57 protein-coding genes (2 of these 57 cut by a window edge) are annotated in these 56,781 nt (G+C 58.3%); 27 read left to right on the top strand and 30 right to left on the bottom strand.

Annotated features, from left to right (window positions below; all coding sequences use genetic code 11):
* The 16 genes from nuoF to AN476_RS09975 all read left to right on the top strand — a co-directional run.
* Positions 1-1,133, top strand: partial view of an NADH-quinone oxidoreductase subunit NuoF gene (gene nuoF / locus AN476_RS10050; RefSeq protein WP_054461319.1) — the 3' portion only. 166 nt of this gene lie to the left of the window's left edge; only the last 1,133 of its 1,299 coding nucleotides appear in the window; its start codon lies off the left edge, out of view; its stop codon occupies positions 1,131-1,133.
* Positions 1,134-1,156: 23 nt separating this feature from the next.
* Positions 1,157-1,501 carry a hypothetical protein gene (locus AN476_RS10045; RefSeq protein ID WP_253279874.1) on the top strand — a complete coding sequence of 115 codons (345 nt, stop codon included), beginning with the start codon at positions 1,157-1,159 and terminating at the stop codon, positions 1,499-1,501.
* Positions 1,502-1,599: 98 nt separating this feature from the next.
* Positions 1,600-2,022, top strand: a complete 423-nt coding sequence (locus tag AN476_RS10040; protein WP_054461317.1) for a DUF5333 domain-containing protein — start codon at positions 1,600-1,602, stop codon at positions 2,020-2,022.
* A 3-nt stretch (positions 2,023-2,025) separates the two neighbouring features.
* Positions 2,026-4,041: an NADH-quinone oxidoreductase subunit NuoG gene (gene nuoG / locus AN476_RS10035; RefSeq protein WP_054461315.1), complete on the top strand. Its 2,016-nt coding sequence runs from the start codon at positions 2,026-2,028 to the stop codon at positions 4,039-4,041.
* Positions 4,038-4,424, top strand: coding sequence for a hypothetical protein (locus AN476_RS10030; protein WP_054461313.1), 387 nt, complete (start codon positions 4,038-4,040; stop codon positions 4,422-4,424). The genes nuoG and AN476_RS10030 overlap by 4 nt, the downstream gene beginning before the upstream one ends.
* 6 nt (positions 4,425-4,430) lie before the next feature.
* Entirely contained in the window at positions 4,431-5,468 is a 1,038-nt protein-coding gene (gene nuoH / locus AN476_RS10025) for an NADH-quinone oxidoreductase subunit NuoH (protein ID WP_054461311.1), read from the top strand.
* A gap of 2 nt (positions 5,469-5,470) precedes the next feature.
* Positions 5,471-5,968 carry an NADH-quinone oxidoreductase subunit NuoI gene (nuoI, locus tag AN476_RS10020; RefSeq protein WP_054461309.1) on the top strand — a complete coding sequence of 166 codons (498 nt, stop codon included), beginning with the start codon at positions 5,471-5,473 and terminating at the stop codon, positions 5,966-5,968.
* Positions 5,965-6,396 carry a carboxymuconolactone decarboxylase family protein gene (locus tag AN476_RS10015; RefSeq protein ID WP_054461307.1) on the top strand — a complete coding sequence of 144 codons (432 nt, stop codon included), beginning with the start codon at positions 5,965-5,967 and terminating at the stop codon, positions 6,394-6,396. Before nuoI ends, AN476_RS10015 begins: the two co-directional genes overlap by 4 nt.
* Positions 6,393-6,995: an NADH-quinone oxidoreductase subunit J gene (locus AN476_RS10010; RefSeq protein ID WP_009808918.1), complete on the top strand. Its 603-nt coding sequence runs from the start codon at positions 6,393-6,395 to the stop codon at positions 6,993-6,995. Before AN476_RS10015 ends, AN476_RS10010 begins: the two co-directional genes overlap by 4 nt.
* A 3-nt stretch (positions 6,996-6,998) precedes the next feature.
* Positions 6,999-7,304 (top strand): NADH-quinone oxidoreductase subunit NuoK, encoded by a 306-nt coding sequence (gene nuoK, locus AN476_RS10005; RefSeq protein ID WP_009808916.1) that lies wholly within the window; start codon positions 6,999-7,001, stop codon positions 7,302-7,304.
* 6 nt (positions 7,305-7,310) lie between these two features.
* Positions 7,311-9,407, top strand: coding sequence for an NADH-quinone oxidoreductase subunit L (gene nuoL / locus AN476_RS10000; RefSeq protein WP_054461304.1), 2,097 nt, complete (start codon positions 7,311-7,313; stop codon positions 9,405-9,407).
* Positions 9,407-10,954 (top strand): NADH-quinone oxidoreductase subunit M, encoded by a 1,548-nt coding sequence (locus AN476_RS09995; RefSeq protein ID WP_054461302.1) that lies wholly within the window; start codon positions 9,407-9,409, stop codon positions 10,952-10,954. The genes nuoL and AN476_RS09995 overlap by 1 nt, the downstream gene beginning before the upstream one ends.
* Positions 10,955-10,968: 14 nt before the next feature.
* Positions 10,969-12,408 (top strand): NADH-quinone oxidoreductase subunit NuoN, encoded by a 1,440-nt coding sequence (nuoN, locus tag AN476_RS09990; protein WP_054461300.1) that lies wholly within the window; start codon positions 10,969-10,971, stop codon positions 12,406-12,408.
* A 70-nt stretch (positions 12,409-12,478) separates the two neighbouring features.
* Entirely contained in the window at positions 12,479-13,228 is a 750-nt protein-coding gene (locus AN476_RS09985; RefSeq protein WP_054461299.1) for a biotin--[acetyl-CoA-carboxylase] ligase, read from the top strand.
* A 15-nt stretch (positions 13,229-13,243) separates the two neighbouring features.
* Entirely contained in the window at positions 13,244-14,026 is a 783-nt protein-coding gene (locus AN476_RS09980; RefSeq protein ID WP_054461297.1) for a type III pantothenate kinase, read from the top strand.
* Positions 14,023-15,693, top strand: a complete 1,671-nt coding sequence (locus tag AN476_RS09975) for a ribonuclease J (protein WP_054461295.1) — start codon at positions 14,023-14,025, stop codon at positions 15,691-15,693. Before AN476_RS09980 ends, AN476_RS09975 begins: the two co-directional genes overlap by 4 nt.
* Before the next feature lie 109 nt (positions 15,694-15,802).
* On the opposite strand, the gene AN476_RS23555 is transcribed toward AN476_RS09975, so the two are convergent.
* From AN476_RS23555 to AN476_RS09945, 6 genes are all read right to left on the bottom strand, one after another.
* Positions 15,803-15,976 (bottom strand): RSP_7527 family protein, encoded by a 174-nt coding sequence (locus AN476_RS23555; RefSeq protein ID WP_371257345.1) that lies wholly within the window; start codon positions 15,974-15,976, stop codon positions 15,803-15,805.
* A 174-nt stretch (positions 15,977-16,150) separates the two neighbouring features.
* A complete protein-coding gene (locus tag AN476_RS09965; RefSeq protein WP_054461291.1) occupies positions 16,151-17,737 on the bottom strand; it encodes a DEAD/DEAH box helicase in 1,587 nt (528 codons plus the stop codon).
* Positions 17,738-17,984: 247 nt separating this feature from the next.
* Complete coding sequence (locus AN476_RS09960) at positions 17,985-18,983, bottom strand: glycosyltransferase family 2 protein (RefSeq protein WP_054461289.1); 999 nt, start codon at positions 18,981-18,983, stop codon at positions 17,985-17,987.
* 155 nt (positions 18,984-19,138) lie between these two features.
* On the bottom strand, positions 19,139-20,746 hold the full coding sequence (locus tag AN476_RS09955) for a peptide chain release factor 3 (protein WP_054461286.1): 1,608 nt from the start codon (positions 20,744-20,746) through the stop codon (positions 19,139-19,141).
* A 142-nt stretch (positions 20,747-20,888) separates the two neighbouring features.
* Positions 20,889-22,478: a bifunctional diguanylate cyclase/phosphodiesterase gene (locus AN476_RS09950; RefSeq protein WP_054461285.1), complete on the bottom strand. Its 1,590-nt coding sequence runs from the start codon at positions 22,476-22,478 to the stop codon at positions 20,889-20,891.
* Between the two features lie 218 nt (positions 22,479-22,696).
* Positions 22,697-23,701: a Hint domain-containing protein gene (locus tag AN476_RS09945; protein WP_054461283.1), complete on the bottom strand. Its 1,005-nt coding sequence runs from the start codon at positions 23,699-23,701 to the stop codon at positions 22,697-22,699.
* A 301-nt stretch (positions 23,702-24,002) separates the two neighbouring features.
* Here AN476_RS09945 and AN476_RS09940 point away from each other — a divergent pair, with 301 nt between their 5' ends.
* The 4 genes from AN476_RS09940 (at position 24,003) to AN476_RS09925 (ending at position 28,302) form a co-directional block, all read left to right on the top strand.
* Positions 24,003-24,782, top strand: a complete 780-nt coding sequence (locus tag AN476_RS09940; RefSeq protein ID WP_054461281.1) for an SDR family oxidoreductase — start codon at positions 24,003-24,005, stop codon at positions 24,780-24,782.
* A gap of 33 nt (positions 24,783-24,815) precedes the next feature.
* The gene (locus AN476_RS09935; protein WP_054461279.1) at positions 24,816-25,934 is read left to right on the top strand and encodes a hypothetical protein; all 1,119 of its coding nucleotides are present in this window, start codon (positions 24,816-24,818) and stop codon (positions 25,932-25,934) included.
* A gap of 141 nt (positions 25,935-26,075) precedes the next feature.
* The gene (locus AN476_RS09930; RefSeq protein ID WP_054461276.1) at positions 26,076-27,125 is read left to right on the top strand and encodes a methyltransferase domain-containing protein; all 1,050 of its coding nucleotides are present in this window, start codon (positions 26,076-26,078) and stop codon (positions 27,123-27,125) included.
* A gap of 76 nt (positions 27,126-27,201) precedes the next feature.
* Entirely contained in the window at positions 27,202-28,302 is a 1,101-nt protein-coding gene (locus AN476_RS09925) for an ABC transporter ATP-binding protein (protein WP_054461273.1), read from the top strand.
* A gap of 22 nt (positions 28,303-28,324) precedes the next feature.
* Here AN476_RS09925 and AN476_RS09920 read toward each other — a convergent pair whose 3' ends face one another.
* Together AN476_RS09920 and AN476_RS09915 are read right to left on the bottom strand one after the other, a co-directional pair.
* Complete coding sequence (locus tag AN476_RS09920) at positions 28,325-29,011, bottom strand: YafY family protein (protein ID WP_054461272.1); 687 nt, start codon at positions 29,009-29,011, stop codon at positions 28,325-28,327.
* Between the two features lie 72 nt (positions 29,012-29,083).
* Entirely contained in the window at positions 29,084-29,395 is a 312-nt protein-coding gene (locus tag AN476_RS09915; RefSeq protein ID WP_054461270.1) for a hypothetical protein, read from the bottom strand.
* 221 nt (positions 29,396-29,616) lie between these two features.
* Here AN476_RS09915 and AN476_RS09910 point away from each other — a divergent pair, with 221 nt between their 5' ends.
* From AN476_RS09910 to AN476_RS09895, 4 genes are all read left to right on the top strand, one after another.
* A complete protein-coding gene (locus AN476_RS09910; RefSeq protein ID WP_054461267.1) occupies positions 29,617-29,832 on the top strand; it encodes a twin-arginine translocase TatA/TatE family subunit in 216 nt (71 codons plus the stop codon).
* 6 nt (positions 29,833-29,838) lie between these two features.
* A complete protein-coding gene (gene tatB, locus AN476_RS09905) occupies positions 29,839-30,369 on the top strand; it encodes a Sec-independent protein translocase protein TatB (RefSeq protein WP_054461265.1) in 531 nt (176 codons plus the stop codon).
* A complete protein-coding gene (locus AN476_RS09900; RefSeq protein WP_054461262.1) occupies positions 30,366-31,337 on the top strand; it encodes a twin-arginine translocase subunit TatC in 972 nt (323 codons plus the stop codon). The genes tatB and AN476_RS09900 overlap by 4 nt, the downstream gene beginning before the upstream one ends.
* Positions 31,338-31,583: 246 nt before the next feature.
* On the top strand, positions 31,584-32,429 hold the full coding sequence (locus tag AN476_RS09895) for an ATP-binding protein (RefSeq protein WP_054461259.1): 846 nt from the start codon (positions 31,584-31,586) through the stop codon (positions 32,427-32,429).
* Between the two features lie 106 nt (positions 32,430-32,535).
* Here AN476_RS09895 and AN476_RS09890 read toward each other — a convergent pair whose 3' ends face one another.
* The 16 genes from AN476_RS09890 to AN476_RS09815 form a co-directional block, all read right to left on the bottom strand.
* Positions 32,536-33,762, bottom strand: coding sequence for a peptidoglycan DD-metalloendopeptidase family protein (locus AN476_RS09890; protein ID WP_054461256.1), 1,227 nt, complete (start codon positions 33,760-33,762; stop codon positions 32,536-32,538).
* A gap of 135 nt (positions 33,763-33,897) precedes the next feature.
* A complete protein-coding gene (locus AN476_RS09885; protein WP_054461254.1) occupies positions 33,898-34,545 on the bottom strand; it encodes a protein-L-isoaspartate(D-aspartate) O-methyltransferase in 648 nt (215 codons plus the stop codon).
* Positions 34,542-35,324, bottom strand: coding sequence for a 5'/3'-nucleotidase SurE (surE, locus tag AN476_RS09880; protein ID WP_054461252.1), 783 nt, complete (start codon positions 35,322-35,324; stop codon positions 34,542-34,544). Before surE ends, AN476_RS09885 begins: the two co-directional genes overlap by 4 nt.
* A gap of 259 nt (positions 35,325-35,583) precedes the next feature.
* Positions 35,584-36,228: an SDR family oxidoreductase gene (locus AN476_RS09875; RefSeq protein WP_054461458.1), complete on the bottom strand. Its 645-nt coding sequence runs from the start codon at positions 36,226-36,228 to the stop codon at positions 35,584-35,586.
* Between the two features lie 157 nt (positions 36,229-36,385).
* The gene (locus AN476_RS09870) at positions 36,386-36,652 is read right to left on the bottom strand and encodes a hypothetical protein (protein WP_054461250.1); all 267 of its coding nucleotides are present in this window, start codon (positions 36,650-36,652) and stop codon (positions 36,386-36,388) included.
* A gap of 361 nt (positions 36,653-37,013) precedes the next feature.
* On the bottom strand, positions 37,014-37,556 hold the full coding sequence (locus tag AN476_RS09865) for a DUF2199 domain-containing protein (RefSeq protein WP_054461248.1): 543 nt from the start codon (positions 37,554-37,556) through the stop codon (positions 37,014-37,016).
* A gap of 218 nt (positions 37,557-37,774) precedes the next feature.
* Positions 37,775-39,295, bottom strand: a complete 1,521-nt coding sequence (gene purF, locus AN476_RS09860; protein ID WP_054461246.1) for an amidophosphoribosyltransferase — start codon at positions 39,293-39,295, stop codon at positions 37,775-37,777.
* 344 nt (positions 39,296-39,639) lie between these two features.
* Complete coding sequence (locus AN476_RS09855) at positions 39,640-40,329, bottom strand: Hint domain-containing protein (protein WP_054461244.1); 690 nt, start codon at positions 40,327-40,329, stop codon at positions 39,640-39,642.
* 393 nt (positions 40,330-40,722) lie between these two features.
* A complete protein-coding gene (locus AN476_RS09850; protein ID WP_054461242.1) occupies positions 40,723-41,277 on the bottom strand; it encodes a CvpA family protein in 555 nt (184 codons plus the stop codon).
* Positions 41,278-41,316: 39 nt separating this feature from the next.
* Positions 41,317-42,684 (bottom strand): DNA repair protein RadA, encoded by a 1,368-nt coding sequence (gene radA, locus AN476_RS09845; RefSeq protein WP_054461240.1) that lies wholly within the window; start codon positions 42,682-42,684, stop codon positions 41,317-41,319.
* A gap of 157 nt (positions 42,685-42,841) precedes the next feature.
* Positions 42,842-43,282 carry a paraquat-inducible protein A gene (locus AN476_RS09840; RefSeq protein WP_054461237.1) on the bottom strand — a complete coding sequence of 147 codons (441 nt, stop codon included), beginning with the start codon at positions 43,280-43,282 and terminating at the stop codon, positions 42,842-42,844.
* Positions 43,279-43,665, bottom strand: coding sequence for a hypothetical protein (locus AN476_RS09835; protein WP_054461234.1), 387 nt, complete (start codon positions 43,663-43,665; stop codon positions 43,279-43,281). Before AN476_RS09835 ends, AN476_RS09840 begins: the two co-directional genes overlap by 4 nt.
* Entirely contained in the window at positions 43,666-44,412 is a 747-nt protein-coding gene (locus AN476_RS09830; RefSeq protein WP_054461455.1) for an ABC transporter ATP-binding protein, read from the bottom strand.
* Positions 44,413-44,435: 23 nt separating this feature from the next.
* Complete coding sequence (locus AN476_RS09825; RefSeq protein WP_054461232.1) at positions 44,436-45,218, bottom strand: ABC transporter permease; 783 nt, start codon at positions 45,216-45,218, stop codon at positions 44,436-44,438.
* The gene (gene alr, locus AN476_RS09820) at positions 45,215-46,252 is read right to left on the bottom strand and encodes an alanine racemase (RefSeq protein ID WP_054461230.1); all 1,038 of its coding nucleotides are present in this window, start codon (positions 46,250-46,252) and stop codon (positions 45,215-45,217) included. Before alr ends, AN476_RS09825 begins: the two co-directional genes overlap by 4 nt.
* Positions 46,253-46,566: 314 nt before the next feature.
* A complete protein-coding gene (locus AN476_RS09815; protein ID WP_054461228.1) occupies positions 46,567-47,013 on the bottom strand; it encodes a MarR family winged helix-turn-helix transcriptional regulator in 447 nt (148 codons plus the stop codon).
* 86 nt (positions 47,014-47,099) lie between these two features.
* Between AN476_RS09815 and AN476_RS09810 the strand changes: the two genes are divergently transcribed.
* From AN476_RS09810 to AN476_RS23375, 3 genes are all read left to right on the top strand, one after another.
* Positions 47,100-47,525, top strand: a complete 426-nt coding sequence (locus AN476_RS09810) for an ABA4-like family protein (RefSeq protein ID WP_054461226.1) — start codon at positions 47,100-47,102, stop codon at positions 47,523-47,525.
* A 466-nt stretch (positions 47,526-47,991) separates the two neighbouring features.
* Positions 47,992-48,219, top strand: coding sequence for a transposase (locus AN476_RS23380; protein WP_054461224.1), 228 nt, complete (start codon positions 47,992-47,994; stop codon positions 48,217-48,219).
* 180 nt (positions 48,220-48,399) lie between these two features.
* Positions 48,400-49,074 carry an IS3 family transposase gene (locus tag AN476_RS23375; RefSeq protein WP_371257344.1) on the top strand — a complete coding sequence of 225 codons (675 nt, stop codon included), beginning with the start codon at positions 48,400-48,402 and terminating at the stop codon, positions 49,072-49,074.
* Between the two features lie 211 nt (positions 49,075-49,285).
* Here the strand turns inward: AN476_RS23375 and hisD are convergent, their stop codons facing one another.
* The 6 genes in view from hisD to AN476_RS09770 are tightly spaced (at most 13 nt apart) and all read right to left on the bottom strand, a layout consistent with a single transcriptional unit that may run on beyond the window.
* Positions 49,286-50,554: a histidinol dehydrogenase gene (gene hisD / locus AN476_RS09790; RefSeq protein ID WP_054461222.1), complete on the bottom strand. Its 1,269-nt coding sequence runs from the start codon at positions 50,552-50,554 to the stop codon at positions 49,286-49,288.
* Positions 50,551-51,270 (bottom strand): aspartate/glutamate racemase family protein, encoded by a 720-nt coding sequence (locus AN476_RS09785; protein WP_054461220.1) that lies wholly within the window; start codon positions 51,268-51,270, stop codon positions 50,551-50,553. Before AN476_RS09785 ends, hisD begins: the two co-directional genes overlap by 4 nt.
* Positions 51,267-52,460 (bottom strand): DegT/DnrJ/EryC1/StrS aminotransferase family protein, encoded by a 1,194-nt coding sequence (locus tag AN476_RS09780; protein WP_172684815.1) that lies wholly within the window; start codon positions 52,458-52,460, stop codon positions 51,267-51,269. Before AN476_RS09780 ends, AN476_RS09785 begins: the two co-directional genes overlap by 4 nt.
* Before the next feature lie 13 nt (positions 52,461-52,473).
* Positions 52,474-53,487: a D-cysteine desulfhydrase gene (locus AN476_RS09775; RefSeq protein ID WP_054461219.1), complete on the bottom strand. Its 1,014-nt coding sequence runs from the start codon at positions 53,485-53,487 to the stop codon at positions 52,474-52,476.
* The gene (locus AN476_RS22415; RefSeq protein ID WP_083464309.1) at positions 53,396-54,484 is read right to left on the bottom strand and encodes a GlxA family transcriptional regulator; all 1,089 of its coding nucleotides are present in this window, start codon (positions 54,482-54,484) and stop codon (positions 53,396-53,398) included. Before AN476_RS22415 ends, AN476_RS09775 begins: the two co-directional genes overlap by 92 nt.
* Before the next feature lie 3 nt (positions 54,485-54,487).
* Positions 54,488-56,781: the 3' portion of an FAD-dependent oxidoreductase gene (locus AN476_RS09770; protein WP_054461218.1), read on the bottom strand. It continues 145 nt past the right edge of the window; the window shows 2,294 of its 2,439 coding nt (coding positions 146-2,439); its start codon lies beyond the right edge, outside the window; the stop codon is at positions 54,488-54,490.

Below are 56,781 nucleotides of genomic sequence, written 5' to 3'. Positions count from 1 at the left end.
GTGGTGCGGGTTTCCCCACCGGTTTGAAATGGTCCTTTATGCCCAAGGAAAGCGATGGTCGCCCTTCGTATTTGGTGATCAATGCCGATGAATCCGAGCCCGGCACCTGCAAAGACCGCGAAATCATGCGCCATGATCCGCATACGCTGATCGAGGGCGCGCTGATTGCCAGCTTCGCGATGAATGCCAATACCTGCTACATCTACCTGCGCGGCGAATACATCCGCGAGCGCGAAGCGCTGCAGGCCGCCATTGATGAATGCTACGACAAGGGTCTTTTGGGGCGCAATGCCGCTGGCTCGGGTTGGGATTTCGACGTCTTCCTCCACCACGGTGCTGGCGCCTATATCTGCGGTGAAGAAACTGCTCTGATCGAAAGCCTCGAAGGCAAAAAGGGCATGCCCCGGATGAAACCGCCCTTCCCGGCGGGTGCGGGCCTGTATGGCTGCCCCACCACGGTGAACAACGTCGAATCCATCGCCGTTGTGCCCACCATCCTGCGCCGTGGCGCGGATTGGTTTGCCGGTTTTGGGCGTCCCAACAATGCAGGCACCAAGCTCTTTGCGATCTCGGGTCACGTCAACAACCCCTGCGTCGTCGAAGAGGCGATGTCGATCTCCTTTGAGGAGCTGATCGAAAAGCATTGCGGCGGTATTCGCGGTGGCTGGGACAATCTTCTGGCGGTGATCCCCGGTGGCTCGTCAGTGCCCTGTGTGCGTGGCGAGAACATGCGCGATGCGGTCATGGATTTTGACTATCTGCGCGGCGAGCTAGGCTCTGGCCTGGGCACGGCAGCGGTTATCGTGATGGACAAGCAGACCGACATCATCAAGGCGATCTGGCGTCTGGCCAAGTTCTACAAACACGAAAGCTGTGGTCAGTGCACCCCGTGCCGCGAAGGCACTGGCTGGATGATGCGCGTCATGGACCGTTTGGTCAAAGGCGAGGCCGACCTGGAAGAGATCGATATGCTCTGGGATGTGACCAAACAGGTTGAGGGTCACACCATCTGTGCACTTGGCGACGCGGCGGCCTGGCCCATCCAGGGTCTGATCCGCAACTTCCGCGAGGAAATCGAGGACCGTATCAAGGCTCAGAAAACGGGCCGAAACAGCGCTATTGCGGCTGAATAAGAAGACGAAGTAAGGGACGGAAGATGATAGGAAATGCCAAATTTCTGACGGCTGCGCTGCTCTCGGCCACTGTGCTGGCGGGCTGCACTGACAAAGACTCCCGTCCTGTCTTTGACGGCGTTGCGTTCCGCACTAAGGCTTCTGTCGTGGACAAAAAAGTATCGCGGGCCGTGTTTGACGCAGTGGTTTTTGATGTGGCGGCCTCTCCCTTGGGCGCTCGCGAGGCCCTGCGCTACGCTGGTACGACCTATTGTATCGAGCAATATGGAACCTCCAAAATCGACTGGCAGGTTGATCTGGAAGATCCCGAAGCGCCCCTGCCTCGCGATGGGGACAATGCTGTGCTGCGGGGGACTTGCAACCCGTGAGCGGATTTTGGGCATATCCTGGCGAAATGGCGGCTGCGTTATTGAATAGCGCTGCCGGTTTTGCGCCTGATGGCCTCTCCATTTCCAAGGAGAGAGCAATGAGACTTGCCCAAGTGCCATCTGCTGTATTTGCTGCGCTGACTGTCACAGTTCTGGCCGTGCCCACCGGGCTGGCTGCCAAGCCATCCCTGCGGGACATTCCCGAAATCGAAGAACCGCTGTTTGCCGTGGCGATGGCCAAAGAGGTTGCAGATCACTGCGACAGTCTTGGCGCGCGTCTGTTCAAAGGGATTGGTGAGCTGCGCCGGTTGCGCTCTCATGCCAATTCGCTGGGCTACGCCGATAGCGAAATCCGGGCCTATATCGAGTCCGATACAGAAAAGGCCCGGATGCGGGCAAGGGGCGAAAAACTGCTCGCCAAGAGCGGCGTCTCTTATGAAAATCCAGAAACATTCTGCACGTTTGGTCGTGCGGAAATACAGAAAAACAGCGCGATCGGCGCGTTACTGAGGGCGAAATAGACCATGTCTGACCTCCGCAAGATCAATATCGACGGAACCGAGGTAGAGGTGGATGGGGCAATGACCCTGATCCAGGCCTGCGAAGAGGCGGGCGTCGAGATCCCGCGTTTTTGTTACCACGAGCGCCTGTCGATTGCCGGCAATTGCCGCATGTGCCTGGTCGAGGTCGTGGGTGGCCCGCCCAAGCCCGCAGCCTCCTGTGCGATGCAGGTGCGCGATCTGCGCCCCGGCCCCGAAGGCCAGGCGCCGCAGGTTAAGACCAATTCGCCCATGGTCAAAAAGGCCCGTGAAGGCGTGATGGAATTCATGTTGATCAACCACCCGCTGGATTGCCCGATCTGCGATCAGGGCGGCGAATGTGATCTGCAGGATCAGGCCATGGCCTATGGCGTTGATTTCTCCCGCTTCCGCGAACCCAAACGCGCAGTGGACGATCTGAACCTCGGCCCGCTTGTGTCGACGGCGATGACCCGTTGCATTAGCTGCACCCGCTGTGTGCGCTTCACCTCCGAGGTGGCTGGCATCACCCAGATGGGCCAAACCGGTCGTGGTGAGGATGCTGAAATCACCAGCTATCTGAACGAGACTTTGGACAGCAACCTGCAGGGCAATATCATTGATCTCTGCCCCGTTGGTGCGCTGACGTCAAAACCCTATGCCTTTAGCGCCCGCCCCTGGGAGCTGACCAAGACCGAAACCATCGACGTGATGGACGCGCTTGGCTCCAACATCCGGGTCGATACCAAGGGCCGCGAAGTGATGCGGATCCTGCCGCGCAACAATGATGGCGTGAACGAGGAATGGATTTCCGACAAAACCCGCTTCGTCTGGGACGGGTTGCGGCGCCAGCGTTTGGACCGCCCCTATGTGCGTGTTGACGGCAAACTCAAACCCGCGAGCTGGCCAGAAGCGCTGAGTGCCGCTGCGACTGCCGTCAAAAACGCCAAAAAGCTTGGTGCTTTGGTGGGGGATCTGGCTTCGACCGAAGCTGTTTTTGCGCTCAAGCAACTGATTGAAAGCCAGGATGGCATTGTTGAATGCCGCACCGATGGCGCGCGTCTGCCCGCTGGTAATCGGTCTGCCTATGTGGGCACCGCGGCGATTGAAGACATTGATACGGCGGGCTCGATCCTGCTGATCGGCAGTGACCCGCGCACCGAGGCGCCGGTTCTGAACGCCCGTATCCGCCAGGCCTGGATCAATGGCGCGCAGGTGTCCTTGATTGGTGAGAACGTAGACCTGACCTATGATGTGAACCACATCGGCACGGATCGTGCGGCTTTGGAACAGGCGCTTTCGACCTCTGACCATGTCAAGGACAAGAACCCGATTGTCATCCTGGGGCAGGGCGCCTTGCAAGAGGCCGACGGTGCTGCGGTTCTGGCTATGGTTCAAAAGATCTGTGAGGCTGGCAATGCCAAGCTTTTGGTGCTGCACACCGCCGCCGCCCGCGTTGGGGCGATGGATCTGGGCGCCGTGACCGAAGGCGGCCGCAATGCGGTGTCTGACTGTGATGTGATTTACAGCCTTGGCGCCGATGAAGTCGAAATCGGTGAAGGGGCCTTTGTGATCTACCAAGGTAGCCAAGGGGATCGCGGCGCGCATCGTGCCGATGTCATCCTGCCGGGTGCCGCCTATACCGAAGAAAACGGTCTGTTTGTGAATACCGAAGGCCGTCCGCAATTGGCCATGCGCGCAGGCTTTGCGCCGGGTGAAGCCAAGGAAAACTGGGCGATCTTGCGGGCGTTGAGCGCCGAAATCGGTGCGCAACTGCCCTATGACTCGCTGGCGCAGCTGCGTCAGGCTCTGGTCAAAGAGGTGCCGCATCTTGCGATGGTTGACCAGGTGCCGGAAAACACCTGGCAGCTCGAAGAGGAAGGCCCACTTGGCAAGGCGGACTTCCGCAATGCTCTGGGAGATTTCTACCTGACCAACCCGATTGCCCGTGCATCGCAGGTGATGGCCGAGCTATCGGCGAATGCCAAGGCCCGCCGGGCCGAGAAGATTGCGGCCGAGTGATCCGCGCTGCACTCATATCCTCTGTGATGCTGGCGGGCTGTGCCCCGATTCCCGGCGGATCAGCTGACGCGTTTAACCCGGATTATCACGGGGTTCAGACGAGTCTGTTGGAGGGGGATCTGGTGCAATTTCACGTGACCATGTCCGGGGCCCGTGCGGCGTCGGATGTGGATGACTATGCCGAATGTGCGGCAGCACAATATGCGTTGATCCGGGGTTACGGGTTTGCGCGTCACGTTCGCACAAAAATGAAACATGAGGGTGGCAAACAGATAGCTGATGCTGTCTACACGATTTCGCCCTCCCTACCGCGCGGTTTGCGCACCATCGACGCCGAAGTCGTGGTCGCCAATTGCGAGGCAAACGGAATACCTACGGTGTGAGGACCTATGGCTGAATTCTTTAACACCCCAGGCGGCATTGCTGTACTGATCTTGGCGCAGGTGCTTGCAGTTGTTGCCTTTGTGATGATCTCGCTTTTGTTCCTCGTCTACGGGGACCGGAAGATCTGGGCGGCGGTGCAGATGCGCCGTGGTCCCAACGTTGTTGGCATTTACGGCATCCTGCAATCGGTGGCGGATGCGCTGAAATATGTGGTCAAAGAGGTGGTGATCCCGGCGGGTGCCGATCGCACCGTCTTTATCATGGCGCCGCTCACCTCCTTTGTTCTGGCGATGATCGCCTGGGCGGTGATCCCGTTCAATGATGGCTGGGTGCTCTCGGACATCAATGTGGCGATCCTCTATGTCTTTGCGGTGTCCAGCCTCGAAGTCTACGGCGTCATCATGGGCGGCTGGGCATCGAACTCCAAGTATCCCTTCCTGGGATCACTGCGCTCGGCGGCTCAGATGATTTCCTATGAGGTCTCCATTGGTCTGATCATCATTGGTGTGATCATCTCCACCGGCAGCATGAACTTTGGCGACATCGTGCGTGCTCAGGACGGTAATGCGGGCCTGTTCAACTGGTACTGGCTACCGCATTTCCCCATGGTGTTCCTGTTCTTTATCTCTTGCCTGGCGGAAACCAACCGCCCGCCGTTCGATCTGCCCGAAGCGGAATCCGAACTGGTTGCCGGCTATCAGGTGGAATACTCAGCGACACCCTTCCTGTTGTTCATGGCCGGTGAATATATCGCCATCTTCCTGATGTGTGCCCTGACTTCGCTGCTGTTCTTTGGCGGTTGGTTGTCGCCAATCCCCGGTCTGCCGGATGGTGTGCTGTGGATGGTTGGCAAGATGGCCTTCTTCTTCTTCCTCTTTGCGATGGTGAAAGCCATCACCCCGCGCTATCGCTACGACCAGCTGATGCGCCTTGGCTGGAAGGTCTTCTTGCCCTTCTCGCTGTTCTGGGTGGTCTTTGTTGCCTTTGCCGCCAAATTTGACTGGTTCTGGGGCATCTTTGCCCGCTGGACCGTGGGAGCCTAATCATGACAAACCAAGTCGATTACACCCGCGCCGCCAAATACTTCCTGCTGCAGGATTTCTGGGTCGGCTTCAAGCTGGGGATGAAATACTTCTTTGCCCCCAAGGCGACCATCAACTACCCCCATGAAAAGGGGCCGCTGAGCCCACGTTTCCGTGGCGAACACGCGTTGCGTCGCTATCCCAATGGCGAAGAGCGTTGCATTGCTTGTAAACTCTGCGAAGCGGTCTGCCCGGCGCAGGCGATCACCATCGATGCGGAACCCCGCGAAGACGGCTCACGCCGCACCACGCGCTATGACCTCGACATGACCAAATGCATCTATTGCGGCTTTTGTCAGGAAGCCTGCCCGGTGGATGCCATCGTTGAGGGCCCGAACTTCGAGTTCGCCACCGAGACCCGCGAAGAGCTGTTCTACGACAAAGACAAGCTCCTGGCGAATGGCGAACGTTGGGAAGCCGAGATTGCCCGCAACCTCGAACTGGATGCGCCTTACCGATGAGTGATGCAAAGAACCCATTCGAGGCCATGATGGCCCAGGCTCAGGCCCAGTATCAGGAGATGGCCAAAGCCATGAATCCCGATCTGGCATCGGGCCTGGACCCCATGACCATGAAAGGGTTCGAGGCCATGTGGCCGACCATGCCCAAAGAGGTCATGGAAATGATGTTTGGCAGGGCTATCAACAAGGATGGTCTAGATGCCAAGACCCGGCTTTTGCTGACATTGGCCGGGCTCACATGCCAGGGCGCGCAGGCAGATACTGCCGTGCGTCAAACCGTACGCCACGCCGTTGAGGCAGGCGCAAAGAAACAAGAGATCGTTGAAACGATCGGACAGATGTCGGTCTTTGCCGGCATTCCGGCCATGAACCGGGCGCTGGACTTGGCGCAGGAGGTCATGACCGACAAAAAGGACGATGAGACATGAGCGTTTTTGCCTTCTACCTCTTCGCCATCAGCGCTATCACCGGCGGGCTGTTCACTGTGATCAGCCGTCAACCGGTGCATTCGGTGCTGTGGCTGATCCTGGCCTTTATCTCTTCGGCCGGGTTGTTTGTGCTGCTGGGGGCGGAATTCGTCGCCATGCTGCTGGTCATCGTCTACGTAGGAGCCGTCGCGGTACTGTTCCTCTTTGTGGTGATGATGCTGGATGTGGATTTCGCTGCATTGAAGGCTGAGATGGCGCAGTATATGCCTCTGGCCCTGCTGATCGGCCTGGTCATCCTGATGCAGTTTGTGATGGCCTATGGCTCTTGGGAAAGCGCCCACGGCGCCGCCGCGCAACTGGCGCAGCCGATCCCAGAGGACAGACACAACACCGAGGCCCTCGGCCTTATCATCTATGATCAATATTTCCTTTTGTTCCAGCTGTCGGGTTTGATCCTGCTGGTCGCCATGATCGGCGCCATCACCCTGACCCTGCGCCATCGTAAAGATGTCAAACGCCAGGACGTGATGCTGCAAATGTCGCGCGACCCGGCCAAGGCCATGGAACTGAAAGATATCAAACCAGGGCAGGGGCTGTAAGCAATGATCGGCATTGAACATTATCTCACCGTCGCGGCGACCCTGTTCGTCATCGGCATCTTTGGGCTCTTCCTGAACCGCAAGAATGTGATCATCCTGCTGATGAGCATCGAATTGATGCTGCTCGCGGTGAATATCAACCTTGTGGCCTTCTCCAGCTTCCTTGGGGATCTGGTGGGGCAGGTCTTTACCCTGTTCGTGCTGACCGTGGCCGCCGCCGAGGCCGCTATTGGTCTCGCGATCCTGGTCTGCTTCTTCCGTAACCGCGGCACCATTGCCGTGGAAGACATCAATATGATGAAGGGCTAAAGCATCATGGAAACCATCCTCCTCTTTGCCCCTCTTGTGGGCGCGCTGATTTGCGGCTTTGGCCACAAATATATCGGCGAAAAAGCCGCCATGGTGACGGCGACGGGCCTGTTGTTCCTGTCGGCGCTGCTCTCTTGGATCGTCTTTATCAGCTTTGATGGCGTCACCCGCTCGATCGAGATCTTGACCTGGGTCCAGAGCGGCAGTCTGGATACCTCCTGGGGTATTCGTCTGGACCGTCTGACAGCCCTGATGCTGATCGTGGTGACCTCGGTCTCCAGCCTCGTGCACCTCTACAGCTTTGGCTACATGGATCACGATCCGCAGTGGAAAGACGGCGAAAGCTACAAGCCGCGCTTCTTTGCCTATCTGTCCTTCTTTACCTTCGCCATGCTGATGCTGGTGACCTCGGATAACCTGCTGCAGATGTTCTTTGGCTGGGAAGGTGTGGGCGTTGCCTCTTACCTGCTGATCGGTTTCTACTATCGCAAACCCACCGCCAATGCGGCGGCGATGAAGGCCTTTATCGTCAACCGGGTTGGGGATTTTGGCTTTGCGCTGGGGATCTTTGGTCTGTTCCTGATGACCGACAGCATCAACTTCTCTGAAATCTTTGCAGATATCCCAACCGAGATAGCGGGTCATACCATCACCTTCCTCTGGGCGGAATGGGACGCGGCCAACATGTTGGCGATGCTCTTGTTCATCGGGGCCATGGGTAAATCGGCGCAGCTGATCCTGCACACCTGGTTGCCCGATGCGATGGAAGGTCCGACGCCTGTGTCGGCGCTGATCCATGCGGCCACCATGGTGACGGCTGGTGTCTTCCTGGTCTGCCGCATGTCGCCGCTGATGGAATTTGCACCACAAGCGACCATGTTCATCACCGTGCTGGGGGCGACCACGGCCTTCTTTGCCGCCACTGTTGGTTTGGTTCAGACCGATATCAAACGCGTCATTGCCTACTCCACCTGTTCCCAGCTGGGCTATATGTTCGTCGCCGCTGGCGTTGGCATGTATTCCGCAGCCATGTTCCACCTGTTCACCCACGCTTTCTTTAAAGCGATGCTGTTCCTGGGGGCGGGTTCGGTTATCCATGCCATGCACCACGAGCAGGACATGATGAACTATGGTGGTCTGCGTAAAAAGATCCCCTATACCTATTGGGCGATGATGATCGGCACTCTGGCCATCACCGGTGTTGGCATCCCGCTGACACATATCGGTTTTGCCGGCTTCCTGTCCAAGGATGCCATCATCGAAAGCGCCTATGCAGGCGGGTCTAACTACGGCTTCTGGCTCTTGGTGATCGCAGCCTTCATGACCTCCTTCTACAGCTGGCGCCTGATGTTCCTCACCTTCTTTGGCAAGCCACGCGGTGACAAGCACACCCATGACCATGCCCATGAAAGCCCGATGACCATGCTGATCCCACTTGGGGTTCTGGCTCTGGGCGCGGTGTTCTCGGGTATGATCTGGTACAACAGCTTCTTTGGTCACACAGAGTATGTCGGCAAGTTCTATGGCATTCCTGTGGCTGCGGCTGACGCCCATGGTGCAACTGACGAGGGGCATGGCGATGAAGGTTATGACGAAAGTGATGATCACGCCGCCGAGGCAGAGCATCACTATGTCTTTGCAGGCCAACCGGGCGAAGGTGCGCTGTACTTTGCGCCGGACAACCATGTGCTGGACGATGCCCATGCGGCACCAAATTGGGTCAAGGTTTCGCCCTTTATTGCGATGTCCTTGGGTCTGGTACTTGCCATCTGGTTCTACATCGTGAACCCCAGCCTGCCGGGCCGTCTGGCCAGCAATTTCCAGCCGCTCTACCTGTTCCTCAAGAACAAGTGGTACTTTGACGAGCTCTACGACGCGATTTTTGTCAAACCGGCTCTGGCCCTTGGCCGCTTCTTCTGGAAGCGCGGCGACGGCAATGTCATTGACGGCTTCCTCAATGGCGTCGCCATGGGGATCGTGCCCTTCTTCACCAAACTTGCCGGTCGTGCGCAGTCCGGTTTCATCTTTACCTATGCCTTCTGGATGGTGCTGGGCATCGCAGCCCTGATCACCTGGATGTCGATCGGCGGAGGAGCCCACTGATGGACAACCTTCTCTCTATTGTCACTTTCATCCCTGCTGGGGCGGCCGCAGTCATGGCCCTGCTCATGCGTGGCGAGGACGAAGCGGCGCAACGCAATGCCAAATGGCTGGCCCTTCTGGCCACCTCGCTGACCTTCCTGGTGAGCCTTGGCATCTATACGCAGTTTGATCCCACCAATACCGGCTTCCAGTTCGTGGAAGAGCGCGACTGGATCTTTGGTCTGCAGTACAAAATGGGCGTGGATGGCATCTCGGTGCTCTTTGTGATGCTCACCACCTTTGTGATGCCATTGACCATTCTGGCCAGCTGGAATGTCTCGACCCGGGTCAAGGAATACATGATTGCCTTCCTGCTGCTGGAGACCTTGATGCTGGGCGTCTTTATGGCGCTGGATCTGGTCCTGTTCTATGTCTTCTTCGAAGCAGGGCTGATCCCGATGTTCCTGATCATCGGGATCTGGGGCGGCAAGGATCGCATCTATGCCTCCTTCAAGTTCTTTCTCTACACCTTCCTTGGTTCGGTACTGATGCTGGTGGCCATGGTGGCCATGTATGCGGATGCGGGCACCACCGACATTGAAACCCTGCTGACCCACAGCTTCTCAGCGGCCAGCTTTGATGTGCTGGGCATTCACGTGGTTGGCGGTATGCAGACCCTTATGTTCCTGGCCTTCTTTGCTTCCTTTGCTGTGAAGATGCCGATGTGGCCGGTGCACACCTGGCTGCCCGATGCCCACGTACAGGCGCCGACTGCTGGCTCTGTGGTGCTGGCGGCGATCCTGCTGAAAATGGGTGGCTATGGCTTCTTGCGGTTCTCGCTGGCGATGTTCCCGGTTGGGGCGGATCTGATGACGGATCTAATCCTGTGGATGTCCGCAATTGCGGTGGTCTATACCTCGCTGGTGGCGATGGTGCAGGAAGACATGAAAAAGCTCATTGCCTATTCTTCGGTTGCGCATATGGGTTTTGTCACCATGGGGATTTTTGCAGCCAACCAGCAGGGCATCGACGGCGCGATCTTCCAGATGCTGAGCCACGGTTTCATCTCGGCTGCGTTGTTCCTCTGTGTGGGCGTGATCTATGACCGGATGCACACCCGTGACATCAACGCCTATGGCGGGCTGGTCATTCGCATGCCTGCCTATGCGCTGGTCTTTATGTTCTTCACCATGGGCAATGTCGGTCTGCCGGGCACTTCTGGCTTTGTTGGTGAATTCCTCACCCTGATGGGCGCTTTCCAGAAAAACACCTGGGTAGCAGCCGTTGCGGCCTCCGGCGTGATCTTCTCGGCCTGCTACGCATTGTGGCTTTACCGCCGGGTGGTCTTTGGCGATCTGATCAAAGGCAGCCTGAAGACGATCCAGGACATGGATAACCGCGAGCGCTTCATCTTTGCGCCGCTGGTGGTGATGACCATCCTTTTGGGCGTCTATCCTTCGCTGGTCACCGATATCATCAGTCCCTCGACTGAAGCGCTGATCACAAACTTTAACCAGTCTCTGGCTGCTGCGGATACCTCCGCTGCCGTCCAGACTGCGTCGCACTAAGGGAGCATGGGCAGATGATCCAAGCTGATCTCTCCGTAATCCTGCCAGAGATTATCCTGGCACTTTACGCAATGGCGGCGCTATTGGGCGCGGTCTACACCGGCAAGGACAAACTGGCCTCGACGTTGGTCTGGTCCACATCGGGGCTGATGGTGGCGCTGGCTGTGTGGATTGGCACCAGTGGTAGCGGCGCAAACACCGCCTTTGGCGGGATGTTCGTCGATGATGGGTTTGCCCGCTTTGCCAAGGTGGTGATCCTGCTGGCCGCAGCCGCGGTTTTGGTCATGGGGCAGGAATACATGTCGCGCCGGGACATGCTGCGCTTTGAATACCCGATCCTCGTGGCGCTAAGCGCGGTTGGCATGATGATGATGGTTTCGGCCGGTGATCTGATGTCGCTTTACATGGGGCTGGAGCTGCAATCTCTGGCGCTCTATGTGGTCGCCTCGATGCGGCGCGACAGCATTAAATCCACTGAGGCAGGTCTCAAGTATTTTGTGCTGGGCGCGCTGTCTTCTGGTTTGCTGCTCTATGGGGCCTCGCTGGTTTACGGCTTTGCCGGAACAACCAAATTCTCTGGCATCATCGAAGTTGCTCAGCATGGCGAAGTCTCCGTTGGTCTGCTCTTTGGTCTGGTGCTGCTGATTTCCGGCCTGGGCTTCAAGGTCTCTGCGGTGCCCTTCCACATGTGGACGCCAGATGTCTATGAAGGTGCGCCGACACCGGTAACAGCCTTCTTTGCTTCCGCGCCAAAGGTTGCGGCCATGGGCCTGTTTGCCCGTGTCATGCATGACGCCTTTGGCCATGCGGTTTCTGATTGGAGCCAGGTTGTTGCGGTGCTTTCGGTCTTGTCGATGTTTGTTGGCGCCGTAGCTGCGATTGGCCAGCGCGATATCAAACGGCTGATGGCCTATTCCTCAATTGCCCATATGGGCTATGCCCTGATGGGGCTGGCGGCCGGTACCGTGCTGGGCGTTGAGGCCATGTTGGTTTATATGGCCATCTATGTCTCGATGAATATCGGTACCTTTGCCTTTATCCTGATGCTGCAAAAAGACGGGAAACCAGTCACTGATATTCAGGCGCTGAACCAATATGCCCGCCGTGAACCCGGCAAGGCACTGGCGGTTCTGATCCTGATGTTCTCGCTGGCGGGTGTTCCGCCCATGCTGGGCTTCTTTGGCAAGCTCTATGTCCTGCGGGCGGCCTATGAGGCTGGCCTCGCCTGGCTGGCGGTTGCCGGTGTAGTCGCATCGGTCATTGGTGCCTTCTACTATTTGCGCATCGTCTACTTCATGTATTTTGGCGAAGAGGGCGAAGATCTGGATCGGTCCAGCTCCCCCGTGCTCTGGGCCTTCCTCATGGGCTCGGCTGCGGTGATGGTTTTGGGTATTATCAACATGTTTGGTGTCGACGGCGTAGCGGCTGCTGCGGCTGCGGCTCTGGTCCACTGACCGGATTTACATCTCTGACAAAAGGCCTGGTCCGCTGGACCGGGCCTTTTGGCTTTAAAGGAGTGGCACGATGATGGATTGGCCCGAAGGCTACGGCAAACGTATTCTGGAAGAGGTGGACAGCACCCTGGATGAGGCGGCGCGCATCGCCAGCGATCTTTCTGGTCCCGAATGGATTCTGGCCAAGCGCCAGACAAAGGGGCGCGGTCGCCGTGGACGGGATTGGAAAGAACCCAAAGGGAACTTTGCCGCAACCCTGGTTATGCGCCCCACAGAGCCACCGCAGGTGGTTGCTTTGCGCAGCTTTCTAGCGGCGCTTGCGCTTTATGATGCCTGTGAGGCCCTCACCGGGCGCACCAGCGGGCTTGCGCTGAAATGGCCCAATGATGTGCTGCTAAATGGTGGCAAGCTTGCTGGCATCCTGCTGGAAAGCGCCGGTGGCGGTCAGGGGGTGACACATCTGGCGATTGGTATTGGTGTCAATCTGGTGGAAACTCCGATGAAGGAATGGCTGGAGCCTGGCGCTGTCTGGCCGGTGTCGCTCCTGTCAGAAACCGGTGTGCAGGTCACGCCTGAGGACTTTCTAACCGGGCTGGCGGCGGCCTATGCCCGCTATGAGCTGCAGTTCACCACCTATGGGTTTGAGCCCATCCGGACGGCCTGGCTTGCCCGCGCGGCCAAGCTGGGAGAGGTAATTACCGCACGTACTGGCAGTTCCGAGACCACGGGCACCTTTGAGACAGTAGACGCGGAGGGCAACCTTGTCCTAAACAGCGCCAAAGGCCGGGTGACGATCCCCGCCGCTGACATCTTTTTCTGACCGTAAGGGCATCCCATGCTTCTGGCTGTTGATTGTGGCAATACCAATACCGTCTTCTCGATCTGGGATGGCGAGCAATTTGTTGGCACCTGGCGCACGGCGACAGATTGGCGCCGCACGGCTGATCAGTATTTTGTCTGGCTCAACACCCTGATCCAGGCACAGGGCATTGAGGCGGATATCACCGATGTGATCATCTCCTCCACGGTGCCTCGCGTGGTATTCAACCTTCGGGTTCTGGCGGATCGCTACTATAACACCCGTCCTTTTGTGGTGGGCAAACCCGATTGTCTGCTGCCCGTAGATGTCCGGGTGGACGAAGGCACCGCCGTGGGGCCTGACCGGTTGGTCAATACGGTCGCCGGGTTCGATCACTATGGTGGCAATCTGGTCATGGTCGATTTTGGCACCGCCACCACCTTTGATGTGGTGGCCGAGGATGGCGCCTATGTGGGGGGCGTTATTGCGCCTGGGGTGAACCTCAGCCTTGAGGCCCTGCACCAGGCGGCTGCGGCGCTGCCGCATGTGGATATTTCCAAGCCTGAGCATGTCATAGGCACCAATACGGTGGCCTGCATGCAATCGGGTGTGTTTTGGGGCTACGTCGGGCTGGTGCGCGAGATCTGCGCCCAGATCAAAGCCGAACGTGGCGTTCCAATGAAGATCATTTCAACAGGCGGGCTGGCGCCTCTTTTCCAGCAAGCTGCTGATCTGTTTGACGCATATGAGGATGATCTCACGATGCATGGTCTCCAGATCATTCACAAATATAATAAGGATAACGGTACTCCTGTATGAGCACTGATGAACGACTGATCTATCTGCCCCTCGGCGGGGCAGGAGAAATTGGCATGAATGCCTATGTCTATGGCTATGGCAAACCCGGCAAAGAACGGCTGATCCTGGTGGATCTGGGCGTGGCTTTCCCGGATATGGACAGCACCCCAGGTGTGGATCTGATCATGCCCGATATCACCTGGCTGCGCGAGCGCGTGGACCAGCTCGAGGCGATCTTTATCACCCATGGTCACGAGGACCATATCGGGGCGGTATCGCATCTCTATAGCCAGCTGAATGTGCCGGTCTATGCGCGGGCCTTCACGGCAAACTTGGCGCGGCGCAAGATGGAAGAGCGCGGTCATGATCCGCTGGTGGTGAAAACTGTTGGGGCCTGGCCCGAAGTGACCAAGCTGGGTCCCTTTAGCGTCGGCTTTGCCCCGATGGCCCATTCCATCCCCGAAAGCGCGGGTCTGGTGATCGACAGCCCGGGTGGCCGTGTGGTGCACACAGGTGACTTTAAGCTCGATCGCACACCGCTGGTGGGCGAGGCTTTTGATCCCGAGATGTGGGCCGAGATTGCCAAGCCAGGCATCAAGGCGCTGATCTGCGATTCCACCAATGTGTTTTCAAAGAACCCAGGGCGGTCCGAATCTGAACTGCCGGGTGAAATTCAACGCTTGATCAGCGAAGCCGCTGGCATGGTGGCCGCAACCACCTTTGCCTCCAACGTGGCGCGGGTAAAGACCCTGGCTGATGCCGGCACCCGGGCAGGGCGCTCGGTTGTGCTGTTGGGGCGAGCTATGCTGCGCATGGTCGAAGCCGCCAAGGAAACCGGCGTGCTGAAGGATTTCCCAACGGTCTACTCGCCCGAGGAAGCCAAGGACATTCCCCGCAACAATGTCATGCTGATCACCACCGGCAGCCAGGGCGAACGCCGCGCGGCCTCCGCCCAGATGGCACGTGGCAAGTATCGTGGCCTGGAGTTGAAAGAGGGCGATCTCTTCCTGTTCTCTTCCAAGACCATTCCCGGCAATGAGCGCGGCGTGATCCGCATCATCAACCAGTTCTCCGAAAAGGGTGTGGATGTGGTGGACGACAGTTCTGGTCTCTACCATGTGTCAGGTCATGCCAATGGCCCTGATCTGGAAGCGCTGCACGCCCTGTTGAAACCGGAGATGCTGGTGCCCATGCACGGTGAACATCGCCACCTTCGTCAGCACGCCCGCTTGGGCGAGGCTAAGGGGATTCCAAGTATCGTTGCCGTGAATGGCATGATGCTGGACCTTACAGGCGCGCGTCCTTCGGTTCTGGAATACATCGACACCGGCCGGACCTATCTGGATGGTTCGATCAAGATTGGCGCCATGGACGGTGTCATCCGCGATCGGATCCGGATGGCGCTGAACGGCCATCTGGTTGTTACGCTGATCATGGACGAAGAAGACGAGCCCCTGGGCGAACCATGGTGTGACATCAAAGGTCTTACAGACAATGGGTCCTCTAACGCAGCCTTGACCGAAGTGCTGGAAGAGGATCTGAACCAGTTCCTGATGCGCGCTGGTGCCAAGACGCTGAAAGATGATGACAAGCTGGAAGGCGAGCTGCGCCGGATCGCCCGTCAATCCTGCCAGAATGAGATTGGCAAGAAGCCGGAAGTCACTGTGGTGATCAGCCGGATGCGCTAAGCTTTCTAAACGATGATGAAAAAACGCCTCGGCAGGAACTGCCGAGGCGTTTTTCGTGAGTGGTGACAAAAAACGTCACTGGGCAATTATTAGCTGTGCCTAAGGCCTGTCAGGCAGCGCGCGGGTGCAGCAGGAGGCTCGAAAGCTTTCGGAATAGAAAGCTAAGGCCACGGCCAAGAGAACGAAGGGCATCTGCCATTGCCTGAGCGCGCATTTCATGGGCGCGTGCCTCAATGTTTTGGATTTCTGCGGCGGTTAGGATTACTGGTTGATACTCGGTCATGATGCTCTCGGTTTCTGGCATTGTTCAGATGACGCCCATGTAGTGAGGTTTCCGGCCAATTGCATCGCTCAATGCGACATTGCCGTCATGCCGTTCGTGCAAGGCTTGGTGCAATGAAAAACGGCCGCCTCGGTAGAGACGACCGTTCCAAATCTTTCAGCTTGCAGGGGCTGATTAGCCCGCGCGCCGCTCATCAAAGGACAGGGCGATAAAGCTGGGCATGTGATCGCCCATACCAACCACAGTGCGGTCATCACGGCGTCCGCCCTGCTTGCCACCACGTCCACGGCTGTTCTTGGCTCCCGAGGGGGATTGTGCTTCAACCTCGTCCGACTTCTTGTTCGAAGCTCGACCGGAACGCGCGCGCCCTTCGGATTTGGCGCCCTCAGCCTTGCGTGGCTCGGATTTTCGCTTGTCCGTTTGCTGATCTGCGCTCTTACTGGCCTCGGCCACGACGGCGTCAGCCGCGGTCTCTTCGGCTACGGCGGCCTCTGGGGCTGCGGTCTCTGCAGAGACCTTGCCCCGCGTAGATTTTCCACGTGCGCCCGGGTCGGATTTTGCAGCCTTGTCAACGGGCTTCTTGGCGCTGCTGCGCTTGGCTGGCTCTGCCTTTTTAACCGGGTTCTCTAACCGGTCGATTTCCTTTTGCAAAAGCGACTCGACTGCTGCCAACGCCTTTTCATCCCGGCTCGAGCAAATGGTGATCGCTTTGCCTTCACGGCCGGCCCGGCCAGTGCGGCCAATCCGGTGCACATAGTCCTCGGGGTGGCCGGGGACGTCAAAGTTGAACACATGGCTGACGCTGGGCACGTCAAGCCCGCGGGCAGCCACATCAGAGGCCACCAGAATGCGCAGATTGCCCTCACGGAAGCCTTCGAGGGTCTTGGTCCGCTGGCTCTGGTCCAGATCGCCATGGATGGGGGCCGCGTCGTAGCCGTATTTCTTCAGCGACTTGGCAACAATATCCACATCCGATTTGCGGTTGCAGAAGATAATGCCATTGGTCAGCTTGTCGCCTTCGCCGTCAATCAGCCCACGCAGGACGGTGCGCTTTTCGCTGGCTTCACGATCTTTGCGCGAAGCTTTGAACTGAACGACTTTCTGCTCGATTGTCTCCGAAGCGCTGGCCTGACGGGCCACTTCGATTCGCTCCGGGGCAGAGAGGAAAGTATTGGTGATGCGTTCGATCTCAGGTGCCATGGTGGCTGAGAAGAACAGTGTCTGGCGGGTGAAAGGCGTCAGCGAGAAGATGCGCTCGATATCCGGGATAAAGCCCATGTCGAGCATCCGGTCGGCCTCATCCACCACCATGATCTGCACACCGGTGAGCAGCAGCTTGCCGCGCTCGAAATGATCCAGCAGCCGGCCTGGCGTGGCAATCAGAACATCGACGCCCTTGTCGATCAGTTGATCCTGTTCCTTAAAGCTGACGCCGCCAATAAGAAGGGCTTTGGTTAGCTTCAAGTGCTTGGTATAAGTGTCAAAATTTTCGGCGACCTGGGCTGCCAATTCGCGTGTGGGGCACAGAACCAGGCTGCGTGGCATCCGGGCGCGGGCGCGCCCACGGGCCAAAAGAGTGATCATTGGCAGGGTGAAAGAGGCAGTTTTGCCGGTGCCGGTCTGGGCGATACCCAGAACATCACGTCCTTCAAGAGCGGGAGGAATCGCGCCTGCCTGGATCGGCGTGGGGGATTCGTATCCGGCCTCCTGAATAGCTTTGAGGACCTTGGGGTTCAGGTTCAGATCGGTAAATTTTGTCATTTGCGTCCGTTTTTGCGGACACTGACTTGGCCCGCGCGTGTTTTGACAAAGCTGGGTCCGCAGAGGTTTGCGGTGTGACAGCGTCCAGCTTTTTGCGGGACATAGCAAAATCTGCCCTAGCGGTCAATTAATGGCTGGGTTTAAGTGCTTGCGGAGCCGACAAGAAGCCCACCCGGCGAGGGTGAATTCCTGAGGAATGGAGCTACTTTGATCTTTGGTGCGGCGCAAACAAATTGAGCGCCTGATGTCAATCTGACGGTGCATGACCCTGGCCAAAGTTTGGAAAATGGCGGCGACGACGGGCGTCCAGATCCAGATCACGGATCTGCAACAGACCTTCCGCTGTCAGGCGGCTGCGCAGTTCGGGGCTATCATGGCTAACTTCTTCAAAGAAGGCGCGCAGCCCTTCGATGCCCTGCCTGGTTTCAATTCCCCGAAGCAATTCATGCAAGGTAACGCCGCCTTTTTCACGTGGCCGAGCAGGTTTTAACTCCCCCCGGTAAGATCCGCGTTCCAGCCGGAAACGATAGTGATGTTGCCATTGCTCCCAGTTCGTTGCGTGAAGGTGGCAAAGGTCGACTTCTGGCAGCTCCTGCCCGTGGCGCATTTGTTGCTGGTTCTGAAAAGCATTGTGGATGCGCAGGCTGACGTTCGGAAGACCTGTGCGAATGAAAAACTTGCCCTCTATGTGGCTGAGGAACCCACCTTTCAGGTGTTCACCAAACTGGGGGTACAGCCGGGCGACAATGGCGCCTCGTTCCGGACTGGCAGGGATATGGCCCTTGAACGCTTTTTTCTCATCGCGCCGAGCGTGGTCTTGCGAGAGCATTTCGATAGGGCGGGTCCGGGCCCAGGTGCTGGTTTTGGGCAGGGCAGCCAAGATGTCACTGATTGGGGTCTTGGCCCATAGGAATTCATCCACGTCTATATGGGCCAGCCAGTCCAGATCGTCTGACTGGCGCCGGTAGGCGCGGGTGGCATTAAGGCTTTGGCGCACCTGGTGCTTTTCAGGCCTTCCGGTTTTTTTGCGCCGCCGTTGCCAGGAGGCGTCATCGCAATCAAAAACGCGGATTTTGGGATGCGCCTTTAGCAGGGGGCGGGCCTCGGGGCAGGGGGCATCTAGATAGATGAACAGGCGGTGGGCACCGGCTTCCAGATGATAGGCGGCAAAGTTCAGTATGGCCTCTGCCGGGGCTTTGATCGTGCTAACAATCCCCCATTTTGCCTCTTGTCTTGACTCTGCCACCGGATGCCTCGCCTCTTGCCAATACCACTGGCGAACAATGCAATGGGATCAGCAAATTAGTCCAGAGCGGCCGGGCAATTCGAAGGTTCCAAATGGAAAAGGGGCGCGCCCTGTGTCGGCACGCCCCTCGTTTGTCATCAGGCCAAGGGCTGGCGCTATACCATCATCTCTTTGGTCGCAGTCAGTTTGACATCCGGGTAGTCCCGTTCCACCCGATCAATGTCCCACTGCAACCGCGTGAGATAAACAATATCGCCGTCATGGTCATAGGAGATATGTTGTTTGTTGCTCTCTACAAACTTCTCCACCGCCCTTTTGTCGCCACTGACCCAGCGGGCTGAGGTGAACTGCGAGCTGTCAAACCGCACAGGCAGGCCATATTCCAGCTCGATCCGGCTGGCGAGCACCTCGAACTGCAGCGCCCCGACAACGCCCACGATAAAGCCGGAGCCAATTGAGGGTTTAAAGACCTTGGCAGCGCCTTCCTCGGCAAACTGCATCAGCGCTTTTTCCAGGTGCTTGGCCTTCATTGGGTCGCCTGCGCGCACGCCCTGCAGCAGTTCCGGCGCAAAGGAGGGAATGCCCGAGACCCGCAGGGCTTCGCCTTCAGTCAGGGTGTCTCCGATACGCAGCTGGCCATGGTTTGGAATGCCGATGATATCGCCGGCCCAGGCTTCTTCGGCCAATTCACGATCCGAGGCTAGGAACAGCACCGGGTTGGAAATCGCCATTGGCTTTTTGGTGCGCACATGGGTCAATTTCATGCCACGTTTGAAGTGGCCGCTTGCCATGCGCACAAAGGCCACCCGGTCGCGGTGCTTGGGGTCCATATTGGCCTGCACCTTGAAAACAAATCCGGCGACTTTCTTTTCTTCTGGAGCAATCTCGCGCGGCTGTGCCTTTTGCACCTGCGGTTCGGGGCCATAGGCGCCGATGCCGTCCATCAGTTCTTTGACACCAAAGGAATTGATTGCTGAGCCAAACCAAATCGGGGTCATGTGACCTTCGAGGACGGCCTGCGGGTCCAGCGCGGGCAGGAGCTCGCGGGCCATCTCGACCTCTTCAAGCAGCTTGTCCAGCAGATGCGCGGGCACATGTTCTGCAAGTTTGGGATCGTCCAGACCTTCGATGGCGATGCTTTCGGCCACCTTGTTCCGGTCGGCGCGGTCCATCAGCTCCAGTCGGTCGCGCAGCATGTCGTAGCAGCCGATAAAATCGCGCCCCACGCCGATAGGCCAGGCCGCTGGTGTCACGTCGATCGCCAGGTTCTCCTGGATCTCGTCAATGATCTCAAAGGTGTCGCGGCTTTCGCGGTCCATTTTGTTACAGAAGGTGAGGATCGGCAGATCGCGCAAGCGGCAGACCTCAAACAGCTTTTGGGTTTGACTCTCAACACCCTTGGCCCCGTCAATCACCATGACGGCGGCATCCACGGCCGTGAGGGTGCGATAGGTATCTTCGGAAAAATCCGAGTGACCGGGCGTATCCACCAGATTGAAACGATAGCCTTCAAAGTCAAAGGACATGGCCGAGGCGGAAACCGAAATGCCGCGGTCCTTTTCCATCTGCATGAAATCCGAACGCGTCCGTCGCGCTTCGCCCTTGGCGCGCACCTGGCCAGCCATCTGAATCGCACCGCCATAGAGCAGGAACTTTTCAGTCAGCGTGGTCTTGCCCGCATCCGGGTGCGAGATGATCGCAAAGGTGCGGCGCCGCGCGATTTCGGGCGGCAGGTCAGGGCGGTTTACAGCGGTATCCAACATGGCTCTGCCTCTAGCCAGAAACCACAGGCGAGGCAAGGAAAACAGAGGGGACGGGGCGGTATCTCGGGATCTGGCTTTGGAACAAAAGGGCGAGGGTCCCGGACGGGCTGCGGTTACTTCTCGCGAGATTGCGGAGGCAAAATCAAAAGCCCCCAGGATGCTGGGCGCTTTTGTCTTCTGTCGCGTCCTGGTCATGGGTCCAGCAATATTCAAGAATCTGATCGGGTTTCATGGGTTTGGAAAACAGATAGCCCTGGACACAGTCGACCCCCAGTTTTTCGGCCGCAACCAGGCCGCTGTTGGTCTCGATACCTTCGATCACGGTGCTCAGCCCCTTGGCCTTACAGATCCGGATAATCCCGGAAACGATATCCCGGTTCTGCGGGCTTTCTGCGACATGCCGACCCAGCGACATGTCGATCTTTAGCTCATCCAGCCCCAAGCTTAGCAGGTGCTTTACGCTGGTGAAGCCCTCGCCAAAATCATCCAGCGAAATCTGAACGCCCTTTTTGCGCAGTCTTTCGATCGTTTCGTTGATGGTGGTTGAATCCTTGATCAAGGTCGTTTCGGTGATTTCGATGATCAGCCGCTGCGGTGGCAGTTGGGTGACCATCAGCACATCCAAAACCTCTTCGAAAAAATCCTTTCGCAGAAAATGCAGCACCGAGATATTGACGGACACAGACATATAGTCAGGCCAGTCCATCGCTGCCGCGCAGGCCTCGCGCAGAACAAAACTGTCCAGCCCGATGATTTGCCCTGTTTCTTCGGCAACGGGGATGAAACTTGATGGCGGAATTGGCCCCAGATCCGGGTGATCCCAGCGGATCAGGGCTTCGCAGCCCTTGAGGCGTCGTGATTGGGAAAAATGCACCGGTTGCAGCTCAATGTGGAATTCTCTGCGGAACAAACCTTGTTCAATGCTCTTGCGCAGCCGCAACGACTCGTTGGTCTCCCGCATCATCTCTTCATCATAGACCCGGTAGACTTTTCGTGGGTCGGATTTGGCCTTATAGAGGGCCATATCCGCGCGCATGATGGCCTCGCTTGATTGATGGTCTTTGGCCTCCACAACCGAAAGGCCCAGACTGATTTCGATTTGGACAGCCTTGTTTTGGATAGAAACGGGTTCTTCGAGTTCGCGGATCAGATCGTCAGCTGCGACTTTGGCGTCTTCCAAAGAAAAGCGTCCCGGGAAAAAGGCCAAAAATTCATCTCCGCCCAACCGGTAGAGCTCGGTGCCTGTGGGCATGGTGTTGCGGAGGGTATGGCTGAAATAGCAAAGGACAGAGTCGCCAAATTCGTGGCCATAGGAATCATTCAGGGCTTTGAATTTATTTAGGTCCATCAAAATGATGGGTTGACCTACCCCCTGTGCACGGGCAGCTCGAATATCCGAAAGCATCTTGAGCCGATTGCCAAGGCCGGTCAGCGCATCATGATGGGCCAGCCGCCATTGCTCCCGTTCCGAGTTCCTAAGGTCTGCAATGGTGGAGTGGAGGCGGTTTTGAAATAGGCCGATGAACCAGAAGGTCGCGCCAAGAACCGCTGGGGCCAGCAGGATAATGAAGTGCAAGGGGTTGGATTTCACCAGCTCTGGGTACGAACTCGATGCCGTTGCCAGGACATAGGTGTCGAACAGAAAGGCTCCGATGGGGAAGAGCAAACCAAACAGCGCGCCAGCAAGCAGCCAGAGAATAGGCAGCTGTTTTGATTTAACTGAATGTGGCAAAACAATTCCCCCTAATCGACCCGCGGAAAACAGATCGACAGACCTGCGTCTAGCTTGAACAGACTTTGTTAAAGCACAGAACCAATTAAGGAATATTGAAAGTAGGTTCGGTTTCGCTCTGCTGAACCCAGCTCTGCCCCCCGTTGCTGCGCGGGCGCTGCGGACAGGGTCGGGTGCAATGGTGGAGCGAAATTCAGCTCAAGGTGGAAGTCGACAAATTAGCGCAAAGAAGCGCGTTTGAGCAGACTTACGGCATCAGGACGGTCAAGCAATGCTTTATTCAGGTCAACCCCATGCGCATCGCGGCGGTGCTGCTCGCCCAGGTTTGGTGACATGCGGTCCAGGATCTCATGCGGCAAGGCCGACTGGGTCACCGGATCCAGAAAGAGGCTCTCAGCGGCAATGCCCTCGGCATAGACGATGTGATGGCGGTCAAACAATAGCTGGAAGTAGTCTACAAAGCCGCCGTCCAAGACCTGAACGCTGTCCCCATTCACCAGATCGCGGGCCCGGACCAAAAGCTCGGGGCAGCCGGTGCCAAATTCGTCACGGCGTTGATAGACCAAAAGCCGATGATCTGGGCTGACCAGCAGGTCAGCGGCATTGTTCAACACACCGGCACGGATCAGGACCGGGGCCATGCGGCCCACCGCACGAGCGGTGCTCTGGCCGATCCAGCGCAGCTCTTGCACCCCTTCATCCCGGGTCAGGATGCGGTCACCGGGTTTCAGATCCTCAATCGGTTTCTGAGCGCCTGTGGCCATGGTGATGCGAGTGCCGCGGGTAAAGGAAACACAGGCCAACTGGGCCAGCTTGCGTCGTGCGCTGTCCTGTTCGGCGCGCACCAAGGTATAGGGCTGTGCGACCTCCATGGGCATCATCGGCACCAGGTAGATGGCCGCAATCAGGCCTTCGGGATCGACTTCAACCATCACCAGGGCTTCGACATTATCGCCAGATTGCGGCATCAGCGTCACAGCACTGTCCAGATGCAGCTGCGCTCCAACCGTGCCCAGCTCGGTATCCTGTGCCACATAGAATTGGCCATCGGTGCCGCTGATAAGGCCGAGCCGCTTGGCCGTGGCAGTTGGGGCGAGCTGGTAGATATCGTCCAGGACCAGCTCGTCCAGCACGCTCAAGCCATCTCCCATATTGGCCCCGATCTCCACCTGAAACTGCTCGGCGGGATAGGCAGGGATCGATTGAATGGCACGGTCGTTCATGGACACTGGAGCCCCCGATGGCTGGTTCGTTGGTTTAGAGGGTCGGCACACATTTTGAATGATGTTGACCTGTAGAAAGGGCGTACCAGTGAATTATGGCACGATACCGACATTTGCGGGCAGAATTCCTGACAAGTTGCCTTTTTTGTTAACTGTGTCTCACAAGGCATTATCTTAATTTAATAACCTGTTGGCTCATTAAGGCGTAGCCCCCGCGGGTGCGCCGTTTCGGGCTGGCCATCGCTCTAATCCCGGTGCAGTCTGAGCGCAAATCACAGGATTGACCCAGGGAGTGAAGAGAATGGATCTAGGGATCGCAGGAAAACGAGCATTGGTCTGTGCCAGCAGCAAGGGGCTGGGACTGGGCTGTGCCGAAGCGCTGGCAGAGGCAGGTGTGAACTTGGTGATGAACGCGCGCGGGGAAGAGGCTCTGTTGCAAGCGGCACAATCCATCCGCGAGGCCCATGGCGTTGAAGTCGAAACTGTGGTGGCTGATGTGACCACAAGTGAGGGGCAGGAAAAGCTGTTGGCGACTGCCGGGGATATCGACATCCTGGTCAATAACGCCGGTGGTCCGCCTCCGGGGTTGTGGTCGGATTGGGACCGCGAAGATTTCATCAAGGCCCTGGACGCCAATATGTTGGCCCCCATTGCGCTGATGAAAGCGTTGCTGCCCGGCATGATGGATCGCGGCTGGGGCCGGGTTGTCAATATCACCTCGCAGTCGGTCAAGGCGCCAATTGCAGTGCTGGGACTGTCCAATTCCGCACGGGCCGGTCTGACCGGCTATGTGGCTGGGACTTCTCGTCAGGTTGCTGGCCATGGAGTCAGTATTAACAACCTGTTACCGGGCATTCATGCCACGGATCGGGCAGTTTCCCTGGATAGTGGGGTCAGCGCGCAGCAGGGTATCAGCATGGAAGAGGCCAAAGCACAGCGCGCGGCCACTATTCCGGCTGGGCGCTATGGTACAAGGGCCGAGTTTGGCGCCACCTGTGCCTTCCTTTGCTCGCAGCATGCTGGTTTTATTGTTGGACAAAACATCCTTTTGGATGGCGGATCTACCAACGCAACCCTATAATTTTTATCTCAAGCGAACATTTTTGGAGTTTTTATGGCTTCTGGTTTCTCTCTCAAAGACCAATTGTTCAATCTTGAAAAGACCCGCTATCTGGCGGGTCTTTTTGACCGGGCCGTGCCTGCCTTTGAGGCGCAGCGCTTTGAAGCCGAGGTCATGGCGGGGTTGCTGCCACTGGAGCTAAAGGCACGCATCGCCTGGATCGCCGAGGTGCTGGGGCAGCACCTGCCCGGGCCGCTGCCAGAGGTGGCTCCGCTGATCCTAAAGGCCCTGCCTGCACCGCTGGACCCCAGCAAGACGGACGATGATTTTGGTGATTTTATCTTTGCTCCGATAGGTGAGCTCATTGTGACGAGGGGATTGGAGAGCGACCCGGAACTGGCTCTGGATCTGCTGGCCGAAGTGACGCAGCGATTCTCAATGGAATGGGCCATCCGTCCCTTTCTGAACGCGCATCCCGATCTCACCCTGGCGCGTATGCAGGACTGGGCGGTTCATTCCAGTTATCATGTGCGCCGCCTCGTGAGTGAAGGCACCCGTCCGCGCCTGCCTTGGGGAGAAGGCGTGTCGTTAGAGCTCAGCACCCCGCTGCCTCTGCTAGAGCAGCTGCATGGCGACCCGACCCGCTATGTGACACGGTCGGTGGCCAATCATCTGAATGACATCACCAAGAAAGACCCTGATCTGGTTTTGCACCTGTTGGAAGCCTGGCGTGCACAGGGGCGGCAGCAGCCCAGGGAGCTTGCGTGGATGACCAGCCATGCCTGCCGTGGTCTGGTGAAGTCGGGCCATCCAGGCGCCCTGCGTCTTCTGGGCTATGATCCGGATGCAGAAGTCGCTGTCAGCCTCACTCTACTTACAAAGAATGTAGAAATTGACCAATGGCTCGCCTTTGAGGTGGCGCTCTCGGCGCCAGGCGAGCTTCCTGTCATTGTTGACTACAGGCTGACTTTCCCGCGGGCTACGGGGGGAACCTCAAAGAAAGTGTTCAAACTCAAACAGACCCGGCTGAAAGGCGGAACTATGACGCTGGCAAAACGGCACCGGCTCAAGGGCGATGCGACCACCTTTAAGCTGCATCCCGGCAGCCATCTGGTTGAGGTTTTGGTGAATGGGCGCGTCGCGGCGTCGGGCAGTTTTGATTTGACGCCCTAATACGCGCCGTCTTGTCACAGCTTTGTCAGCGTAAGCCATGTAGGCTTGTCCATACAGACCGGGCAGGGTAGCCCGGTTCTCGGGTTCTGCGTTGCGGCCAGAGCCGATTTCATCAAGCTACCACTTAGGAGAAGCGCAGCCATGTCCCATGAATCCGTCCAAAACTACTATGGAGAAGTGCTTCAGGGCAGCGACGACCTGCAGACCAATGCCTGCTGTACGCCCGATGATATCCCCGATCACGTCAAGGCGGTGCTGTCGCAGATCCACGACGAGGTGCTGATGCGCTACTACGGCTGCGGCTTGATAGCTCCGGAGGCGCTGGAGGGGGCGCGTATTCTGGATCTGGGCTGTGGTGCGGGGCGTGATGTCTACGCGCTGTCCCAGATGGTCGGGCCAAAGGGGCGGGTCGTGGGCGTCGATATGACACCTGCGCAGCTGGAGGTGGCCCGTCGCCATCAGGAGTTCCATGCGCAGGCCTTTGGCCATGAAACCTCAAACGTCGAATTTCATCACGGTTTCATCGAAAAGCTGGACGAATTGGATCTGGAGCCTGGTTCCTTTGATATCATCGTCTCCAACTGCGTCATCAATCTGGCCACTGACAAGGCAGCCGTGCTGCGAGGCGCATATGATTTGCTGAAAGAGGGCGGCGAGATGTATTTCTCGGATGTCTATGGCGACCGCCGGGTGCCCGAAGCCATGGCCAAGGACGAGGTGCTCTATGGTGAATGCCTGTCGGGGGCTTTGTATTGGAATGATTTCCTGACCCTGGCCAAGGGCGCCGGGTTTAAGGATCCGCGCATGGTGACCGCGCGCCCGCTCACCATTGAAAACCCCAAGCTGGAGGCTCGCGTAGCGCCGCTCAAATTCCTGTCGGCCACCTATCGTCTGTTCAAGCTACCTGCTCTGGAAAGTGACTGCGAAGACTACGGTCAGGCGGTGATCTACAAGGGCACAATCCCCCATGCGCCCCATGCCCTGGTGCTGGATGATCACCACGTGATCGAGGCTGGTAAGGTCTTTCCGGTCTGTGGCAATACCTGGATGATGCTGCAGGACACCCGCCTGGCGCCGCATTTTGACTTTATCGGCGATTTCTCTACCCACTATGGCATCTTTGCCGGATGCGGCGGCAACTCCCCCTTTAATGGTCTGCAGGAAGATGGCGCGCCAGGGGGCTGCTGCTGAGGACTTGCGCGGCGGCAAGGGGGTTGTTATTTCCGGCTGAAACCGATTTTTTTGGTCGGAAATACTGCGAGGCCAAATGAGCACAGAGACCCCCCAGATCAGCGCGCCGGTGCCGCGGCTCGAAATCCGCAATATCCACCGTTATTTCGACGGTCGCGCGGTGGTGGATGATGTGTCTTTGCAGATCCAGGCGGGGCAGGTGACCTGCCTGCTGGGGCCTTCGGGCTGCGGCAAATCCACCACCCTGCGGATGATTGCCGGCGTCGAAATGCAGGACAGCGGCGAGATCTATGTCGATGGCAAGCTGATCTGCGACACAGTGTTTCGGGTGCCGCCGGAGCGGCGCGAGATCGGGCTGATGTTTCAGGACTTTGCCCTGTTCCCGCATCTGAGTGTTGCCGACAATGTTGCCTTTGGCCTCAAGGGCAGCAAGGAAGAAAAACGCGCCCGGGTGGAAGAGCTGCTGCAGAAGGTTTCGCTGACGCGTTTTATTGACGAATTCCCCCACCAATTGTCAGGCGGCGAGCAACAGCGGGTGGCCCTGGCGCGGGCCCTGGCGCCGCGCCCGCGCATCATGCTGATGGATGAACCCTTCTCGGGCCTTGACAACCGGCTGCGCGATGGCATTCGCGACGAGACTCTGACCCTGCTCAAGGAAGAAGATGCCGCCGTTCTTTTGGTGACCCATGAGCCGGAAGAAGCCATGCGGATGGCGGATGAAATCGCGCTGATGCGCGGTGGCAAGATTGTCCAGCAGGGCGCGCCTTACAACGTCTACACCCGCCCCAATGACAAGGCATCGGTGGCGTTTTTTAGTGATATCAACGTTTTGAAATCGCAGGTTAACGGCGCTTTGGCGGAAACCCCCTTTGGCCAGTTTTTGGCACCTGGCATCCCCGATCGCACTGATGTGGATATCGTCTTTCGCCCGCAGCATGTGCGGATCGATTTTGATCGCGCTGGCAAGGGGCCGCTGCCAACGGCGACGGATGGTGTGCCCGCCCGCGCGGTGGTAAAACGGGCGCGCTATCTGGGGCACGAGAGCCTGGTGGAATTCCAGATGGATTACGACGCATCGGTCCTCAAGGTGACAGTGCCACGGGTCTTCCTGCCCGAAGTGGGGCGGGTGATGTGGCTGACCGTGCCGCGCAATCGCTGCTTTGTCTTCCCGGCCTGATCCCGGCCCCTTTTGCCGCCTCTTAGCTCTGGCTCTTGTCCCGATGTGGGTCGTAATCTGCAAGGGTCTTGCCAGGTTCATCCAGGAACAATTCCGGTAGGGCGCGCACTTCTTCGATTAGGTCAACGCGAAAGACGCGGAAATCACCGCGCGTTTCGCACCAGGCTGTAAGGGTCCAGACGCGCCCCCAATACTCCATATGCAGGGGGCGAATGGTGCGATCCGTCAGGGTGCCATCAAGGCGACGGTAGCGCAGGGCCAGCTTTTGCCGGGATTTGATCGCGGCGCGCAGGGTCGGCATATGGGCAAAACCACGGGCTACATCGGCAAAGGGGTAGACGGCAAACTTCCAGGCATCAGCCTCGGCGATGATCTCGGTGGGCAGGACGGCATCAACCTTGGCCGCCAATGATTGGGCGGCGGATTTCAGGTCCGCATCAGCTGCCTCAGCGACAATGGCCATGCCCAGGTTCAGCGCCTCCAGCTCTTCGGGGGTGAGGGTGAGCGGCGGCAGGGTGATTTGTTCGCGTACCAGATAACCAACCCCGCGCTCGCCCTCGACCGGCACGCCTGAGGCCACCAGCGTATCCATGTCGCGGTAGATGGTGCGGGTGGAGACCTCGAGCCGCGCGGCTATGTCCCGGGCGAGATGGAGTTTTCCATCCCGCAGGATCTGAATGATTTCAAAAAGGCGGTCGGTTCGGCGCATGGGAATACCCTTGGCGCAGAGGTGGGGGCCGCGTCAAGACGGCGGCCCCCACAGCTGTCATTTGGGTGCGGATCAGCTGGGCGCCATGGTCCAGTGAATGGTCTCATGGCGGATGGAGACGCTGTCAGGGGCCATGACGGCCATTAGCGCCGGCGCGAACTCCTGCTGGGCAAAGGTCTCAGCCACTTCCAATGCGGTTTCCATGTCTTTCCAGATGACTGTATCGGTCCAGGATCCATCACTGCCACAGCTGAGGCGGCGAAAGATGAATCCAGGGTTGGCGCGTACAAAGGCTTCGCTCGCCTTGCTCAGCTGGACGAACTCCTCGGTTGAAACGCCGGGGTTCAGGGTGAAAGTTACGGTTTCTGCGACCTGTTGCGTCATATCAAGCTCCTTTTGGTTGATGAGGTTCTGTAACAAGGCTCAACTGACACAAACCTGTCAGTTGCCTGCAGATGCTGTCGAAAAAACCTGTTTTTGCCGCGCGTGCAGGGGGCAAAAGCCCTGCGGGCTCTTTGCTCTGATATCTGAGCTGCGTAAAACCAGTGGTCAGAGAAATAGTGAGCTGATGCATTGCGCATTGGCAAAGTGAAGGAGAAATTCACATGCTCAACAATATCGGCCTTCCCGGCCTGCTGCTCATCGCTGTTGTGGTTCTGGTGCTCTTTGGTCGCGGCAAGATCAGCTCGCTCATGGGCGAAGTTGGTAAAGGCATCACCTCGTTTAAAAAGGGCGTCAATGAAGGCTCCGCAGAGCTGGAGCAGGAGGCCTCTGAGGTGGCGAAGGACGTGACCCCCGAAGCCGACAAAGACAAGGCGTAAGCGCCGATGTTTGATCTTGGGTTGACCGAACTAATGGTGATTGGCGTTGTGGCGCTGATTGTCGTCGGACCCAAGGATCTGCCGGTGATGTTTCGCAACGTCGGTAGGTTTGTGGGCAAGGCCAAGGGGATGGCGCGGGAATTCAGCTCGGCGATGAACGAGGCCGCTGACGAAAGCGGCGTGCGGGACGTGGCCAAGGGGCTGAAAGCGGCGACGAATCCGGTTGGAACGGCCATGGATGGGGTGAAAGAGGCGGCGCAGGAGATGGCAAAATCCATTGATCCGACCAAATCCATCGACCCGACTGCCTTTAAACCTGGCAGTGAGACCGGGAAAATGGCGGTGGACCGCGCTTTGGAGGCGAAGAAAATCCAGGCCGCAACGGCGCGGGCCGCTGCAGAACGCAAGGCCCGCGAGGCACAGGAAGCTCTGGCTCATGCCGAGGCAGCGGAAGCCGCCGCTGATGTGGCTCCGGAACAGCCAAGCAGCGCCGAGCCAGCCGTGGCACCATCTGAGGGAAGTGAGGCCAAGACATGAGCCAAAGCGAAGAGGTTGAAGAGTCAACCGCCCCGCTGATTGAACACCTGGCCGAACTGCGGACCCGGTTGATCCGTTCAGTGATGGCCTTTGCTGTGGGGGTCATTCTGGCCTTTGTTGTGGCCGAACCGATCCTGCAATTCCTGGTCCAGCCGATCGAGGAAACCCTGCGGGCGCTGGGGGATCCCTCGCCGACGCTGCAATATACTTCGCCGCAGGAATATCTGTTCACGCTGTTTCGGATTTCCATGGTGTTTGGCTTTGCGCTGTCCTTTCCGGTGATTGGCTACCAACTCTGGCGCTTTGTGGCTCCGGGTCTTTACAAGACGGAAAAAGGCGCCTTTTTTCCCTTTCTGATTGCTTCTCCGTTCATGTTCCTGCTTGGCGCAACCTTTGCCCAGCTGGTGGTGACGCCCTTGGCGATGCAGTTCTTTCTGGGCTTTGCAGATGTCAGTTCCATCTTTGCGAACCTGATATCGCAGGCCGCAGAGGGGGTGGCTGGATCCGCTCCAGAGGGCGTCAGCGTTGAAACCGCCGTGGTGCCTGCCAGCACGGATGGGGTGAAAATCACCTTTTTTGGGAAGGTGAATGAAAGCCTGGATATCACGCTGAAATTCATCATGGCCTTTGGTCTGTGTTTTCAACTGCCAGTGCTGCTGACCTTGATGGGCAAGGCCGGGCTGGTGAGCTCTGATGGATTGGGGGCGATGCGTAAATATGCGGTTGTTGCCATCCTGGTGCTGGCCGCCCTGGTGACACCTCCGGATGTGATCACCCAGATGATTTTGTTTGTGGTGGTCTATGGCCTATATGAGATCTCGATTTTCCTGGTGCGCCGGGTTGAGGTCAAACGCGAAGCCAAGCTGCGGGCGGAGGGCTATTATGACGACGAGGATGAAATGCAGATGCATCCTGACGATCCGTTGATGGCTGAATTTGACGCCGAAGACGACAAGGACAGCAAGTAATCCGCATCTGCTTTGACATTGAAAGGCGCGCCATCTCAGGCGCGCCTTTTTCCTTGTCCTCTTGGGGGGCTCTGCCCCCTCGCGCCTATGGGCGCTCACCCCCGGAATATTTTGGGAAAGGTGATATTTGCAGGTTTCTGGCGCTTTGGGGACAGTCTTTGGCTTCACTTGGCGGAGGGGGCAGAGCCACTTGTCGTGGCGCAGGGAAAATGCTTTCACACCAGCAAGGATAGAGGGAGATCAGAAATGGATGAAACGACGCTGACACGCATTGCACAGGCTCTGGAGCGCATTGCGCCGGCACCCTTGGCCGCGCCGGATTTTGCTGCGGCTTCGGCTTTTGTCTGGCATGTCGCTCCGGATCATCTGGCACCGGTGGCGCAGGTCAACCGGGTTGATCTGGATCTGCTGGTCGGCATTGAACGCTCGCGCGATACCTTGCTGGAAAACACCCGGCGCTTTGCCCGCGGTGAGGCGGCGAATAATGCACTCTTGTGGGGCGCGCGGGGCATGGGGAAATCCAGTCTGGTCAAGGCGATCCACGGTGCCTTATTGCCGGATCATACGGATTTGAAACTGGTGGAGTTGCAGCGCGAAGATCTGCCGTCGGTGGCGCGTTTGTTGAACCATCTGCGGGAAGCGCCCTACCGGTTCATTCTGTTTTGCGATGATCTGTCATTCAGCCATGATGATCAGCACTACAAAAGCCTGAAGGCGGTGCTGGATGGTGGGATCGAAGGGCGGCCGGACAATGTGGTGTTCTATGCGACCTCGAACCGGCGCCACCTGATGCCACGCGACATGATCGAGAATGAGAGATCAAGCGCCATCAACCCGTCGGAAGCGGTGGAAGAAAAGGTCTCCCTGTCGGACCGCTTTGGGTTGTGGCTGGGCTTTCATCCCTGCGATCAGGATGAATATCTATCAATGATTTCAGGATATTGCCAAGCCTATGGGGTGGAGGTTGATGCAGATACCCTGCGCGCCGAAGCGATCGAATGGCAGGCCACGCGCGGCGCGCGTTCAGGACGGGTTGCTTGGCAGTATTTCACTGACCTGGCAGGGCGTCATGGTGTCTCTTTGGCAGGCTAGGGTGGCCTAGTGGCCGAGACGTAAATTAAGCAGAAGGGGGCAAAGGGGTGCCCCCCGGCTTGGGAAACTGTGTGCCTGTCTAGGGCGGGGATATCCGCGCGGCAGATCAGTTCAGATAGGGCAGCGGATCGAGGCTGTCATAGCCGTCGCGCACTTCAAAATGCAGGGTGGCGCCCTCGGTCTCGTGCAGGTTGGCGATAACCTGACCGCGCTTTACCCGATCGCCCTTGCTCACAGTGATCTTGTCGACATTGGCATAGATGGTCAGCAATTGCGGATCATGGCGAATGACGATGATCGGGATGTTCTGTGAATCCTTGGTGATGGCGGCCACAGTGCCGGCTTCGGCTGCCTTCACCGGCGCGCCAGGGGCGGCGGCAATGTCGATGCCGTCATTGCGGCCCTTAGCATAGGTTTTTACGATCTTGCCCTGAACCGGATAGGCCATGGCGGCCTGGCTTGCACGACTGGGGGCGGGCACTTCAACACTTGGCAGGTTTTCCGAGGCCACATTGGCGGGCTGCAGGTTTTCCTCAGGCAGCGGCTTGGTGGCGCTGGGGGGAGTAGGGGTCACCGTGCCCTCACCAGGGGCGGTGGTGGCCACGGCAGCCGGGGTGCGCGCGCGCTGCTGGTCTTTGAGGGGGATCAGCAGGTGCTGCCCTTCCCGGATGGCAAAATCGCTGCCCAATCCGTTCCATTCTGCCAGTGACTTGACAGGAACCTGGTAGAGGCGGGAAATGGTATAGGCGGTTTCGCCGCGCTTGACCTTGTGGCGTAGGGGTTCAGGGCCGGCCTGAACTCTGACTGGGGTGTCCTGTGCGGTTGGTTGCAGATCGGTGGTGGTGACGGAGCCTGGATTGGGGGAGGTCGCCGGTGCCGCATCAATGGCATTGCCAGCCAGGGAGGCGATATCGACCCCTCCGGGCGTGGCCGTGCCCTCAGTGGCAGGCAGGCTGTCAGGGGCGCGACGGGGAAGGGCGAGGACCTCCCCCTTGCGCAGGGGATCCGCTGGTTGCATGCCGTTGAAGCGGGCAAGCTCGCCCACCGGCAGGCCAATGCGGGCGGCAACATCCGTCACCGTATCGCCGCGCTCTGCCACTGCCACCTGATAGGAGGGATAGGTGATCAGGCCACGCGCGTCTGGCGCCGGGCGGTTGGTGGTGGCGCTTTGCGCCGCAGCTGAGGTGTTGAAGCCACCAAGCTGGCCGCGAAGATCATAGTCCAGTGGGCCCTCACAAGCAGCCAGGAAGACGAGCAGAGGCAGCGTGGTGAGCGCTGTGCGGCCGGATGCCAGGCGAGGCCTGGATCTGCTGGTGGTGCTGCCTGTTGTCATGCTGTCCTCGTTCCTTGTCGTGCTTTATCGAGCGGCCGGGTCTGTGCCGGTCTTAAGGCCTCTTGTGCCGCTGTATCGGTGCAGGTCAATGATTTTTTGCAGCCTAAGGTGCAATCGGCGCGGCTTTGCCTGTATTTAGGCTTCTTTTCCCAAACCTTCCAGTAGCGGAACAAACCGGACTGGGCGCAGCTCGTCATAATCGAGACCATCGTCGCTTTTGCGGACCCGGATCAGAGTCTGCACCGCGTCGGACTGCCCCACGGGCACCACCATGATGCCGCCAGGTTTCAGCTGTGCCAATAGTGGACCGGGGGGGTCTTCGGCAGCGGCAGTGACGATGATACGGTCAAAGGGGGCCTGATCGGGCAGGCCAAAACTGCCATCACCCACCAGAGAGGTCACATTTGGCAGTTGCAGCGCATCAAAGATCTGTCGGGCTTCGCGCACCAAACGAGCATGGCGATCGATCGTGTAGACCCGGCGCGCGAGCTTGGCCAGAATTGCGGCTTGATAGCCAGAGCCCGTGCCGACCTCTAGCACCGTATCCCGCGGCGAGATTTGCAGCGCCTGGGTCATCAATCCAACCACCGAGGGCTGCGAGATGGTCTGGCCACAGGCGATGGGCAGCGGCGTATCGTCATAGGCGCGCTCGGCAAAGATGCCGCGCACAAAAGGCCCACGGTCGATCTGTTCCATGGCTTCCAGCACGCGACTGTCAGTCACCCCGCGCGAGCGCAGGGCAAACAAAAACTGCATCTTTGTTTCCGGGTCGGGGCTGCTCATTCGATTTCTTTGAACCCATCAAGCAGGTCATGGGCGGTCAGATCCGCGCGCATGGGGGTGACCGAGACATAGCCGTTCAGGTTTACGCTGGCATCACAGTCTGGCGCGGTCTGGACATGTTGGTCGCCGCCTCGGATCCACAGATAGCGTCGGCCTGTGGGAGAGAGCTGCTCTTCTGCGGAAAAGTGGCTGCCGCGTCGAAACCCCTGACGCACCACCCGCGTGCCTTTGACGGCCTGTGCGGGTACGGGAGGGAAGTTGATATTGTAAAACAGCCGGTAGTCTTGCTGGTCCTGTGGATCCGCCGCGAGGATCTTGCGCAATACGGCTGCGCCATGCCGGGCGGAGGCCTCAAAGGGATCCTCCAGGTCCTTGTTATGGGGACCAAAGTATTGCGACAGGGCCATGGCAGGGATGCCCTGCAAGGCGGCTTCCATCGCGCCGCCCAGGGTGCCCGAGTAGAGCGCGTTTTCCGCGGAGTTGTTGCCTCTGTTGACGCCGGAGAGCACCAGGTCGGGGCGGTGGTCCTTCATCGCCACGTGAATGCCTGCCAACACGCAGTCTGCGGGCGAGCCTTCGGCAGCATAGCGCCGGGGGCCCAGCTGGCTGAGCATGGAAGGGCGCGTGTAGCTGATGCAATGACCTACGCCGGATTGTTCAAAGGCGGGGGCCACGGTCCAGACTTCGCCTGTTGGCCCGGCAAGCTCCTGGGCGATCTGTTCCAGCACCACAAGGCCGGGGGCACTGATGCCGTCGTCATTGGTAATGAGAATGCGCATGAAATCCCCCGCAGTTGTTTAGAACTGAATAGGCATTGGTCCAAATGGGGGCAAGTGTTTCGACCGATTACCAGAAACGAAGCTCTGGGGGATCTGGTAGCAGTGCCACAGATTTGTGCTTTGGGGCCGGGGAAAGTGCCATGTCCGCGGCATCAGCGCCGGGTTTCAGGGCGATGCAGAGGGAGAGGTCAAAGGGCAAAGTGAGAGCAAAAGGAAAAAGGGAGCCCCATTGAGCTCCCCTCGTGATTTTGCGGATCGGCTAGCCGGTGATTTCGGGCAAGAGGCGCGCGGCCTCATCGTGGATATCTGCCAGGGGCGCGCGGTCTTCACCAGGGAAGAAACGGGCGCGCAGGGCCGTGGGCATGGGCCGGGGTTCCAGGATCTTAACGACCGGGCCGGTATTGGCGGTTTCTGCCTGCCAGCTGCGGGCCAGCGCCATTTGCGCGGCCTTGCTGGCGCCATAGGTGCCAAAGAACTTCTCGCCCGCGCGTGGGTCGTCAAAAAACACCGCTCGGCCAGAAAGGCCCAGCAGTGGCGCGATATAGGGAATGAGGATAGAGGGGGCGGTGGCATTGACCGCGATGGATTTGCTCCAGTCCTTTTCGCCAACGGAAGGCGCTGGGCTGAGCGGTGCGGCATGGATGGCGCTGTGCAGCCAAAGATCCAGCTGTCCCCAGCGATCATGGATGCCACGGCACAGGGTGGCCATGGCGGCCGTCTGGGTAATGTCCATGGGCGCCAGGGTGGCAGAGCCGCCAAGCGCCTTGATGCGATCATCCAGTTCTTCGAGCGCACCGGTGGTACGCGCAACAGCGACGATGTGATGCGTGGGAGCCAGAGCTTCGGCCAGAGCCGCGCCCAAGCCACGTGACGCGCCGGTGATAAGAGCAAGTTTCTGTGTCATGATCTGGTTGTGATCCGCTTGGCGCAGAGGGTCAAGCCTCCATCTGGGCGCGACCATCATATGTGAGCGACAAAAGTGGCAAAGTCATCAAAGTGGTGATCAAAGGCAGATAGGCAAAGCTGAGGGTGCACGCGTGGGGCGCCAGGCCGTGCAGCGCTTAACCCTTGGGCATTTCGAACCTTTGGCTGCGGCCGGATTTTTCCAGCACAAGGCCGGCCCGGTCGATGCCCAGCACCCGGCCTTGGGCCAGCCGGCTGCCGGTCTTGACGGTTTTCACCCGACCACTAGGCAGGCGGACCATGGCCTGCAGGTTATTCTCTGCGCCAAACAGACCCAGAAGGTTGAGTCCCCGAGGGGGCAGGACATTGGCCTGCGTGGCTTGCTGGGCGACGCGGACGGTGGTTTCGGATCTTGTTTCGGTCATTTTCAGCTTTTTAGGATCACCGCCCGGACAGGGCAGGAGAAGGGAGCGAGAGCGATGTTTAGAAATCGCAAAGGAAGGCGGCCGCGTTGCCGCCAGTGATACAGCCTGTTCTTGGGCCAAGACGGCAGATGGGGGCTGATATGGCGGAAGTCCAGGGCGCGCGAGGTCTAAAGGGAGGCCTGCCCCCGGGGAAAGGGCGACGTCGGCGGAGCTTTGCGCTTTGACAGAGTAACTGGCGGGCTTTTGCCGAGATCACCCCAGGGTAAGCGTGCAAGTCCAAGTGTCACGCAGGGCGCTGGCCCCTCTGACATCCTCCGTCCGTGGCCTGAACTGTGTCCCGGAACACTCTCCTGAAGTGGGCTCAGGAATCATAGACCAGCGAGGCCAGATCATGGCCATAGCTGTGCAGCAGTTCGAACAGGTCTTCGAGCTGCGCCCCAGTGTGCTGCAGAGTTGCCAATGAATGGTTGGGTTCAGACACCTGGAGTTCCGGATATTGCCCCTCGGGGCGCATATGCAGCATACAGGCCACGGGTGCGCCATTGTCCGATGGCATGGCATTGGCCAGCCAGGCGGGACGGCTGCCCATGCTTTCGGTCTCTTGCATGTCCAGAAGGTCGAGATAGGTGTCAAAGTCTTCGACCCCGAGGTTAGCCCAAGTGCCCAGAATGAATTCCTGCCCACCGCTATCGGCCAATGGAATAGCGAGAACCGCGCGCACAAAGCGCAGATCCCCCAGCCGGCAGAAATCATCCGTCAGCACATCCCCAGTCTGCGCCAGGATCGCGGAATTGTCCTGTACCACCAGATCATCAGGGCAGAGATCCGGGCGGTCACAGCTGAGGCTGAGCAGTTGCGCAAAGGTAGCACCGCAACAGCGGCACTGGCGCGAGGAGGTCAGCATGCGGGCGAGATGAGCGTCCAAGAGGTGGATCTTTCTTATGGCCCGAACCGAGCCGGGGAGCAAAACAAAGGAAAGGCGCCGATCCCAGCGATCAGCGCCTCTCCCTATGACGTTGCGGCTCTCTTAGCCTGCTTGTCCGGCAAGTTCAAACCCTGCGTATCACGCGCCTGATCGGCCTGAGCTGCGAGATCTCAGAAGGGCGGCCAGGCGGCCAGACCTTAGGTCGCCATCTTCATGCTGTTCCAGGATTCTCCTGGCGCGGGCATGTCTTGGATCTTTTTGCTGACCCGGCCCGAGCTTTCGAGCGATTCCAGATAGTCATCCGTGACGCTGCCGGTGACATATTCGCCGTTGAAGCAGGAGCAATCAAAGGTGTCGATCTCTTTGTTGCCTTCATGGGCAGCCCAGACCAGATCTTCAAGTCGCTGATAAATCAGCGCATCTGCGCCCAACTCCTGGCGGATTTCTTCGGTAGAGCGACCATCAGCGATCAGCTCATGCTTGGTGGGCATGTCGATGCCATAGACATTTGGGTATTTCACCGGCGGCGAGGCGCTGGCGATATAGACCTTTTTGGCACCGGCATCACGGCACATCTGAACGATTTTCTGGATGGTATTGCCGCGCACGATGGAATCATCAATGAGCAGGATGTTCAGCCCCTTCATCTCCAGCGGAATTGCGTTCAGTTTGCGCCGCACTGATTTCTGCCGCTCGGCCTGTCCGGGCATGATAAAGGTGCGGCCGATATAGCGATTCTTTACCAGGCCTTCGCGATAGCGAATGCCCATAGAGTTGGCCACTTCCAGGGCAACGGGGCGCGCAGAATCGGGCACTGGGATGATGCAGTCGATCTCCAGATCGGTTTCCTTGATCTGTTTGGCCAGCGTCTGGCCCATGCGCAACTGTGTTTTGTAGACCGAGATCCCGTCCAGCATCGAATCGGGGCGCGCCAGATAGACATATTCAAAGATACAGGGGGTGAGCTTGCCCTCGACCGCCTGAAAGCTGTGCATATTGCCCTCTAGGTCGATGAGAATCGCTTCTCCCGGGTTCACATCGCGCAGCTTTTCAAAGCCGTTGATGCCAAAGGCTACATCTTCTGAGGCAAAGGCGTAGTCATCGCCCGCTCCATCGGCGTCACGGCGGGCAACGGAGAGCGGGCGAATGCCATTGGGATCCCGGAAGGCCAGCATGCCAACACCGGCGACCATGCAGATCACGGAATAGGCGCCCTGGATACGTTCCATGGTCATTTTGACCCCGGCAAACAGGTTGCGGATCGGATCGACCGTACCGTTGACCTTGATGCTGTCGGAAATCTTATCCGCCAGCACATTGAGCAGAATTTCAGAATCAGAGGTGGTGCGCAGATGGCGGCTGTATTTTGCCGTGACCTTGTCCCGCTGTTCTGCCGTGTTTGTGATATTTCCGTTATGTACCAGATAGATACCATAGGGAGCATTGACAAAGAACGGCTGCGCCTCCGAAGCGCTCAACGATCCGGCTGTGGGGTATCTGACATGGCCAATACCCACCTTGCCGCGCAGGGTCTCTGCGTCGGAGGCGTTGAAGACATCCTTGACCAGACCATTGGCTTTGCGTTCCCGAAAGAACTCGCCCGTATAGGTCACAATCCCGGAAGCGTCCTGTCCACGATGTTGCAGCATAAGCAACCCGTCATAAAGTTCCGCAAAAACCTCGTCCTGTCGGCTCGCGATCCCCAAAATCCCGCACATTGAATGGCTCCAATTTCACTGTAGCGTTGCTGTCGGTTGCTGTCGGCCAGAGCGCTGTCTGACTACTGCTGGCGCTTCCTAGCTTGGATGGCGCGCAGAATACAGAAGAAAGCAGGGTTTTTCCTGCGTCATTTTTTGTTGATCAAACCAGGTGGGTATGGATCAGCTTGAGTTTTGCGGTTTTGATACATCTCAAACTTGCATTTCACTACTGCGGCGCGGCGCAATTCTGACCCCACGTCGCTGTTTTAGGCTTCGTCCGACAAAGAAAAAGGGCGACCCTATAAAAGGCCGCCCGAGTCGGGGAGGAAAATTGTTGGCCCTATGTGAGCCATGATGAGGGGTTAGGCAGCTTTTGGTGTCTCTTTGGGCGCAGCCAGCAGGTCTTTCAGCAGGTCGGGCAGCTCGGCTTCTTCTTTGTCGATGCCGGTCAGTGCCAGGGCGCGGCCCTCATCACTGGCCAGGATCTGACGGGTTTCCGCCAGGGACAGCTCTTTGAAGGCGCCATCAGGGCCACCGGCCCCAGCCTGGATCAGCATGCCGCTCTCGGCCCAAATCAGCTCTTCTTCGGCACATTCAATGTGGATACGGCCCAGGCGCTCCGGGCTCAGCGCGTTGATGCCCTTGTGACCCGCCAGCGAGATCAATTTGACCAGAACCAGCGGCAGGCCAAACAGGCGTTCTACCGCATCAATTTCCAAGGCAACCATTTGATCTGCAGGCAGTTCCAGGTCGCAGTCATTGCCCAGGGCACCAGCAGGGACATGCATCATGGTGGTCATGCGGGGCACGGCATGGCGCACGGTTTCGACCGTCTGGCAACCACCATCAAAGGTGTAGACCATATCGCCGGGCTTTACGTCACGGGCCTGCACAAAGCCACGGTCCGTCTCGACCAGGGTCTGGGGCAGGAAGCCTCCGGTCTTGCTGCGCTGGGGGGCCTGAACTTCCGGTTCAGGACGCACCATTGGAAAATCCAACAAAAGTCCTACCGGCTGAAAATCGGCGAAAGTGTTGAAATGATCCAGGAGCATGGTGTCGATCCTTCTGAGCGAGAGTGCCTGTTCGTCTTGTTGATCCTATCTGGCCCCCGAATTGGGACGGAAATGGGGCAGGGGTGCGGCCAATTCCGATCTTGGGCTCTTTTTTGGCGACAAAAGTGGATTTTTCCCGGTTTTGTTAACCTTTTGGAACGGTGGCTTGAGGATTCTTTAAGAATCTCCAGCAAATTCGAAGTTTCAAAATGCGATCGGAAAAAATGATTCTCGATGGTTAACAAAAGGTTAAAGGTTAACCTATGCTGTTAACGCTTCGTGAGCTGCCCTGTGGATAAAGCTGTGAAGTCTTTGTCGCACCATAGAAAAAGGGCGCCAATAAGGCGCCCTTTGAATTCTGCAATTGGTTTACCTTGGTAAACAGAGCGCGGATTAGCTGCCGCAGGTACCGATCAGGGCCTCATACTGCTGTGTCACCCAACCCAGGGCCTGCTCGGGGTTACGGTCTTCGATCTTGCCGATCATGCGCTCAAACACCACTGCCGAGCGGCTCTCGTCAACCATTGTAAAGCTCTGGCCGGTCATCACCACATTATAGAGGAAGAAGGCGATCGCCACGAGCAGGATGCCCCGCAGCACACCAAAGAAGAACCCGGCTCCCTGGTCCAGACCGCCAAGCGCAGAACGCTGCACCAGGGATGAGAACAGCGGTGTGAAGAAAGAGACCACAATCAGCGCGACTGCAAAGACAGCGGCAAAGGCTGCAATGATCGACAATTCACAACTGTCAGAGATAAATTCTCCAATAACCGGGATCTCGGCCATCAATGGTTCGACCTGGGGCGCAAACATAAAGGCCAGAATGCCGGCCGCGATCCAGCCAGCAATGGCCATGGCTTCGCGGACAAAGCCACGCGAATAGGCCAGCAGCGCCGATAATACGATGACCAGGGCCACGACCCCGTCAATAATAGTGAAACCTTCCATGACCCTCGCCCGTTAGCCTGCAACAAAATTTTGGCAACTCTAGCCGGCTCCAAAGAATTCGCCAACAAATCCTGCCAGATCTGAGGTTTGGCGTAGGCCAAGACCCTTGATCGAAACAGATTTGCCACCACTTGGAGCTATTGCAGAGGTGAAACCAAGTTTTTGCGCCTCTTTCAACCGGTTTTCTGTCTGCGGGGCGGGTCGCAGGGCCCCAGAAAGCGATATTTCTCCAAAAACTGCCGTATCTGCCGGCAGGGCGACATCTTCACGGGCGCTCAGCAGGGCTGCGGCCACCGCGAGGTCTGCGGCGGGCTCGGTGATTTTCATGCCGCCAGCCACGTTGAGGTAAACATCCAATCCCGCGAAAGGAATGCCGCAACGGGCCTCAAGCACCGCCAGAATCATCGCCAGGCGGGAACTGTCCCAGCCCACCACGGCGCGCCGCGGCTGCGAATGCGGCGAAGGGGCAACCAGGGCCTGCATTTCGACCAGCACCGGACGGGTGCCCTCGATGCCGGCAAAGACGACAGATCCGGGCGAAGGTTCGCCGCGATCTGACAGGAAAAGGGCCGAAGGATTGGTGACTTCAGCTAGGCCGCAGCCTGTCATCTCAAATACCCCAATCTCGTCTGCTGGGCCAAAACGGTTCTTTACCGCCCGCAGGATGCGGAATTGATGCCCCCGCTCGCCTTCAAAATAGAGCACGGTATCGACCATATGCTCCACGACGCGGGGACCGGCGATCTGCCCCTCCTTGGTGACATGGCCGACCATGATGATGGAAATGCCCTGCGCCTTGGCAAATGTTGTCAGTTCATGGGCCGCAGCCCGCACCTGGCTGACAGAACCCGGGGCGCTGTCGACATGATCAGCCCACATGGTCTGGATCGAATCGATAATGGCCAGCTGCGGCTTTTCCGCCTCCAGCGTGGTCAGAATATCCCGCAGATTGGTTTCGGCGGCCAGTTTGACCGGAGCCTTCGCCAATCCTAACCGCTGCGCCCGCATCCGAACCTGGGCCGAGGCCTCTTCGCCGCTGACGTAGATGGTCTTCACCCCGGCCTGAGCAAAGCGCGCAGCTGCCTGCAACAATAGCGTTGATTTACCAATGCCCGGATCACCTCCCACCAGAATGGCAGAGGCGGCTACCAGGCCGCCACCCAACACCCGGTCCAGTTCCGCCACACCACAGGTAGCGCGTGGTGGCGGTGTTTCTTCTGTTGAAAGATCGGACAACGGGATTGTCTTTCCACGCCGAATACCCAGTGACTTTTTTGAAGGACCAGCTGAGGAAAGGCCCTTGTCCTCAACAATAGTGTTCCACTCGCCGCAACCTTCGCAGCGACCAGACCATTTGGAAAAGCTCGCGCCACAGGCGGAGCAAGAGAAAGAGTTTGATTTTGCCATAAGATCTTCTGCCCCATGTTCTCATTTTGTTCAAGAGGTGCGAGGCTCTGCCTCGCGCTCCGGGATATTTTTGGCCAAATGAAGAGGAGGAGGTTTTCATTTGGCTAAAAGTATCCTGGGGGTGAGCGCCGGAGGCGCGAGGGGGCAAAGCCCCTTATTACTTATGGCGCAGGGATCGTTCTGTCAGCAGGCTGAGGATCAAGGAGCCGACAATACAGGCGGTGAACATGTAAACGCCCCAAGCGACCTCGATTGTGGCGTACCCAATGCCTTTTGCCAACGTTATGTAGAGTGCGATGAGGAAGATATCCGCCATGGCCAGCTTACCCAGAACATGCAGGACAGGCTGCACCTTGGTGTCCAGAAGATCCCATTGCACCAGCGCTAGGCCGATAGTCTTGAGGTAGGGCGCAAAAATTGCAAAGAAGGTGACGATCAGTGCCAGAGCGGCGTCACTTCCCCAAAGGCTTTGCAATCCAGTGATCACTGAAATCTCGCTGAGGCCAAAAATCGGCAGCAGGCCCGCGCGCATGAGAGGGGCAAACCAAGCAATGGGATAGAGGACGAGAAGCGAAAGCGTCAGAATGCGAAGAGTCATAAATATGGCACCCCATATTTTAGAAGACCTAGCACCAATAATCGACCGTAGGTGAGAATAGATACAAGCCAAATCGCCAATGCAATGCAGGAACGTTTTCGTGCAAAACCCAAGGCCTGAAGACGCCAAAGTCCGGAAGCGATTCGAATGTAGGCGGCTACCAGAAGTAAGCCAATCATAGAAATTGCGGCCCAGTGAGTTTCTACGGAGGCGGCCAAGGCTAAGATGAAAAACAGTGCCAAGCAAACCAGCATCCAAAAACTCTCGGCAAAGAATAGGTCTCGGCTTTTCTCTTCATATGCTAGATCTGCAGCTACAAAGCCATGTAGGACCAGAAAAAACAGAGGGGTCCACCAGGCAAGGGTGGAAATCCACTCTAGCATCTAGCGCACGGCCTCGATCGGCCCTTCAGCGCGGCCGTGGATGAATTGGTCTAGGTAGGGGTCGCCTGATTGGTCCATATCCGCCACCGGGCCGGTCCATTGGATCACCCCGTCGTGCAGCATGGCAACATTGTCAGCGATGGCGCGCACAGATGACATATCATGGGTAATGGTCATCGCTGTGGCACCCATCTCCACCACGATCTCGCGGATCAGGTCGTTGATCACGCCGGACATGATCGGGTCCAGACCCGTGGTGGGCTCGTCAAAGAAGATGATCTCAGGCTCGGCGGCAATCGCACGAGCAAGGCCAACGCGTTTTTGCATACCGCCCGAGAGCTCGGCTGGCAGGCGATCCGCCACATCCGGTTTCAGCCCAACCCGGCGCAGCTTTTCAATTGCGATCTCGCGGGCTTCCTGGGCGGGGCGTTTCAGCGCGCCGCGCATCAGGCGGAAGGCCACATTCTGCCAGACCGGCAGCGAGTCAAACAGCGCGCCGCCCTGAAACAACATGCCAAAGCGGGCCAGAAAGGCGTCGCGGTCGCCAGACCCAGCGGGCTTGCCATCGACATAGATCTCGCCACTGTCGGGGGTGATCAGCCCCAACACGCTTTTGAGAGCGACGGATTTGCCGGTGCCGGAGCCACCGATGATCACCATCGAGCTGCCCTTGGGGATCGTAAGATCCATGCCGCGCAAGACGCGGTTGTCACCAAAGGCCTTGTGCACCTGATCCATTTTGATCATCGGGTGGGAGGGATTGCTCTGAGTCATAGCGAGAAAAACACCCCAGTCAGGATAAAGTTGGTCGCCAGGATCAGCACCGCGGCGGCCTCAACCGAGGCTTTGGTGGCGCGTCCCACCCCCTGGGCGCCACGGCCGGATTGCATGCCGTAGTAGCAGCCCATAGTGGCGGCGATGACGCCAAAGAAGGCGCCCTTAACCAGCGAGGAGATCACATCCAGCGGTTCCAGAAAGTCGACGGTGTTTTTCAAATAGGCCGCTGAGTTGAAACCCAAGTTATGGACTGAAACCGTATAACCGCCAGCAATGCCGATGATATCGCCGACACCAACCAAGATCGGCACGGTCAGCAGAGCCGCCAGCACGCGGGGGGCGACGAGATATTGCATCGGGTTGGTCGACAGCGTCACCAAGGCGTCGATCTGCTCAGTCACCTTCATGGTGGCGATTTCAGCGGCAATCGACGAGGTCACCCGGGCGGCAATCATCAGGCCAACCAATACGGGGCCCAGTTCACGCACCATACCAATGGCAACAATCTGCGGCACCACGGCCTCGGCATTAAACCGGGCGCCCCCGGCATAGATCTGCAGGGCCAGGGCGCCGCCGGTAAAGACGGCTGTCAGGGCCACCACGGGCAGCGACAGCCAGCCGATCTGCAGCAGCGACAGGGCGAGCTCGCGGGGATAATAGGGTGGGCGCAGCATATGGGTGAAAGTCGAAACCGCAAAGAGGGTCACGCGGCCCACCATAGCCAGCGCCGCAAGGGTTGAGCGGCCCAGTCGGGCCAAAAGTTTGAGAGGAGTCATCCCTGATAGGTCCGTGCGTAGCGATGCCCCATGGAAGTGAGCATCTCATAGCCGATGGTCCCAGCGGACGTGGCCAGGGTATCGACGGTCTGCATCTCATTGAGGATGGTCAGGCTGCTTGGCACCTCTGGCAGGGCGGTGACATCGACAGTGATCAAATCCATCGAGATCCGCCCCACCACCGGGCAGCGGGCCTCTCCGGCAAAGAGATCAATGCCGCCATTCATCAGCGCGCGGTGCAAGCCATCGGCGTAGCCTGCCGCAACGGTGGCGATGCGGCTGGGCACCTGGGCCACCCAGCTATTGCCATAGCCCACGCTTTCGCCGGGCTCGACATCGCGGATCTGGATGACTGGCAGGTCGAGCTGCACAACAGGAACCGCATCGTTGTAGGGGGCGCCGCCATACAGACCCACGCCCGGACGGCAGAGGTCAAAGTGATAGTCGCGGCCCAACAGGATACCGCCGGTGGCCGCCAGCGAGCGCGGCACCTCCAGCCCATCAGTCATTTCGCGGAAGGACTGCAATTGCTGAGCATTCATCGGATGACCTGGCTCATCACTGCAAGCCAGGTGCGACATCAGCAGCACGGGTTTTTGCCCTAGGGCGATATCGCGCACGGCGGCCCATTCGGCGGGCTCCATGCCAAGGCGGTTCATGCCAGAATCCAGTTGCACCCCAAAGGTATGGCCGGGTAGGGCCTCGAAATGGCGCAGCATCTGATCCAGCGAGTTCAGCATCGGCGCCAGCTGGAATTCCTTCAGCAGTTTGGTGTCGCCTTCCATATGACCAGAGAAGACCGAAATGCCGGGGCCTGGCCCCAGCGCGCGGCGCAGCGCCACGCCTTCTTCGGCGGCGGCGACAAAGAAATTGCGTGCACCGCCCTTGGCCAATGCCGTGGCCACGCGGCCCGCATCCAGCCCATAGCCGTTTGCCTTGACCACGGCTGCGGTCTCGCAGTTGGTCATGGCGTTCAGATTCTGCCAGTTGGTCACCAGCGCATCGAGATTGATTGTCAGTTTAGCCGTACTCATGCCCCGTTCTTGACATGCGCAGGGCAGGGGTCAAGAGGAATTCGTGGGGAAAACTGCTAGGTGTGGTGGCATTGGGCGGCTTGTGGCTGGTTTGGATCACCAAAACATTTCCAATGTCAACGACCATAGCCAAACTGCCATTGAACCGTTTCAGAAAATCACCGCGCCCACCCCGTGGGGGCGGTTCGTGCGCTGCCAAAGCTACGCTTTGGCAATTGGTGAAACCCACCTGATTGTTGCACTCCTTGAAGGCGCGTTATGCGGACAAAAGGACCATCAGTCATTGTGCGTGGACGTCCGGCTTTTCAGGACCTTCACGCCAGCGTGTCACAGGTTCCACCAATCAGTCGGCCCAACATTGAAGCAAATTGATCAACCTCATCGACTTCCCATCGGTCGCTAAATAGGTAGCTCGCCCGCTTCGAAAATGTGGCAAGAGCCTCAGAGAGTTTTTCTTGTCCAGCATCGGTAGCCACTACAAAAATCAGACGCGCGTCCCGTTGATCGACCTCTCGGCCCACTAGCCCAACCTTTTCCATTGGGGCGGCCATGCGGGTGATAGTCGATGCGCTTACGTGCATGCGTTTTGCCAAATCGACCCGTGACAATCGGTTCGATGCAGAACGTTTAATGTGAAGCAGCAAGAGGAACTCATTCACAGAGATACCGTGGACGGCTGAGAACTCACCGGACAGTCCGTCTCGAAAATTGTCAGCCACCTGGAGCAGGCGCAACGCATTGGTCGTGTATAAATCAGTCATGTGCAAAACATATTGCAAATCACTTGCGCATGCAAGCTTATTGCAACATAAGGCGAAAGCGGCATGTAAATAGATTGGTACTTAGCATGAACTTCGAATTCTTGTTTTCGGTTACTGGTGTTCTCGCCATGGCGGGTTGGGGGGCGCTATTCATTTCCCCATTCATTCCTATTTGGTCTGACAGGATCGCAGGGATCATTCTTCCGATCGTTCTTTGCATCGGTTACTTCATGCTGGTAGTCATTCCGGCCTCCGATAGCGGAGGCGGGTTCGGTACACTGGCTGAGGTCATGGAGCTATTTTCTTACGAGCAAGCCGCACTCGCAGGATGGGTTCATTTTCTGGCTTTCGATCTATTCATTGGCGCCTGGTCTTGCCGAACCGCTCGAGCCGAGGGCATGAGTTTTTGGCTGGTAGCACCCTGCCTGCCTCTGATCTTTCTATTTGGACCTGCTGGGCTGCTAGCGTTTCAAGCAACCCGTGCGGTCCGTTTTCGAGCGGCGAATGCATAGGTTGTCGGGAAGCTGATGGGGTGGATTGGTCCTGCTTAACCCGGCGGCGCAATGCGCAATAGAACGCAACTCCTCAACAATCTGCGTGGTTTGGTTGCCGAGTTTGCCATCTTTATCCCGGGGGCATCGCCCGGGTGATTGGGTTTGCTGAAGACATAGCTCTGGGTGAAGTTCTTGATCTATTCGACATTGCCAATGAAGCGATTCTCAACCTGTCTGAACAACCCACGTCTCTGCACAAACTGATCCCCTGGCATGAAGATCGCCTGAAGCAGCTTGCCAGGGAAGATGAGAGAGCGCGTTTGCTGCGCAGGATCCCTGGCGCAGTCACAGCCTCAGCGATCATTGCCAGTATCGGAGACGGACATCAGCTCCGAAGCGGCAGGGAGTGCGCAGCATGGCTTGACCAGAGCCCCTATAACTCCTCCAAAGTTATGTAGAGTCCGCTCCACAGAAGGACGGACAAATGATGGCACGAGTCAGCGACGAACAGATCATAGCGATTATCAAGGAACAGGAAGCCGACGAGAAGACAGCTGATGTATGTCGGCGGCACCGGATTAGCTCTGCGACGGTCTACAAATACAAATCGAAGTATGGCGGCATGGAACCGTCGGATGCGAAGCGATTGCGGGCGTTGGAAGACGAGAACGGCAAGCTGAAGAAACGGCTTGCCGAACAGATTTTAGAATGAGCTCTTTTCCGCCATTGGTCCGAGGGCAATGGGCGAATGCCATGCTGCGAGACATCAATTCAAAAAAGTGCTGATGCCCGTCGGAAAGCGGAAAGCTGTGGTTCATTTGATGGAAGTTTATCAGGTCAGCCAGCGACGGGCGTGCGATGTATTGCAAGTTGATCGACCAACGGTGCGGTATTGTTGCGTCGTGGCGATGACACTGAGTTACGCGATGCGATCAAACGGGTGTCCAGAGAGCGGCGACGGTTTGGTTGTCGTTGTGTTCCTGTGATGATTGCACGGGAAGGTTTTGCCATGAACCACAAGAAGTTATACCGAAGAGAAGCTTCAGCTGCGCCGCAGAGGTGGCAGAAAGCACGCTTTGGGCACAAGGAAGCCCATGGCCTGCCAGACGGCCCAAACCAGCGTTGGTCGTTGGATTTTGTGTCGGATGCGCTGACAGGCGGGCGCCGTTTCCGCATCCTTGCGGTTGTCGACGACTTTAGCTGCGAGAGCCTGGTGCTGGGAGCGGACACATCACTGTCTGGTCAACGCCTTGCCCGAGAACTGGATCGTGTCATCGCTGAACGAGGCATGCCAAAGACGATTGTGTTGGACAATGGAGCCGAGTTCACCAGTATGGCGATCCTCAAGTGGGTGCAGAATACCGCTACCGATTGGCACTATTTTGCGCCCGGAAAGCCTCAACAGAACGGGTTCATCGAAAGCTTCAACGGTAAACTGCGAGATGAATGCCTGAATGAAACGTTGTTTGGCACGTTAAGCGAGGCCCGCAAAGGGCTTGAAGAATGGCAGGAGGCCTACAACTGGCGCAGACCACATTCCGCACTGGCCAATCTACCCCCCGATTGAATTCTTGCACAGAAAGACAATGGACAAGATGGCCGCCTAACGCCAAAGATTTAACCCCAAGGGCTCCGCGCAAAGCTGGAGGGAACTTGGGGCGCAGGTCAATGTCATCAAAACCTCGTTCAGCCTGACATCCCAGAAAGGCTGCCCCCTTGCTCAAGCCAAACATGCCAGGACAAGGCGCAGTAGAGGGTGATGGAGTAAAGTGCCCGTTTCAGGCGCCCGTCAGGCGCATCTCGGCGGCGCGGGCGTGGCCCTCCATGCCCTCCATGCGGCTAATTCGAGCGGTCCTTTGCGCCAGTTCCTGCGAGGCTTCGGAGTTACACCGTTGCCAGGTCACTGTCTTGGTGAACTTGTGGACTGACAGACCGCCAGTGTAACGCGCGGCACCACTGGTGGGCAGGACGTGGTTCGGTCCTGACGTCTTGTCACCGAAGGACACGGTCGTTTTCTCGCCAAGGAACAGTGATCCATAGGCGCCGAGCCTATCCAGCCACCAATCAAGCTGGTCCGCCTGTACGTGGAGGTGCTCTGGCGCGTAGCGATCGGACACGGCCACCGCTTCTTCCCGGCTGTCGCACAGAATAACTTCGGCCCGGTCTTCCCAAGAGGTACGGGCCGCCGCGCCATTGGGTTCCGGCAAGTCGGCTATCAGCGTGTGGACACGCTCAAGCACGCCTTCGGCCAGGGCGCGATCGGTGGCGATCAACCAGACGGGGCTGTCGGTACCGTGTTCGGCCTGGCTGACCAAATCCCAGGAGACGGTTTCGACCGAGGCCGTGTGATCAGCGATCACTAACGAATCAGTCGGCCCGGCAAACATGTCGATGCCGACATCACCAAACAGCATGCGCTTCGCTTCGGCGACGTAGGAATTGCCGGGGCCAACCAGAATATCCGCAGGCTTCCCACCAAACAGTCCCTGGGCCATGGCTGCGATCCCCTGAACTCCGCCCAGATTCAGGATAAGATCGGCGCCACACAGATCCATCGCATAGACGATAGCATCAGGGATGCCCCTTTCACGCGGCGGCGAAACGGCAGTGATATGGGGAACCCCGGCAACCTTGGCTGTGGTGATTGTCATCAACGCGCTGGCGATGTGGCTGTAGCGACCCCCGGGGACATAGCAGCCCGCACAGGACACCGGGATCTGCTTCTGCCCGGCGATTAGCCCTGGAATGACCTCAATTTCACATTCCTGCACTGTAGCCTGCTGGGCCTGCGCGAAGCGACGAATATTGGCGTAGGCAAAACAGATGTCGGCCTTCACGTCCTCGGGCACTCTCGCGCAGGCTGCAGCGCGGTCGGCATCGGACAGGACAATGTCGCCCTCCCATCGGTCGAGCTCTTTGGCATAGCGGCGCACAGCCTCTTCGCCGTCGCGCTCGATATTTGTCAACATGGAGCTGACAACCTCGCGGATACCGGTGTTTTCCATTTCAGGGCGGGGAGCGGCTTTTTTCAAATATGTAACGGTCACGGGTTCACTTCCTGTGAAAGGGTATGGTCATGGATCGCTTCTGCCAGCACATCGATAGTGTCGAGGGTCGGGAGATCTTCTGGCAGATCGCGCGCGATAAGTGAGAATTCGGAACAGGCGACAAACAGGATGGCCGCGCCCTTGGTGGTCAGTTCACGGGCCGCATCGATCAGGATTTGGCGGGCGCGCGCTGTCGGCCCCTGTGCTTTGATCTCCCGAATGGCACAGAGCATGCGGTCGCCGTTCTCGGGCCAGAGTGGCTGCAACCCGGCTCGTCTGAGAGCCCCGTCAAATACGCCAGCCGATTGTACCGCAGGGGAAGCCAGAAACCCGATATGTTGACCCGGGCGCAATTGACAGGCGGCCTTGGCAACTGACAGATCAATCATGTTCAGCAGCGGAATCGTGACGGCTTCGGTCACGGCGCTGGCATAGTGATGCGCCGTGTTGCACGGCATGCCCAGAGCAGTGGCACCTGCGGCCTCGAGCCGCTGAGCCATGGCTGCCAGAGTCGGGCCGGGATCTTCTCCGGTCTGGTCAATCAGATGGGCAATGCGCGACGGGATCTGCGGATTCATGTCGATCAACAGCGGTAGATGACCGGAATCGTCTCTGGCGGTTACGGTTGCCAATACGCGCTGTTGCAGCAGGATCGTCGCTTCAGGACCCATGCCGCCGAGAATTCCAACCACGCGCCTGGGGGCAAACCCTGTCATGTCACCACCTCATCCACAACGTCGCGGATAATCCTGGCGATCAGGGCGCAGTCTGCTTCTGAAAATGTCAGGGGAAGGCGCATGTCGAACAAAGTAGATAACACTGAATCTGTCGCAGGCAGGGCCTGCGCCGGGATATACCGCCAGGTGCCATGAGAGGAGGTAAAGCCGGAAGGCTCCGACCCGCCGAACCACTTCAGATCAACCCCACGCTCAGAGACCGTGGCAAGCACCGTCTGGCATTGAGCCGCGGTGAAAGCCGGCAGGCGGAACTGGATCGAAGATCCGACCGGCTGTTCCGCGACCGGACGCTTGATCAATGAGATATGCGGCGCATCGCACAGACCGTCCTCGACAATTCTGTAGCGCCTATTCCAGCGGGTGATTGACTGGTCCAGCTGTGCTAGCTGCGGACGCAGAACGGCCGCGCGTAATGCATCCATGCGGGCCGAACAATTGGGCATGTCGAGCCTGGCCTCAGAAAAGGCGACGTCATCGGGGCCAGCGCCGTGGCGTCCGTACAGCATATAGCTTCCAGACAGGATCGTTGCGCGGGCCGCCAGATCGGCATCATCGGTTGTCAGCAAACCGCCTTCGCCGGAATTCATGTGCTTGTAAGTCTGGGTCGAGAAACAAGCCATCGCTCCGAAATTGCCTGACCGCTTGCCATTCCATGTTGCGCCCATGGTATGGGCGCAATCCTCGATCACCACGACATCCCGGTCGTTGCAGATCTGCATGAGCCTCTCCATGTCGCAGAGATGTCCACGCATATGCGACACCAGCAGAACCTTTGCGCCACTGGTATCGATTTTAAGTTCCAAGTCGGTCAGGTTCAGACGCAGGGTTTCGTCAATCTCGACCAGAACCGGATTGCCCCCGACCGCCGCAATCGCACCGGGAACAGGGGCGAGCGTGAAGGCATTGGTCAACACCGGCGTGCCGGGTGTGACTCCGCAAGCGCGCATGGCAATTTGCAGGGCTTGCCCCCCGGAGGTGACCGCAAGGCAAAACGCGCTGCCCTGCCATTCGCGATACGCGGCCTCCAGCATGGCAACCTCGCCGAGTTCACCTTCGGCCAGGTTATAGCGATGCAGGCGACCGGTATTCAGCACGGCCACCGCGGCATCCACAGCTGCGGCAGGAAGCGCTTGCTGTTGCGTGAAGGATCCTGTGAATTTGCGCACCACGGTGGCCGTCTCCTTACAGGTTGACCCAGCGGTCAGTGTTATCAAATGCGAAATCGTACCCGCCCAGGGCGGCTGCCCCGCCGGTGTGCAGGAACACTACGGTTTCGTCCTTGAATGCGCCCTTGCGTGCGAGATCGATCAGGCCTGCTGCACCCTTAGCCGAATAGCAGGGGTCCAGCAGAATCCCTTCCAGTTCGGCAAACATCCGGATGGCCTCGATGCCGCTTTGTGTGGGCAGGCCATACCCTTCGCCGACATAGTCGGTGTTGGCCATGACATCTTCGCGCTTGACCACACCCGGGCAACCGAGCTTCTCGGCGGTCTTGCAAGCCAGGTCATACACCATCTGTTCCTGTTTCGGTTGCGGCGCGCGCGTGCCGATGCCCAGTACCGGAACGGCGGAGTTCATCGCGCAAAGCCCGGTCACCAGCCCGGCCTGAGTGCCTGACGACCCGGTCGCATGTACAACCCGGTCAATCTTGAGTCCGGTTTCATTGGCCTGGGCAAGTAGTTCAAAGGCGCAGTTCACATAGCCAAGCGCGCCGGTCGGGTTCGATCCGCCACCGGGAATGACGTAAACCCTGTGCCCTTTGGCGCGCATCTTTTCTGCGGCCCGTTCCATCTCGGCGGGCATGTCGTGGCCCCCCGGGAATTTTTCAGTGGTCGCACCGTGCAGATGATCGAGCAGGACATTGCCGTTGGTGTTGTAGTTGGCATCGTCATAGCTAGTACGGTCTTCGAGCAGGATATGGCACTTGAAGCCCAGCTTAGCGGCAAAGGCTGCGGTCTGGCGTCCGTGGTTGGTCTGGGTCGCGCCCTGTGTCATCACCATATCGGCGCCCTGTTCCAGCGCCTCTGCCATCAGGAATTCGAGCTTTCGGGTCTTGTTCCCGCCGGTCGACATGCCTGTGCAATCGTCGCGTTTGATCCACAGATCAACGCCGAGCGCCTCCGACAACCGCTTCATCGGTTCGAGTGGTGTTTGCAGATGGGCGAGATGGACGCGTGGGAAGCGAGATAGGTGCATTCTGAATTCCTTGAGTGTGTGTTGTAGGCTTTTCTTTTGACGCGGTGGCGGACAGCTGGGCACGCCGCCGTGTTGGGCTCACGCCAAACTCGAGTGCGTACCTTCGTGAAAAGTTCGACGTGGTGCCCAGCCCGCAGGCGAGGGCTACTTCGCAAAGAGGTAGGGCTGTATGCTCGATTAGATTACGTGCGCGGTGCAATCGTAGGGATCGATAAAACGCCGCCGGGCTTTGGCCAACGATGCTTTGAAACTTGCGTTCCAACTGGCGGACTGACAAGTTAACCAACTCGGCGAGTTCAGGGGTTTTGAGCGGCGTATCCATGTTCTGTTCCATTGCCGCAACCACTGGTTCCAACCCGGGAAGACGAAGTGCTCCGACGTCGTTGACACTGCACGGTTGGCTGGTGTCGCCTCCCCGGATGCCGTGCAGGAGCAAGACCTGACCGACGGCCTGGGCCAGTTTCAGCGATTTAGGCGCCACGATCCGGTTTAGAACCACGTCGGCGGTGGATGCCATACCAGCGGCGGTGGTGATGCGGCTGGCCTGGGAAAAAAGAGGGAGCGCGCCATCGAGCCCATGACCCGCATCGCGGGCACGCTGTTGGATTTCCCAGTGTGTCGTAACCAGTGCGTCGTCAGGGTAGAGTTGCTTCCATTCCGACGCGGCATCGGACAGCAAAAGAACGTCTCGGCCCATGCGCTCGAACCATCGCAATCGAGCGCGCAATTGAGAAAACCCGGAACATGCCCCCTTGCCACCTAAAACGATCAGGTGGTCTGGCAGAACAGCCTCGTCAACCGAGAAACCTTCGGTTCGCGCCAACAAACCGCCAAGACCTTCAACAAAGTCTTCGCCGTTCATTGAACAGACCTGACAGGTGAACGTTAGACCACGACCCACGCGGGTGGCGATGCGCAAGATATCCTGTGCAAGCGCCAGTTCCGCGGGCACGAAGCCGTCGGCGACCAGAATGGTAACACGAACCTCCTGCGTCATGGTTTAACTCCGCATCAGTTCGTAGCTGGGATCGTATGGAGACGGCATTATGACGGTGGCCGGTACCCGCTCCCCGCACAGGTCCAGCTCCATGGTATTGCCTTCTTTTGCCAGACTAGGCTCAACGAAGGCGTAGGCAAGGTTCATGCCGACGCGATAGCCCCAGTCGCCCGAGGTGATTGTGCCAACCACCGCGTCTCCCTGCATCAGCGAGGCGCCACCATGGGCAGGGGCGTGGGTCGCATCGATCCTGAGGCAGACCAGCTTGCTGCGCGGACCTTCTGCATGCCGTTTGCGCAGCGCCTCCTTGCCGGTGAAGTCGGCCTCCTTGTCCAACTTCACAAACCGGTCCAACGCGGTCTCATAAGGGTCGAACTCGGTCAGCAGGTCCGCTTTCCAGTGCAAGTACCCTTTTTCCATCCGCATCGAGTCCACGGCGCGGGCGCCAAACAGCTGCATGCCGTAGGCCTCGCCCGCGGAGCGGAGTGCCAGGTAGACCGCGTAAAGCGAAGCATTTGGTACGTGGATTTCGTAAGCCAACTCGCCCGAAAAGCTGACACCCAGCACGGTTGCGGGTGAAAAGCCAATGAAGCATTCGCGCACGGACAGCCAGGGGAAGGCCTGTTTCGACCAGTCTCCACGCGCACAAGCGCTGAGCACTTTGCGGGCCTTGGGGCCGGCCAGAACCAGGATGGTCTGGTCATTGGTCAGCGATTTGATCTGCACATCTTCGTGGTCGTGCACATGCTGGGTCAGCCAGTCCATGTCGTGGAACTCGGCAGCCGCTGCTGAACCGAACCACACCCGCGCCGGACCACGGTCGCTTTTGGGCAAGTTGGCGACCGTTGCTTCGCCTTTGACCATACCGTGGTCGTTCAGCATGTAACCGAGGCCAACCCGGCCGTCGCGTTTGGTCACCTTGCCGCAGAACATCCGGTCGAGGAAGCTATGGCGATCCGCACCGGTGATTTCAAACCGGTTGAAGCCGTTGACCTCACACAGGCCGACGTTTTCCTGAACATTTTTGACTTCGGCCCCGACGATGTCAAAGGCTTCGTCAAAGGTGAACGACAGCGACGGGTGGAAATCGGGGCTGGGCTTGATGTAGTCCATCCGTTCCCAGCCGTTGACCACGGTGAATTCGGCGCCTTCAGCGGCAAGGACAGGGGTCAGCGGCGTGGTTTTCGCGGGGCGGCCTGCGGGGCGATGTTCATGGGGGAAGTGAAAGCGGAATTCGTTCTGATAGTCTTCGATGGCCTTCAGCGCGGTCAGTTCCACGTTGGTGTGCCCGGTAAATCGGCGCGGGTCGATGCACCAGGTGTCATACTGGGCTTCGCCATGCACGATCTGTTGCGCCAGAAGCCAGCCGTGGCCGCCGCCTTCGCCAAGACCAGCGCGCAAGCCGATGATGCAGAACGCGTTGCGCTTGCCCGGGATCGGGCCCACCAGCGGCGCACCGTCGATGGTATAGGTGATCGGGCCGTTGACGATGGAGCGGATGCCGGTTTCTTCCAGCGCGGGCATGCGTTCAAAGGCACCGGCCAGCACATCCATCACGCGGTCCAGATCATCCGGGCACAGCGCATTCACAAAGTTCGGGTCGATCCCGTCCATGCCCCAGGTCTTGCAGTCCTGTTCATAAAACCCGACCAGAAGGCCGCCTTTTTCCTGACGGCTGTAGTAGTCGCTGATGGGGCAGCGCAGCAACGGCATCCGGTGACCAGCTTCGGCAATGGCGGGGATGTCCTCGGTCAGGAAATACTGGTGCTCCATTGACGCCACCGGGTGATGCACACCCATCATCGCGCCCACTTCGTTCACGCGGTAACCGCAGGCGTTGACCACGATGTCACAGTCGATATCGCCATGTTCGGTGTGCACGGTCCAGGTGTCGTCCTTGTGCTGGGTCAGCGCAGTGACAGGCGTGTTGCGGTAGACTTCGGCCCCGGCCTTGCGCGCATGATACGCCAGCGCCTGGCACAGCTGCGCCGGATCGATATCGCCATCCAGCGGATCCCAAAGGCCACCCAACAGGTTGGTGGTGGAAATCAGCGGGTGGCGGCGGGCACATTCCTCGGCGTCGATCACTTCCAGATCCACGCCCATGCCGCGCGCCATCGAAGAGAAATGCCGATAGCCCTGCATCTGCTCTTCGGTATTGGCCAGGCGGATGCCGCCATCGGCGTGGTGATAGTTGATCGGATATTCGGGGTTCTCCGACAACTCTTTGTAAAGGTTTATGGAATGGGTTTTGAGCCCAACCATGGTCTGGTTGCCACCAAAGTTCGTGACCTGCG

Source organism: Phaeobacter sp. 11ANDIMAR09, from assembly GCF_001294455.1.
In the GTDB taxonomy this organism is placed as follows: domain Bacteria; phylum Pseudomonadota; class Alphaproteobacteria; order Rhodobacterales; family Rhodobacteraceae; genus Pseudophaeobacter.
The sequence above is the reverse complement of the archived record's forward strand: the minus strand, read 5'-3'. Positions and strand labels throughout refer to the sequence as shown.

Coding starts and splice junctions, on each gene's coding strand:
- AN476_RS10045 (WP_253279874.1), top strand. CDS start 1,157: ATGATAGGAAATGCCAAATTTCTGACGGCTGCGCTGCTCTCGGCCACT.
- AN476_RS10040 (WP_054461317.1), top strand. CDS start 1,600: ATGAGACTTGCCCAAGTGCCATCTGCTGTATTTGCTGCGCTGACTGTC.
- nuoG (WP_054461315.1), top strand. CDS start 2,026: ATGTCTGACCTCCGCAAGATCAATATCGACGGAACCGAGGTAGAGGTG.
- nuoH (WP_054461311.1), top strand. CDS start 4,431: ATGGCTGAATTCTTTAACACCCCAGGCGGCATTGCTGTACTGATCTTG.
- nuoI (WP_054461309.1), top strand. CDS start 5,471: ATGACAAACCAAGTCGATTACACCCGCGCCGCCAAATACTTCCTGCTG.
- AN476_RS10015 (WP_054461307.1), top strand. CDS start 5,965: ATGAGTGATGCAAAGAACCCATTCGAGGCCATGATGGCCCAGGCTCAG.
- AN476_RS10010 (WP_009808918.1), top strand. CDS start 6,393: ATGAGCGTTTTTGCCTTCTACCTCTTCGCCATCAGCGCTATCACCGGC.
- nuoK (WP_009808916.1), top strand. CDS start 6,999: ATGATCGGCATTGAACATTATCTCACCGTCGCGGCGACCCTGTTCGTC.
- nuoL (WP_054461304.1), top strand. CDS start 7,311: ATGGAAACCATCCTCCTCTTTGCCCCTCTTGTGGGCGCGCTGATTTGC.
- AN476_RS09995 (WP_054461302.1), top strand. CDS start 9,407: ATGGACAACCTTCTCTCTATTGTCACTTTCATCCCTGCTGGGGCGGCC.
- nuoN (WP_054461300.1), top strand. CDS start 10,969: ATGATCCAAGCTGATCTCTCCGTAATCCTGCCAGAGATTATCCTGGCA.
- AN476_RS09985 (WP_054461299.1), top strand. CDS start 12,479: ATGATGGATTGGCCCGAAGGCTACGGCAAACGTATTCTGGAAGAGGTG.
- AN476_RS09980 (WP_054461297.1), top strand. CDS start 13,244: ATGCTTCTGGCTGTTGATTGTGGCAATACCAATACCGTCTTCTCGATC.
- AN476_RS09975 (WP_054461295.1), top strand. CDS start 14,023: ATGAGCACTGATGAACGACTGATCTATCTGCCCCTCGGCGGGGCAGGA.
- AN476_RS23555 (WP_371257345.1), bottom strand. CDS start 15,976: ATGACCGAGTATCAACCAGTAATCCTAACCGCCGCAGAAATCCAAAAC.
- AN476_RS09965 (WP_054461291.1), bottom strand. CDS start 17,737: ATGACAAAATTTACCGATCTGAACCTGAACCCCAAGGTCCTCAAAGCT.
- AN476_RS09955 (WP_054461286.1), bottom strand. CDS start 20,746: ATGTTGGATACCGCTGTAAACCGCCCTGACCTGCCGCCCGAAATCGCG.
- AN476_RS09945 (WP_054461283.1), bottom strand. CDS start 23,701: ATGAACGACCGTGCCATTCAATCGATCCCTGCCTATCCCGCCGAGCAG.
- AN476_RS09940 (WP_054461281.1), top strand. CDS start 24,003: ATGGATCTAGGGATCGCAGGAAAACGAGCATTGGTCTGTGCCAGCAGC.
- AN476_RS09935 (WP_054461279.1), top strand. CDS start 24,816: ATGGCTTCTGGTTTCTCTCTCAAAGACCAATTGTTCAATCTTGAAAAG.
- AN476_RS09930 (WP_054461276.1), top strand. CDS start 26,076: ATGTCCCATGAATCCGTCCAAAACTACTATGGAGAAGTGCTTCAGGGC.
- AN476_RS09925 (WP_054461273.1), top strand. CDS start 27,202: ATGAGCACAGAGACCCCCCAGATCAGCGCGCCGGTGCCGCGGCTCGAA.
- AN476_RS09920 (WP_054461272.1), bottom strand. CDS start 29,011: ATGCGCCGAACCGACCGCCTTTTTGAAATCATTCAGATCCTGCGGGAT.
- AN476_RS09915 (WP_054461270.1), bottom strand. CDS start 29,395: ATGACGCAACAGGTCGCAGAAACCGTAACTTTCACCCTGAACCCCGGC.
- AN476_RS09910 (WP_054461267.1), top strand. CDS start 29,617: ATGCTCAACAATATCGGCCTTCCCGGCCTGCTGCTCATCGCTGTTGTG.
- tatB (WP_054461265.1), top strand. CDS start 29,839: ATGTTTGATCTTGGGTTGACCGAACTAATGGTGATTGGCGTTGTGGCG.
- AN476_RS09900 (WP_054461262.1), top strand. CDS start 30,366: ATGAGCCAAAGCGAAGAGGTTGAAGAGTCAACCGCCCCGCTGATTGAA.
- AN476_RS09895 (WP_054461259.1), top strand. CDS start 31,584: ATGGATGAAACGACGCTGACACGCATTGCACAGGCTCTGGAGCGCATT.
- AN476_RS09890 (WP_054461256.1), bottom strand. CDS start 33,762: ATGACAACAGGCAGCACCACCAGCAGATCCAGGCCTCGCCTGGCATCC.
- AN476_RS09885 (WP_054461254.1), bottom strand. CDS start 34,545: ATGAGCAGCCCCGACCCGGAAACAAAGATGCAGTTTTTGTTTGCCCTG.
- surE (WP_054461252.1), bottom strand. CDS start 35,324: ATGCGCATTCTCATTACCAATGACGACGGCATCAGTGCCCCCGGCCTT.
- AN476_RS09875 (WP_054461458.1), bottom strand. CDS start 36,228: ATGACACAGAAACTTGCTCTTATCACCGGCGCGTCACGTGGCTTGGGC.
- AN476_RS09870 (WP_054461250.1), bottom strand. CDS start 36,652: ATGACCGAAACAAGATCCGAAACCACCGTCCGCGTCGCCCAGCAAGCC.
- AN476_RS09865 (WP_054461248.1), bottom strand. CDS start 37,556: ATGCTGACCTCCTCGCGCCAGTGCCGCTGTTGCGGTGCTACCTTTGCG.
- purF (WP_054461246.1), bottom strand. CDS start 39,295: ATGTGCGGGATTTTGGGGATCGCGAGCCGACAGGACGAGGTTTTTGCG.
- AN476_RS09855 (WP_054461244.1), bottom strand. CDS start 40,329: ATGCTCCTGGATCATTTCAACACTTTCGCCGATTTTCAGCCGGTAGGA.
- AN476_RS09850 (WP_054461242.1), bottom strand. CDS start 41,277: ATGGAAGGTTTCACTATTATTGACGGGGTCGTGGCCCTGGTCATCGTA.
- radA (WP_054461240.1), bottom strand. CDS start 42,684: ATGGCAAAATCAAACTCTTTCTCTTGCTCCGCCTGTGGCGCGAGCTTT.
- AN476_RS09840 (WP_054461237.1), bottom strand. CDS start 43,282: ATGACTCTTCGCATTCTGACGCTTTCGCTTCTCGTCCTCTATCCCATT.
- AN476_RS09835 (WP_054461234.1), bottom strand. CDS start 43,665: ATGCTAGAGTGGATTTCCACCCTTGCCTGGTGGACCCCTCTGTTTTTT.
- AN476_RS09830 (WP_054461455.1), bottom strand. CDS start 44,412: ATGATCAAAATGGATCAGGTGCACAAGGCCTTTGGTGACAACCGCGTC.
- AN476_RS09825 (WP_054461232.1), bottom strand. CDS start 45,218: ATGACTCCTCTCAAACTTTTGGCCCGACTGGGCCGCTCAACCCTTGCG.
- alr (WP_054461230.1), bottom strand. CDS start 46,252: ATGAGTACGGCTAAACTGACAATCAATCTCGATGCGCTGGTGACCAAC.
- AN476_RS09815 (WP_054461228.1), bottom strand. CDS start 47,013: ATGACTGATTTATACACGACCAATGCGTTGCGCCTGCTCCAGGTGGCT.
- AN476_RS09810 (WP_054461226.1), top strand. CDS start 47,100: ATGAACTTCGAATTCTTGTTTTCGGTTACTGGTGTTCTCGCCATGGCG.
- AN476_RS23380 (WP_054461224.1), top strand. CDS start 47,992: ATGATGGCACGAGTCAGCGACGAACAGATCATAGCGATTATCAAGGAA.
- AN476_RS09785 (WP_054461220.1), bottom strand. CDS start 51,270: ATGACAGGGTTTGCCCCCAGGCGCGTGGTTGGAATTCTCGGCGGCATG.
- AN476_RS09775 (WP_054461219.1), bottom strand. CDS start 53,487: ATGCACCTATCTCGCTTCCCACGCGTCCATCTCGCCCATCTGCAAACA.
- AN476_RS22415 (WP_083464309.1), bottom strand. CDS start 54,484: ATGACGCAGGAGGTTCGTGTTACCATTCTGGTCGCCGACGGCTTCGTG.